The sequence below is a fragment of the Actinoplanes sp. GCM10030250 genome, from assembly GCF_042666575.1.
Taxonomy (GTDB): Bacteria; Actinomycetota; Actinomycetes; order Mycobacteriales; family Micromonosporaceae; genus Actinoplanes.
Genome location: NZ_JBHTDO010000003.1, coordinates 328,078 through 385,242 on the forward strand (window position 1 = coordinate 328,078; position 57,165 = coordinate 385,242).

Here is a 57,165-nt window from a genome sequence, read left to right on the forward strand (position 1 = left end):
TCAGGATGGCGGTCGGATCGCTCGGCTCCCCGGGCATCGTCGACGCCATCAGGAAGCGGCTCTCCGACTGCCCGGCGATCACCGACAAGTCCGGCGTGCGGCGCACGGCCGCCGAACAGCAGGTTCCCGCCACCGACATCTCCGTGGTCGGCATCCGCTATCCGGGCACACCCGCGGTGGCGAGGGCGGTCATCCTCTACCGCGACTGGTACACCGACATCCGAGTGACGGTCACCCCCGGCACCAGCGCGGAGAAGATCGACGAGATCATGTCGGCCGCGATGACGAGGATCTTCGACGTCAACTCGTGAACAGTCGCCCGTTGGCCGGAAATGCGCGGATTGTCTACTTACCGTGAACGGATGAAACGGATTCTTGCCGCAGCGGCCGTGGTTGCCGCGATTCTCGGCCAGGGCAGTCCGGCCCTGGCCGACGTACCCACCGCCGGCCAGCTGGAGAAGGGCCTGCTCACCCAATCCGACCTGCCGAAACCCTACGAGATCGCCTTCCCCGCGGTCCCCGTCGAGACGTCGCTCGGCGAGAGCACGCCCCGATGCCCCGAACCGGCGGTACCGGACGGCCCCACGGTCAACACGACGAACGAGTTCTTCCTGGACACCGACGGCTCCATGATCACCATGACGATCATCGCGACCGGTGCGGGCGCTGCCCGGGACGCCGTCAAGGACGCGGCGGCGATCCCCGGACGGTGCCCGGTCTTCGAGAAGGGCAACACCTCATTCACGACGAAGGCGTTCCCGCTCGCCGAGTTCGGTGACGCGTCGACCGCTTTTGACATGTCGGTCAAGGAGGGCAAGGACAGCCCGGTACGGGTGGTCGTCGCCGTGGTGGCCGCCGGCGACGTGTGCGCGCTGTTCGCGCTGACCCCGAACGAGGAGAACGACGAGGCCGAGTTCCGCACGATCGTCACCGCCGGCGTGAAGAAACTGGCGTTGATCAAGCACTGAGAAGAACCTGGCAGCGCCCTGACAGCAGCGCCCCGGTCCGCGCCCGGCCGTGACAGCGGCGTGTGCGGGCCGTGCCAGCGTCCACCGGCAACCTCGACGTCGAGGCCGCGCGCCACCGCGCCCGGCCGCACACGGAGGGGAATGCGACATCGTGGAAGATCTGGTGGTGCGCGCCGAAGGGCTGCGCAAACGCTTCGGTACGACGCAGGCGCTCGACGGCGTGGACCTGGCCATGCGCCGGGGAACCGTGCTCGGCATGCTCGGGCCGAACGGCGCGGGGAAGACCACCGCCGTGCGCGTGCTGGCGACCCTGCTCAAACCCGACGAGGGCCGGGCCGTCGTCGCCGGCATCGACGTGCTCGAGCACCCGCAGCAGGTGCGCCGCAAGATCGGGCTGACCGGGCAGTACGCGTCCGTCGACGAGGATCTGACCGGCGTACAAAATCTGGTGTTGATCGGAAAATTGCTGGACCTGAGCACCAAGGACGCGCGGCGGCGGGCCGGTGAGCTGCTCGATTGGTTCGATCTGAGCGAAGCCGCCCAGCGGCCGGCCAAGACGTATTCCGGTGGCATGCGCCGCCGCCTCGACCTGGCCGCGAGCCTCGTCGGCCGTCCCGAGGTGATCTTCCTGGACGAGCCGACGACCGGGCTCGACCCGGCCAAGCGCGAGGACATGTGGGGTGTGGTCCGCACGCAGGTGGCGCGGGGTGCCAGCGTGCTGCTGACCACGCAGTACCTGGAGGAGGCGGACGCCCTCGCCGACGAGATCGTGGTCGTCGATCACGGTCGGGTGATCGCGCACGACACGCCGGACGGCTTGAAGCGCCGGGTGGGTGGCCAGACGCTGCGGGTGCGCCCGGCCGATCCGGAGCGCCTGCCGGACGTGCTGCGGGTGCTCGACGCGGTGGCCGCCCCGGGGACGACGGCCGCGAAGGACGAGGCGGCGGGCAGCCGGCCGGGCACCGCGTCGGTGCCGGTGACAGGCGACGCGGCACTCGCCGACGTGGTCCTGGAGCTCCGGCGCGACGGCGTCGAGGTCACCGAGATGGCACTGCACCTGCCCAGCCTCGACGAGGTTTTCCACACGCTGACCGGCAAGAAGAAGGCCGAGGAACTGGTATGACCGCGATCGCACGACACAGCGCGGCGCTGGCTCACCGCAGCCTGATCAAGACCATCCGTACGCCTGAGGCGCTCATCGACGTGACCATCCAGCCGGTGATCTTCCTGCTGCTCTTCACCTACCTCTTCGGCGGAGCCATCGGTGACGGCGACCGGCACGCCTACCTGCAGTTCCTCCTGCCCGGCATGCTGGCGCAGTCGCTCGCGATGGGCGGCGTCGCACTCGGCCAGAACCTCAACGCCGACATCGAGAAGGGCGTCTTCGACCGCTTCCGATCACTGCCGATCTCCCGGTCGGCGCCGCTCGTCGGTGCCGTCCTGGCCGACGTGGTCCGCTATCTGACGGTCTGCGTGGTGATGCTGGCGTTCGGCAGCGTGATGGGTTTCCGGGTCGAGACCGGAGCGGTCCCGGCAGTGGCGGCGGTCGCGCTGTCGATCGGGTTCGGGCTCTGCTTCTGCTGGATCTCGGTGTGGGTCGGCATGCTGGCCCGCACCTCGGGCGCCGTGCAGGGAATCATGTTCCTGCTGGTCCTGCCGCTGACCTTCGGCAGCAACGTGTTCGTGGAGACCGACACGCTGCCCGGCTGGCTGCAGGCGTTCGTGCAGGTCAACCCGATGACACCGCTGGTCGGCACAATCCGCGGCCTGCTCGTCGGCGGCCCGGTCGCCGAGCACCTGATCGTCACCCTGCTCTGGATGGCCGGCCTGCTCGTGGTGTTCGTCCCCCTGGCCCTGCGCGCTTACGCAAGGCGCGCCTAGGAACCGCTGGGAAGGGACGGCTGGATGAGCCGCGCGGGGTCGACGCGACTCTGCGCGGCTTGCGCGTCCATGGTCCAGCCCGCCGAGTAGGCCTCACCGAACGCCTCGTCGTCCAGCTCCCCGCGGGTCATCCTCGTCACCTCGAGCACGTTGAGGTCGGTGTGATCGTGCGAGCCCCGCAGCCGGGCGGCCGCACCGAGCAGCACGGCGGCGTCGCGGTGTCGTCCCCGCAGTGCGGCCAGCCCGGCGCCGGCCACCGCGACCATCGCCAGGATCGGCATGTCGTGGGTGTCCACGGCCGCCGGATAGGCCATCGCCAGCGCCTTCTCCGCCGTCTCCCCGTCTCCCCTGCGCAACGCGAGCGCGGCACGCATCACGCCGACGATGGCGGTGCCGTGGTCGCCGCCCATCAGCACCATCCCGTCGCTGCCCAGCTCGGCGCCCGCGCGGGTCAGCAGCTCCTCGGCCCGGTCGAGTTCGCCGAGGTAGATCATCATCCCGGCTTCGAGGGCGTCCACCAGCAGGACCAGCTCGCGGGTCGCGGACCGGTCGGCGCGTTCCCGGGCCCGGGCGACCGACCGGGACGCCTCGGCCGGCTCGCCGCGCCGCAGGTGCAGGTCGGCCCAGCGCAGGTCGATGAAGATCTCGTCGGCCAGGTCCAGTGAGCCGAACTCGCCGGCCAGCGCCCGGGCGGCGGCCAGGTCGGCGAGCGCACCGTCGAGGTCGCCGTCGTACTGGCGGACCAGGGCGCGCAGCGGCAGCACTGTCGCCTGGCCCCAGCGGTCGCCGATCGCCCGGAACCCGTCGAGGGCGTCGGTCGCGTCCTGGCTGAGCTGGGGCAGGTCGCCGGCGTTCTCGGCGAGCTGCGCCCGGAACATGTGCGCGAGGGAGGCCAGCCAGAGGTCCGGGCCGCTGATCAGCTGGGCGATGCGCTCGTGCGCGGCCTCGGTCTCCTCGGCGATGAACAGCACGACCGCGGCGATGGCCCCCGCCGGGCCGGGCAGCGCCGGGTGGGCGGCGAGGCGCGCGGCGAGGGCACGGAGCCGGTCACGGCGCTGGTTCGCGGTCTCGGTCATCAGCGCCGGTTCGGTGCCGGTGCGGTTGAGGACGAGGACCGCCTCCGCGCAGTCGGCCAGGACGGCGTCGGTCTCACCGGGGACGGCGAGCGCGGCGCCCAGCCAGTAGGCGGCGTCGGCGTGCCGGCCGAACATCTGCCAGTACCAGGCGAGATCCAGCGCGAGGCCGAGGGCGGCCGGTGCGTCGCCGCGGTCGCAGAGGTGGCGCAGCGCGGCGAGGGCGTTGTCGTACTCGGCGCGCAGCATCCGCAGGGCGGCGAGCTGGCGGGGAGTGCGCAGCTGGGCGTCATAACCGGTGACGAGGTCGGCGAGGTGGCGGGCGGCCAGATCGCGGACCTCGGCCAGGATGCCCTGCTCGGCGAGACGCTCGATGCCGTACTCGCGGAGGGACTCGAGCATCCGGTAGCGGCCGCCGTCCGGGGCGAGCTGGAGCAGGGAGCGGTCGACCAGGGCGGCGAGCAGGTCCGGGATCCGGCCGGCCGGGACCGCTCCGGCGCTGAGCGCGGCGGCCGAGCCGGTGGTCACGCCGCCGGGCAGCACGGCGATGCGCTCGGCGAGGGTCCGCTCGTCGTCGGCAAGCAGGTTCCAGCTCCAGGCGATCACCGCGCCCAGCGTGCGGTGCCGGGGCTGCGCGGTGCGGCTGCCGGTGGTGAGCAGCCGGAACCGGTCGGACAGCCCGTCGGCCAGCTCGGGCAGGGTGAGCGTGCGCAGCCGGGCCGCGGCGAGTTCGAGGGCCAGCGGCAGGCCGTCGAGACCGCGGACGATCCGCACGATGTCGGGCGCGGTGCCGGCGTCGACGGTGAAGCCGGGCCGGACGGCAGCGGCGCGCGCCGCGAAGAGCCGGACCGCGGGTGCCCGGGCCGCCGTCGCCGGTTCGGCGTCCGCGTCGGGGAGACCGAGCGGACCGAGGGGTACGAGGGACTCGCCGTCGACCGCGAGCGGCTCCCGGCTGGTGGCCAGCACCCACAGGCGTGGACAGCGCATCAGCAGCGCGCTCGTGAGATGGGCGACCGCGTCGATCAGGTGCTCACAGTTGTCGACGACGAGCAGCGTCTCCCGGCCGGTGAGATGGTCGGTGAGGATCTCCAGTTCGTCGCGGCCGTCCATGCGCACCTGCCGTGAGGGTTCGAACATCGCCGAACCGCGCAGCCCGGCAGCCGTCACCACCGCCGCGGCCACCTTCGCCGGTTCGGTCACCGACGCCAGATCAACGAGCCAGGTGCCGTCGCGGTAGGCGCCGCCGCGCCGCCGGGCCGCCTCCAGCGCGAGCCGGGTCTTGCCGGCGCCGCCCGGTCCCAGCACGGTCACCAGCCGGCCGTCGCCGAGCAGCGCGTTCACCCGGGCGAGGTCGTCGTCGCGACCGACGAAGCTGGTCAGTGGTGCGGGCAGGTTCGTCGGCGGCGGGCCGTCGCTTTTCTCCGGTACGACCGGAGCACTTCTCAACAGCCGGAGATGTCGTTCCCGCAGTGCCGCGCCCGGATCAGCACCCAGCTCGTCGGCGAGTTTCTCGCGGATCCGCTCGTAGACGGCGAGGGCCTCGGCCTGCCGCCCCTGCGCGGCGAGACAGTCGATCAGCAGGGCCGCCAGCCGCTCGTTCAGCGGATGCTCGGCGACCGGCCCGGCCAGCCGCGCGGTGGCCTGCTCGGCGTGCCCGAGGGCCAGCTCCGCCTCGGCCAGGTCGGCGGTGGCCTCGACGACAGCCTGCGCCAGCCGGGTGGCGTGCGCCGGGGCGACCTGGGCCAGCTCCGGTGCGACCGGGCCGGGTTTCAGCGCGGCCGCCTCGGCCAGCAGGCTGACGGCACCGGCCGGATCACCGGCGCGGAGACGATCCCGGCCGGCGGCGGCGAGCCGCTCGAACCGGCCGGTGTCCACGCTGTCGGGGCCGGTGGCCAGCCGGTAGCCACCCTCCACCTGGAGCAGGCAGCCGGTGCCGAGCAGCCGCCGCAGGCGCGACACCAGCGACTGCAGCGCGTTCACCGGGTCGGCGGGGCGGCCGTCCGGCCAGAGCGCGTCGATCAGGGCGCCGGCGCTGACCGGGTGCCCACCGGCGACGGCGAGCCGGGCGAGCAGGCCGCGCAGCCGGGCACCGGGGATCGGCACCACCGCACCGCGGTGAGCCCGGACAGCACCGAACAGCGTGACCTCCAGATCGCTGTCCCCATGCTCGCTCACCCGACGATCCTCCCGCGCCCTGTCCACCCGCTCCAAACCGGTATTCAGTTACGCGGTGGCTCAGTGCTGCACGGCTCGGCTTCGCGGCTGTTCAGGGCGGGGCGGCTCAATTTCGTGCGGCGTACTCCTCGACCTTGGCGGTGTCCCCGGCCACGATCAGCACGGCGCCTTCCGGTACGGAGGTCTCAGGTCTCGCGTACACGAAATCCTCGCCGGGCCGTTTGGTGCCGACCACCGTGACGCCCCACTTGCTTCGCAGCCCGAGCTCGGCGAGGGTGCGCCCGCCCGCGCCCTCCGGCGCCCGCACCTTGGCGATCGCGAAGCCGTCGTCGAACTCGATGTAGTCGAGCATCCGCCCGCTGATCAGGTGGGCGACCCGCTCGCCCATCTCGACCTCGGGATAGATCACGTGATCGGCGCCGACCGAGGACAGGATCTTGCCGTGCTTGACGCTGGTGGCCTTCGCCCAGATCTCCGGCACGCCCAGCTCGGTCAGCGTGAGCACGGTCAGCACGCTGGTCTCCAGGTTCGTGCCGATGCCGACCACGGCACGCGGGAACTCGTTGACACCGAGCTGGCGCAGCGCGTCCTCGTCGGTGGAGTCGGCCTCCACCACCTGGGTCAGGCGGTCCGACCAGTCCTGCACGATGCGGGGGTCGCTGTCGATGCCGAGCACCTCGTAACCGAGGTCCAGCAGCGAGGCGGCGACAGCGCTGCCGAACCGGCCCAGGCCGATCACGACCACGTTCCCGCCCTGCGGCGCTTTCTTCTCAGCCAATGAGAGGCCTTCCTTCCGGGTGACGGTACCGGCGGCGACGGGTGTTCAGCGCGATCGCGGTACCCACCGCGATGGTGCCGACCCGGCCCACGTACATCAGGACGACGAGGACGATCTGGGCGGACTCGGGCAGGTGTGGCGTGATGCCGGTGCTGAGGCCGACGGTGGCGAAGGCCGAGGTCACCTCGAACAGCGCCCGGTCGAACGGGATGTCGACGGTCAGCGCGTCCAGGGTGACGGTACCGGCCGCGACCAGGGCGACACCCAGCAGCGCCACGGTGATCGCCTGCCGCTGGCTCTCCTCGGCGATCCGGCGGTTGCGGATCACCACGTCCGGCTCACCGCGGATCTCCGCCCAGATCACGTACGCCAGCAGCAGGAACGTCGTCAACTTGATGCCGCCGGCGGTGCTGGCGCTGCCACCGCCGATGAACATCAGCCCGTTCGTGACGGCGATCGTCTCGCTGTTCATCCGGCCCAGGTCGACGCTGTTGAACCCGCCCGACCGGGTCATCACGTCCTGCGTGAACGCGGCGAGCAGCTTGCCCGACGTGCCGAGCGGTCCGAGCGTGCCCGGGTTGCGCCATTCGAAGACCAGGAAGACCAGGAAACCGAAAACCGAGAGGCCAAGGCCTCCGCAGACCGTCAGCCAGGTGTGGGTGGACCAGCATTTGGGGGTACGCCACTCGCGTACCAACTCGAACAGGACCGGGAAGCCGATCGAGCCGAGGATCACGCCCATGGCCAGCGGAAGGCAGATCCACGGGTCGGTGACGAACCCGATGATGCTGTCCGAGTAGAGCGCGAAGCCGGCGTTGTTGAACGCCTGGACGGCGTGGAAGACGGCTTCCCATGTCGCTCGGCCGAACGAGTAGTCGTACGTCAGCCAGAAACGCAGCGTGAGCACGACGGCGATGGCGCTCTCCACAGTGAGCATGACCACCGCTACCCGCAGCAGCACCCCGCCGATGCTGCCGCTGATGTTCCCGCCGGCCAGGCCGGCGCTCTCGGCCTGCGCGAGAAGGCGGCCGCGCAGCCCGAGCCGGCGCGAGACCAGCAGGCTGAGCAGGGTGGCCATGGTCATGATGCCGAAGCCGCCGATCTGCGACAGCACGGTGATCAGGACGTGGCCGAAGGTGGACCAGTACGTGGGTGTGTCGACAACGGCGAGGCCGGTGACGCAGACGGCGGACGCGGCGGTGAAGAGCGCGGTGACGAAGGGGGCGTGACCGGGCTCGGCGCGTGCCGCGGGCAGCATCATCAGCAGGGTGCCGACCGCTATCGCGCCGAGGAACGCGAGGGGGACGATCCGCGCCGGATGCTGCCAAGGTGATCGCACCGATGAGTAATACCACCGGGCCCGGTTCCGTACGCGCTCAGTACTCCAACAGGGCCCAGCAGCCCGCCACGAAGGCGCCGGCGCTGGTGAGGGTGCGCAGCGTGTTCCACCTGACCCAGCGGGGGAAGAACGCGGCGCGCACGGCGGCGACGTCCTCGATCTCGGCGGGGTCACCGGCGGCGTCCAGCCGGTTGTTCAGCGGGACGTTGACCACGCCGGTGATCGCCAGGGTGGCCACGTAGAGCCCCAGCGCGACCAGCAGCGGAACGAACACCTCGGACCGGTCCGCGTTCTGGAACGCGGCGACCCCGGTGGCGATCAGTGAGCCGACGAGGAGCACGAAGAACAGCGGGTTCTGGATGGCCACGTTGATCCGTTGCATGACCTCCACCGCGGCCCGGTCACCGGCGCGGCGGATGCCCGGCATCACCGATCCGGCGTACGCGTAGAACAGGCCCGCCATCAGCCCGAGCATCACGACGGCGATCAACAGCAAGGTGCTTCTCCCCCCGGTCCGGGTCACACTACCGCAGTGTTTGCAGAAAACCTGCAAACGGATATCTCTTCACATCCATGGGCGCCTATGTTCTTCTGGGGATTGGGAGCGCTCCCTAATCCCCCATAGATCCGTAGTCCGGGCGCCGGTTTCCTCGACGTTCGTTCCGGCGAGCGCACCCCGGAATGCGGATCGCACTCCCGAAAGAGAGCTCAGCAAATGTCTGGCCGAATTCCTCGGTTCCTCAAGGGTGCCGCCGTGGGCGCACTTCCCCTCGTCCTCGCGGGCACCGTCCTCACGGTCACCCACAACGCGTCCGCCGCACCGGTGCAGACCCTCGGGATCACCGACCTGGTCGGCTGGGGCACCCAGAACGGTGGCACCAGTGGCGGCGGCAGCGCCGCGACCACGACGGTGACCAGCGCCTCCGCCCTGACGTCAGCGCTCGGCTCCACCGCCGCTGCCAACATCCGGGTGTCCGGGACCATCAGCTGCAGCGGCATGCTGCGCGTCCGCTCCAACAAGACCATCATCGGAAACTCGGGCGCCGCGATCGTCGGCTGCGGATTCAACGTCAACGGTGACCGCAACGTCATCATCCGTAACCTGTCGTTCCGGAATTGGAACGACGACGCGATCAACGTGCAGGAGTCGGCGACCAACATCTGGATCGACCACAACAGTTTCAGCAACGGCTACGACGGAGCCGTCGACATCAAGCGCGGATCCGATTTCATCACGGTCTCGTGGAACCGCGTATTCAACCACGACAAGTCGATGCTCCTGGGTCACAGCGACAGCAACGCGAGCCAGGACACCGGCCACCTGCGCGTGACCTACCACCACAACTGGTTCGACGCGTCGACGCAGCGTCACCCGCGCGTCCGGTTCGGCAACCCGGTGCACGTCTACAACAACTACTACAACAGCAACAGCGGGTACGGCGTCGCCTCCACCGAGGGCGCCGGCGTACTCGTCGAGGCCAACTCCTTCGAGAACGTGGACGACCCGTTCCACCTCGGCGAGGCCTCCTCCGGGCCGGGCACCCTGGTCGCCCGCAACAACCTGCTGGTCAACTCCGGCAGCGGCCAGACCGGCGGCAGCGTACGAGCCATCCCCTACTCCTACACCGCCGACCCGGCCGCCAACGTCAAGTCCATCGTGACGGCCAACGCGGGCGCCGGCCGTATCAGCGTCTGACCCACCGACTTCCTTCCGCGGCGCCCTCCCCCTGTTCGGGGTGAGGGCGCCGCCCTCTCTTCCCCGCCACTCCCCCCATCTGCGCGGTTTGGTCACCCACGCGAGCGGGGACGGTTTGGGGGCAGGGATGGCCATGCAGGGCGGTCAGGCTTGATCCCTGCATGGACCATCCCTGCCCCCAAACCTTGCCCGGTTCCGGTGAGCGGGGCGGCTCCAGCAATCGCAGCGCATGCGGGCCTTGTGCCACCGCAGCCTGGGTAGGCCTCCCGCCGTCGCAGTGTGGGCCAGCACCCCGCCATCGCAGCGCGGGCCAGCACCCGCCATCGCAGCGTTGTAGGCGCACACGCAAGTCGTCCGTGAGCGCCTACCAACGCCATGGGCACGCCATGGGCTCACCCAGATCGCACGCAACCCAACGTGTGCGCCCACCAAGCCAACTTCGCCCGCCCGTCTCCAAGCTGGACGCCCCAGCTGGCTCCCAGGGGTGTCTCGCGGCCGCCGCAACAGCGCTCACGCCCAGCCGAGCGGACCAGCTGGCTCCCAGGGGTGCCTCGCGGCCGCCGCAACAGCGCTCACGCCCAGCCGAGTGAGCCGGCCGAGTGAGCCGGTGGGTGGTGGGGGTAGGAGTGGGGGTGGCCCTACGATCGGGGGATGCGTGAGGTGCTGGGGGCCGTTTGGGGGGAGCCGCGGCCGTTTCCTCGGCCGCCGGGACGGGTTTGGCGGGACTGGGTGCTGGTCGCGGTGCTGATTCCGGTGGCGGTGGCCGAGGGGCTGACCACCGGTGAGGTCGCGGGGGCGGTTGTGGCGGTCGCGCTGGTTCCTGCGCTGTTGTGGCGGCGTACCCGGCCGTTGCTGATGGTGGCGATCGCGTTCGGGGCTTGTGCCGTGTTCCACCCCGAGATGAACGTGTTCGTTTTTCTGTCGCTGCTGACCTATGCGCTGTTCCGCTGGGGTTCGGGGCCGGAGATGGTGGCGGGCGCGGCGATCTTCGTCGGGAAGTTGGTGCTGTCGCTGACGCTCGATCAGATCTCCGCGGGTGAGTTGATCGCCGGGCTGGTCTTCCTGTTCGGGACCGGGGCTCTCGGCATCGCGATGCGCTACCGGGCTCGGTTGCGGCTGCGGGAGCTGGAGAAGGTGCAGTTGCTGGAGCGGGAGCGCATCGCCCGGGATCTGCACGACACCGTGGCGCATCACGTGTCGGCGATGGCGATCCGCGCGCAGGCAGGACTGGCGACGGCGCCGGCGGATCCGGAGTCGGCGGTGGCGGCGCTGCGGGTGATCGAGTCGGAGGCGTCGCAGGCGCTCACGGAGATGCGGGCGATGGTGCGGATGCTGCGTGACGGCCCGCGCGACGTGGCGGCTCTCGCCGGAAGCTCGCCGGCTGGGCCGCCGGTGGATGTGCAGGTCACCGGGGACCTCGACGATCTGCCGCCGGACGTGGCGGACGCGCTCTACCGGCTCACCCAGGAGTCGGTGACGAACGCCCGGCGGCACGCCCGGCACGCCACCCGGATCACCGTGCGGGTGTCGGCGGACGAGACCGCCGTGCGGCTTCAGGTGAGCGACGACGGCGAGCCGGCCACACAGGGATACGGATTGACCGGCATGAGCGAACGCGCCGGTCTGGTCGGCGGCACCTGTTCGGCCGGGCCCGACCCGGACCGCGGCTGGACAGTGGACGCCGTACTGCCCCGGACCGCCGCATGACCACCAACGCCCGAAAACCAGACGCACGGGAATCGGCCGGCGGATGACCATTCGTGTGCTGGTCGCCGACGACCAGGAGATCGTGCGGACCGGTTTGAGCATCATCCTCAACACGCAGCCGGGCATCGAGGTGATCGCCGAGGCCTCCGACGGGCGGCAGGCCGTCGATCTGGCGCGGCGGCTGCGGCCGGACGTCTGCCTGTTCGACATCCGGATGCCCGGCGTCGACGGCATCGAGGCGACCCGTCTGCTGGCCGGTCCGGCGGTCACCGATCCCCTCGCGGTGGTCGTGATCACCACGTTCGACCTGGACGAGTACGTCTACGCGGCGCTGCGTGCCGGCGCCCGCGGCTTCCTCCTCAAGGATGCCGGCACCGCGCTGCTGGCCCAGGCCGTCCGTGCGGCCGCCGACGGTGAGGCGCTGATCGCCCCGAGCATCACGACCAGGCTGCTCAAGGCCTTCGCCGACAACGCACCGGCCACCTCTGCGCCACGCCAGCCGATCGATCCGCTGACCGAGCGCGAGGAGGAGGTTCTCTCGCTGGTGGCGCGCGGGCGCACCAACGCCGAGATCGCCGCCGAGCTCTTCATCACGCTGAGCACGGTCAAGACCCACATCACCAGCCTGATGGGCAAGCTCGGCGCCCGGAACCGGGTCGAGGTCGCGATCTGGGCGTACGAGACAAAGCGCACCGGACTTTAGTAGGGTCCGCCGACCGTACCGGGGACCGATGAAAGTGGACGCCCGCGCCGCGACGATGACAGGCATGAGAGCGTTCGTGCAGGACAGTTACGGCCCGGCGGAGACCCTGCGGTTGCGCGAGGTGGCAGCGCCGGTTCCGGCCGACGATCACCTTCTGGTACGGGTGAACGCCACCTCCCTCAACGCCCGCGACTGGCACGCCTTGCGCGGTGACCCCTACCTGGCGCGGCTGCTGTTCCCGCCGTTCGGATGGCGGGCGCCGAAGCACGCCATCCGCGGCAGCGACTTCGCCGGGCGGGTGGAGGCGGTCGGCCGGTCGGTGACCCGGTTCGCGCCGGGCGACGAGGTCTTCGGTGACCTGCGGGAGGGCGACGGCGCGTTCGCCGAGTTCGCCTGCGTGGCGGAGAGCGCGGTGCAGCGTAAACCGGCGAACCTGACGTTCGAGGAGGCGGCCACGCTGCCGCTGGCGGGAGGCACCGCGCTGCTCGGCGTACGGGACGCGGCCGGAGTGCGGGCCGGGCAGCGCGTGCTGATCAACGGGGCGTCCGGCGGGGTGGGCACGTTCGCGGTGCAGCTCGCCAAGGCCTACGGCGCGGAGGTGACCGCGGTGTGCAGTGGGCGCAACGCCGACCTGGTCCGGTCGCTCGGTGCGGATCACGTCATCGACTACACGACGTCGGACTTCAGCCGCTCCGGCCGTACTTTCGACGTCATCTTCGATCTGGTGGCGAACCGGCCGTTGCGGGCGTACCGGCGGGCGCTGACTCCGGATGGAACGCTGGTGCTCAGCGGGGGCGGTACGGCGCGGGCCGGCCGTCCGTACCTGGTGGGCCCGATGGGGCTGGTCATCGCGGGTCAGACGGTGGGACGGCTGGGCCGGCGACGGGTGATCCGGCTCGACACCGCCCCGGACGCGGCGGTGCTGGCGTCGCTGCGGGAACTGGCCGAGGAGAAGACGATCGTCCCGGTGATCGATCGGACCTATCGATTCGAGCAGATCCCGGAGGCGATGCGCTACCTGATGGTGGAACACGCCCGCGCCAAGGTGGTCGTGACGGTCACCCCCGATCACCAGGCCGGTGACAACAGCGCCAGGTCTCCGTCGTAACGGCGGTAGAGGACGCGGCCGCGGCCGATCGCCGGGTCGGTGAAGAAGACGAAGGACCGGGCCGGGCTGGCGTTGAGCGATTCGACGGCCTGGGCCGGCAGCAGCACCGGGGCGGGCCAGGTGTGCACGGTCAGCGGCACCGCGGTGCCGCTGAGTTCGGGGCCGGCCACGGTGCGCAGGAGGCGGTATCCGGTCGGGCCGCCCCGGTAGAGCACGCTCTCCGCACCGGTGGCGTCGTCGGAGAACAGGTGGAACGGGTAGTCGCGCAGCTCCATGGTGAAGGCGGCGGCGTCCACGTCCTGCACGGCGAGGCGGCACGATTTCGACCGGACCAGCTTGCAGGGCCGGGTCCGGCCGTTCAGGAGCCCGACCGGGGACGGCAGCAGGACCGGCCGCCAGCCGGCGGGGCCCAGCCCGATGTCACCGGAGCGTTCGGCGGCGAGCCGGCGGCCCAGCCGGTGCAGGCGCCAGCGTAGGCCCGCGGCGGCGCCGTCGATGGCCTCGGCGGCGCTCGGTGCGCTCAGCTGGGAGCGCACCATCCGGTCGGCGACCACCACGTTCACCTGCGCGACCACGAACATCGGCAGGTCACGACCCCCGTAACGGGTCAGCCGGACCCGGGCCTGTTCGACCGGGTGACCGACGGCGGAGATCTCGGGACCGACCGCGTCCCGGACGTGTTCCGCCTCGTCACGGGTGACAGCACCACGGACGGCGACAGCAGCACTGCTGCGATTCGACATGCGGTTTCCTTGTCGGGCGGGGTCCACCACCGGCGTGGTGGCGGTCAAGGGAACAGCTACCGGCGACCCGCCGCACCGTTCGACCCCGGCCCCGTATCTGATCTCGTAGGGCGTCGCGACGCGGGCCCAACGACTCTGTCACCAGAACGCTACCGTGCGCAATCCGTACGGCCTGATCGGCATGGGATAAATTCGTGCGGAGCCTGTCGAAGATCAGAGGCTGTCGATCAGGCGACGAAGGCCCGCCACGTCCTTCACACGCTCGGCACGGGTCTCGGCCAGCGGTGACACCAGCACCGTGGTCACGCCGGCAGCCGTCAGGTCACCGAGCTTTCGCCGTACCCCATCTCTGTCTCCCACCAGAGACGTCGCGGCAACCAGGTCGTCCGGCACGCGCGCCGCGGCCTCCGCCTTGCGGCCCGTCAGGTAAAGATCCTGGATCGCCTCGGCCTCGCGCGGATAGCCGTAACGTCGCACCAGGTCGTTGGAGAAATTGCGCCCCCGGGCGCCCATTCCGCCCAGGTAGAGGGCCAGTTGCGCACGGTGCCGCGCCAGCAGCGCGGGCGTCGGTTCAGAAAGGGCGAAGGGTACGGGGACCGAGACGTCGAGTGGACCCAGAGCGGGATCACGGCGGGCCCGGCCGTCGGACAGCGCCTCGCCGAACACCCGTTCCGCGGCTCCCGGGTCGAGGAACAGCGCCTGCCAGCCGTCGGCGATCTCGGCGGCCAGGGCGACGTTGCGCGGGCCCATCGCGGCCAGCAGGATCGGGATGCGCTCCCGCACCGGCCGGTTGATCAGCTTGAGCGGTTTGCCGTAATCGCCGGGCAGCGGAATTCGGTAGTGCTCGCCGGAAAAGATCAGCGCCTCGCGCCGCCAGGCCCGGCGGCAGATCTCCACGATCTCCCTGGTGCGGCCGATCGGAGCGTCGTACCGCACCCCGTGGAAGCCCTCGATCACCTGCGGGCCGGAGGCACCCAGGCCGAGCGAGAACCGCCCGCCGGAGACGTAGTCCAGCCCGGCCGCGGTCATCGCGGTGAGTGTCGGCGTCCGCGTGTAGGTCTGCATCACGCCGGAGGCGAGCCCCATCCGCCGGGTCCGCGCCGCCAGGAAGCCCAGCTGGCTCACCGCGTCGAAGCTGTACGCCTCGGGGACCACGACCAGCTCGGCACCGGCCTCCTCGAACTCGACCACCTCGTCGACAGCGGCGGCGAAGCCCTCACCGCTGTAGCCCAGCTGGATCCCGAGGCGCATCAGCCCTCGCTGACCAGGACCTGGCGGATCACGTCCCCGCTGCCCAGGCTCGCCAGAGCGTCGCCGACCTGGTCCAGGCGCAACCGGCGGCTGATCATGCCCTCGATGTCGAGCCGGCCGGCCCGCCAGAGGGCCAGCAGCCGGCCGAAGTCGCGCGGCGGGTCCGCCGAACCGTACAGCGAGGGGATGATCGTCTTGCCCTCGAAGAGCAGCTCGAACGGGCTGAACTCCACCTTGTGCTCGGAACGCCCGGCGCCGACGACCACCACGGAGCCACCGCGGCGGGTGGCGGTCCAGGCGGTACGCAGGGTCTGCGGGACGGCGACAATGTCGAACGCGTAGTCGAAGCCCTCCGGAACCACCTCGGTCTGGAGGTCGCTGAGGTCGTCGGGGGTCGCCGTGTGGGTGGCGCCGAACCGCCGCGCCGCCTCGTGCCGGGCGGGCACCGTGTCCACGGCGACGATCACGGCCGCACCGGCCAGCCGGGCGCCCTGCACAGCGGCGATGCCCACGCCACCGCAGCCGATCACCACCACGGTGTCGCCCGGCCGCACCCGAGCCGTGTTGATCACGGCGCCGACCCCCGTCGTCACCCCGCAGCCGACCAGGGCCGCCACCTCGTACGGCACGTCGTCGTCGATCTTCACCGCGCCGGCCCGCGGAACGACCATCTCCTCGGCGAACGAACCGCACCCGGCCATCCCGAAGACCGGCAGGTCACCGGCCATGAAGCGGGGCATCACGTAACCGGCCATCACGTGGGTCATGCACAGGTAGGGCTCGTTGCGCAGGCAGTGTGCGCAGGTGCCGCAGGAGGGCAGCCAGTTGACCGCGACCCGGTCGCCGGGCTCCAGGTCGTCGACACCGTCGCCGACGGCGATCACGTCACCGGCGGCCTCGTGGCCGAGCACCGCGGGCACCGGCTGGGGCAGCCCGCCGTTGATCGCGGAGAGGTCGGAGTGGCAGACGCCGGAGGCCCGGACCCGCAGGTGCACCTCGCCCGGCCCGGGGCCGAGGACCGTCAGGTCGTCGCGGATGTCGAGCTTCTCGTCGCCGATCGTGTGCAGAACCGCCGCGCGCATCCCGGCACCCCCTCGCATCGCGTCCACCAAAAGTAGAACGCGTTCTACGCTATCGGCGCGGGGTTGCCCAAGCAAGCGTTTGGCAGGGCAGCATAATGGGCCTGGTGACGACCCCGAAGAAGGCCGCGCCCGCCTCGGAGCGGCGAGCGCATCTGGTCCAGCTCGCCGGCGACCTGTTCGCGGAGAAGGGCTTCCGCGCCACGACCGTACGCGAGATCGCCGACGCGGCGGGCATCCTCTCCGGAAGCCTCTACCACCACTTCGACTCCAAGGAGTCGATCGGCGACGAGCTGCTCAGCGCCTTCCTCGACGACGTCCTCGAGGGATACCGCGCCGCCACCCGGGACACCACCGACCCGCGCGCCGCGATCGAGCAGATCGTCCGCTCCAGCACCGCGACGCTGAGCCGGCACCGGGCGGCGCTGACCATGCTCCAGAACGACTGGAACTACTTCAGCGGCCAGCCACGGTTCGCCTACCTGCGCACGGCGATGAAGGAGATCGAGCAGACCTGGATCGAGCAGCTGGAGCGGGGCAAGGAGTCCGGCCAGTTCCGCGCCGACATGGACGCCCGGCTGATGTACCGCCTCCTGCGCGACATCCTCTGGATCCCCACGTCCTGGCAGAGCCGCGACGGCGGCTGGACCACCGACCAGATCATCGACGGCCTCCTGAGCCTCCTCTTCACCGGCATCACCGCGCCCACCCACTCCTGAACCGTTCACGGCCTCACACCCGCCGGGCCGCTCGTGAAGATGGGCACGGCCGGAGCCGGAACGCTGCGGATCTGAGCGGGGAGCGGGCCGGAGGTGGCGTTCGAACGGTGTCGGCGCTAGCCTCCCAAGCAAGCGCTTGGTGGGCGCAACCCGGCACCGGGAGGACGCGATGGGGCGGCTGGACGGCAAGGTGGCTGTGATCACCGGCGGCGCGCGCGGGATGGGCAAGGCGCACGCCCGGCACTTCGTCGCCGAGGGTGCGCGGGTGATGATCGGTGACGTGCTCGACGACAAGGGCCAGGCCGTCGCGGACGGGCTCGGCGCGGAGCACTGCCGGTTCGTGCACCACGACGTGACCAGCGAGGACGAGTGGGCGGCGGTGGTCGCCGCGGCGCTGTCCGCGTTCGGGCGGGTCGACGTGCTGGTCAACAACGCCGGCATCCTGGCGCACGCCCCGGTCACCGAGATGGAGCCGGCCGACTTCCGGCGGGTGCTCGAGGTCAACCTGGTCGGTTCGTGGCTCGGCATCCGGCAGGTCGTTCCGGCGATGACCACCACCGGTGGCGGCTCGATCGTCAACATCTCGTCGATCGAGGGGATCGCCGGGGCGGCGGGCCTCTCCGCCTACAGCGCCAGCAAGTTCGGTGTCCGCGGACTGACCAGGTCGGCCGCCCAGGAGCTCGGGCCGCTCGGCATCCGGGTCAACTCGGTGCATCCCGGCGGCGTGATGACCTCGATGGCACTGGCCGCCGCGCAGACCATGACCGGTGTGGACGGATCCGGCTTCCTCAAGCAGCTCCCGATCGCCCGCTTCGCCGAGCCGGTCGAGATCTCCCGCCTGGTCGCCTTCCTGGCCTCCGACGACTCCTCCTACACCACCGGCGCCGAGTTCCTCGCCGACGGCGGCCTGCTCAGCGGGCCGGGCTACTGAGCGGGCCGGAGGGCAGGGGTGATGGACGGGGAACGGACGCTGGACGGCCGGGTCGCGGTGGTGACCGGTGCGGCGCAAGGGCTGGGTGCGGCCGAGGCGCTCGCGCTGGCCGCCGAGGGTGCGCGGCTGGTGCTCAACGACCTGCCGGGGCCGGCGCTCGACGAGGCCGCTGACCGGATCTTGGCGGCGGGCGGCGAGGCGGTCGTCTGCCCTGGTGACGTCGCCGACTGGTCGACGGGTGAGGCGCTGACGAAGACCGCCGTTGACATGTTCGGCGGGCTGGACATCCTGGTCAACAACGCGGGGGTGCTGCGGGACCGGATGGTGTTCTCGATGTCCGAGCAGGAGTGGGACACCGTGATCCGGGTGCACCTGCGCGGGCACTTCGTGACCACCCGCTTCGCCACCGCCTACTGGCGCGATCGGAGCAAGGCGGAGGGCGCTCCCGCGTACGCGAGGATCGTCAACACCGCCTCGGAGGCCTTCCTTCTGGGTTCGGCCGGCCAGCCCAACTACGCTGCCGCCAAGGGCGGCATCGTCGCACTGACTCTCGCGACCGCGCGGGGTTGCGGCAGATATGGGGTACGGGCGAACGTCATCTGCCCCCGCGCCCGCACCTCGATGACCGGCGACCTGATGGGCCCGCCCCCGGACGGTCCCGACCCGATGGCACCGGAACGGGTCGCCCCGCTCGTCACCTACCTGTCCGGCCCGGCCGCCGCCCGGGTCACCGGCGAGGTGTTCGTGGTGCACGGCGACGTGGTGGCGCTGCTCGGCCCGCCGACCGTCCGGTCCACCTTCCACGCCGCGAGCGGACAGTGGACGGTCACCGAACTCGACGCCGCCCTCGCCACGGTGTTCACCGACGATCCGCCCCGCCCCGGGTTCGTCTGCGAACAGACCCTGCCCCTCGCCGGGTCGACGTTCGGAGAGGAATAGGCAGCATGGCCAGTCAGCGCGACACCGTGACGATGACTGATCCGGAAGTGAGCGCGCTTCTCTCGTACGCGAGAAAGATGCACTTGGCCACGATCAACCCGGACGGAAGCCCGCACCTGGTCACGATGTTCTTCGGCCTGGCCGAAGGCCGGATCGCCTTCTGGACCTACCGCTCCTCGCGCAAGGCGCTCAACCTGGCCCGCGATCCGCGCGTCACCTGCCTGGTCGAGGACGGCGACGACTACTTCGAGCTGCGCGGTGTGCAGGTCGCCGGTACGGTCGAGCGGATCGACGACCTGGCCGGGGTCACCGAGATCGGCGCCCTGATCGCCGGCCGGATGCCGGACGTGCCGCGGGACGCGCTCGCCACCTACGTCGCGCACGCCGCACCGAAGCGCTCCGCCTATCTGGTGGAGCCGGTACGGGTGGCCAGCTGGGATCATCGCAAGCTCCTCACCTGATCGGCTGTCTAGACTGCTCAGTCATGTCCGCCTCCCCCGTCACCCCGCAGGGACGACCGCGCGATCCGGAGGTCGACGCGCGGATCACCCGGGCGGCGGCCGAGGTGTACGGCGCCGAGGGCTGGGCCCGCTTCTCGGTCGACGCGGTGGCTCGCAAGGCGGGTGTCGGCAAGGCGTCCATCTATCTGCGCTGGCCGAACAAGGAGGCGCTGCTCGCCGCGGTCCTGGCCACCCGGCTCTCCGGCGTTCGCGACATCGACACCGGCTCGGTCCGCGACGACCTGGTGATGCTGGCCCGGCAGGTGCTGCACACGTTCCTGGACGAGGCGGGCGGCGCGGTGCTGCGGCTGATGGTGGAGGCGGAGAGCATCCCGTCGGGGCGGGAGCACCTGGACCGGTTCCTGCAGTCGCAGGCCACGGCCGGCCGGGCGATCGTGCGGCGCGGTATCGAGCGGGGTCAGCTGGGCGAGCAGACGCGGGCGACGATGCTGCTCGACTGCATCAGCGGCGGCGCGCTGAGCCATGCGCTGGCCACCCCGGCACGGTTGCGCCCGCAGGTGGCAGCGGGTGCCGACGCGTACGCGGAGGAGCTTGTCGACTTCGTGCTCGCCTGTGTCTCACCGGCCGGCTGAGGCTCGGGGCACAACGGTTCCGGACCGCCGGGCGAGTTCACCGGCGGCGACCAGCAGGTCAACGTGCGCGGCGGTCTCCGCGACGGCGCCGACCTTCATCGGGCCGATCTGGTCCCACGGCCGGGACCAGCTCAAACTCGCGGCGAGCTCCCACATCGTGGGGGTGCCGAGCCGGTCGACCGTCTCGAGGATCTCGGCACAGCGCTGCCGGTGGTGGCCGGTCAGCTCGGCCGCGCGGGCGGCGATGCCCCGGAACCGGTACTCGTGGGCGGGCAGGGCGGCGCACCAGTCGTATTCGGCCAGCTTCGCGAGGGAGTCGAGGTAACGGGAGAGCGCGGTGTCGTCACCGTCGAGCTGCAGGCCGACGTTGGGGCTAATCCGGGGCAGCAGGTGGTCGCCGGTGAGGAGCAGGCGGGCGTCCGGTTCGAGCAGGCACAGGTGCCCGGGGGTGTGGCCGGGCGTCCAGACGGCCCGCAGCCGCCGGCCGGCGAGCGGCACCAGGTCGCCGTCCTCGAGGAGCACGTCGGCGTCGGTGAGCGGGGCCAGATGCCGGTCCGCCTCGGCGCCGAACGTGCTGAGCAGGTGGCTGATCTCCGCCTCGGGCGCGTGGAAGGTCCGGAGCCAGCGGGCGAGGCCCTCGCGTGCCCCGGTGTGCTGGTCGCGCACCAGCGAGGCGCGTTCGGCGGGGTGCATGGCGACCCAGGCCCCGGAGGCGCGGCGGAGCCGGCCGGTGAGCCCGTGGTGGTCGGGGTGCACGTGGGTGAGGACGATGCCGGTGACGTCACCGAGGCGGGCTCCGGCGACGGCGAGGCCGGCGCGCAGGGCGTTCCAGCCCACGTCGCTGTCCCAGCCGGGGTCGACCACGATCAGGCCGTGGTCGCCGGGGACCAGGTAGGTGAGCGTGTAGCGCAGGGGGTTGTCCGGGATCGGCACGGCCACCGAGACGAGGCCGCCGGCCAGGCGCTCCACCGGCGGCAGCGTCCGCGCGCGCCAGGCCGCCTGCTGTGCTTCGCCGAGGACCTCTACGCCTGCCACGGAACTCCCTTCCTAGACGACTGTCGTCTAGGAAGGAACGATAGCCGACCTCACATCATTTCGTCAGTGGTGGGGATCAGGACCGTCTTCACCTCGGTGTACGCCTCGATCGCGGTGCGCCCGCCCTCGCGGCCCAGCCCGGACTGGCCGAACCCGCCGAACTCCACGTGCGGTTCCAGCTGGTAGCCGTTGATGCCGACCGTACCGGCGCGGACTGCCCGGGTCAGCCGCATCGCCCGCCGCACGTCGCTGGTCCAGACCGTGGCGGCCAGCCCGTACGACGTGTCGTTGGCCAGCCGGATCGCCTCGTCCTCGTCGGTGAACGGGACCACCGCCAGGACCGGCCCGAAGATCTCCTCGCGGGCGATGGTGTGGTCGTTGCTCACGTCGGCGAAGACCGTCGGCTGGACGAAGTTGCCGGACGCCAGCTCGCCGTCCGCCCGGCCGCCGCCGGTGACCAGCCGGGCACCCTCGGCCCGGCCGCGCTCGATGTAGCCGAGGACCCGGTTCATCTGCCGCTCGTTGATCAGCGGGGACGCGGTGGTCTCCGGGTGGAACGGGTCGCCGTAGTTGACCAGGGCGGCCATCGCCTCGACGATCGCCAGGAACTCGTCGTAGACCTCGCGGTGCACCAGCGCCCGGGTGTGCGCGACGCAGGCCTGACCGGAGAGGCCGAGGGTGACCGTGCCCATCGTGGTGGTGGCGGCCGCATAGACGTCGGCGTCGGGGAAGACCAGCGACGGGCTCTTGCCGCCGAGTTCCAGGCTGGTACGCCGGATCCCGTTCGCCGCGGCCTCGAGGACCTTGCGGCCGACCGCACGGCTGCCGGTGAACGTGATCTTGTCGACCAGCGGGTGGTTGATCAGCGCGTCGCCGGTGGGCTCGCCGGGGCCGGTGACCACGTTCAGCACGCCCGGCGGCAGGCCGGCCTCCTCGACGATGCGGGCCAGCCGCAGCGCGGAGAAGGTGGCGAACTCGGACGGCTTGAGGACCACGGTGCACCCGGTGGCGAGGGCGGGTGCGAGTTTCTGGGCGGCGAGCAGCAGCGGACCGTTCCACGGGATGATCGCGGCGACCACGCCGATCGGCTCGCGCAGGGTGAGGACCAGATGCTCACCACCCTGGTAACCGGGTAGCGTCTCGCCGCCGATCTTGTCGACCCAGCCGGCGTGGTGGTCGAAGACGTCCGCGACGCATTCGACAGACATCGCGTACGTCTCCCCGAAGCTCACCGGGACCCCGTTGTCGAGGGCCACCAGCGCCTGGAGCTCGGTCGCGTGCGCCCGGATCTCGTCGGCGATCCGCCGCAGGATCCGGATCCGCTCCTTGGCCCGCATCCGTGGCCACGGCCCCTCGTCGAACGCGCGGCGAGCAGCGCCGACTGCCGCGTCCACGTCCACAGCGGTCGCGACGGCGAACGCACCGACGTCCTCGCCGGTGGCCGGGTGCGGATGCGTCCACGTGCGACCGTCGGCCGACGCCTGCCATGTCCCGCCGACCAGCAACTCCCCGGTGGACAGACCCATCTCGTCACGCTTCGTCTTGATCGAGAGAACCACGCGGCACCTCCGCCGACAGAAACTGGAACTCGTTCTATTTCTGCGGAGGGTACGCCGCGCCCCGGAACTCCGCCAGGTACGCCGGCCACTCTCCGCCGCCGTGCACGGCGAGGGCGGCGCCGCTCACGTACCCGGCCAGCGGCGAGCAGAGCAGCAGGCACGCACCGGCCACGTCACCGGGGACCGCGGGCCGGCCCAGCGGCACGACCCCGGCCGCGAGCCGGGGATCGAGCGGGCCGACGATCAGGCTGTTGACCCGGACCAGGGGCGCCCACTCCACCGCCAGGGTGGTCGCCAGGTGGTGCAGGCCGGCCTTGGCGGCGCCGTAGGCCGCGGTACCGGGTGAGGGCCGGGTGCCGCTGACGCTCCCGACCATCAGGATCGACCCGCCCTCGGGCTGATCGCGCATCACCGGGTAGGCCGCCTGCGACACGTGCAGCGGCGCGATCAGGTTCAGCTCGATCACCTTGGCGTGCAGCCGCGGCGAGGCCTCCCCGGCCGGCACCTGCGGGCTGCCGCCGGCATTGTTGACCAGCACGTCGAGGCGCCCGAACCGGTCCACCGCGGCACCGATCAGCGCGGCGGCCTGCTCCGGGTCGCGCACGTCGGCCCGCATGAAACCCGGCACGTCCGACGGCGAGCGCCCGCAGACCAGCACGTCGGCCCCGGCGGCCCGGAAGGCGTGCGCGATGGCCGCGCCGATGCCGCGGGTGCCGCCGGTGACGACCACGGCCCGGCCGGTGAAGTCGAGAGGGTCCATCGGCTGAGCCTAGCTACCCAAGCAAGCGCTAGGTTAGGCTTCGCGGCATGGGCGTGCACCTGCAACGCGGCGCCGTCGCCGAGGTGGTGATCGACTTCCCGCCGGTCAACGCGGTCCCGGCGGCGGGCTGGCACGCGCTGGCCGAGGCGCTGACCGCCGCCGGCGCCGACCCGCGCACCCGCGCCGTCGTCCTCGCCGCCGACGGCCGCGGCTTCTGCGCCGGCGTCGACATCAAGGAGATGCAGCGGACCGAGGGGCACGGCGCGCTGCTCGCCGCCAACCGGGGGTGTGCCGCGGCGTTCGCGGCGGTCTACGACTGCCCGGTGCCGGTGATCGCCGCGGTGCACGGTTTCTGCCTGGGCGGCGGTGTCGGCCTGGTCGGCAACGCCGACCTGGTGGTGGCCTCCGACGACGCCACGTTCGGGCTGCCCGAGGTGGACCGCGGCGCACTCGGTGCGGCGACGCACCTGGCCCGCCTCGTTCCGCACCAGCTGATGCGCACCATGGTCTACACCTGCCGGCCGGTCACCGCGCGGGAGCTGCACCGCTTCGGGACGGTCCTGGAGGTGGTGCCCGCAGCCGGTCTCCGCCGCGCCGCGACCCGTGTCGCCGAGGAGATCGCGAGCAAGGATCCGCTGGTCATCAGGCGGGCGAAGGAGTCGCTCAACGGGATCGACCCGATCGACGTGAAGCGCTCCTACCGGTTCGAGCAGGGCTTCACCTTCGAGCTCAACCTCAACGGCGCGGGAGACCGGGCCCGGCAGCGATTCGTCGACGGCGGACAGGGGGCGGGCGAATGAGGGTCAGCATCAACGACGTCGTGGGCGAGCTGCGTGACGGCATGACCGTCGGCGTCGGCGGCTGGGGATCACGCCGCAAACCCATGGCGCTGGTCCGGGCCATCGCCCGGTCCGGCCTCAAAGATCTGACCCTGGTGACGTACGGAGGACCCGACGCCGGAATCCTGCTCGCTGCCGGGTGCGTGAGCCGCGTGGTCACGGGCTTCGTGTCGCTGGACAGCATCCCCCTGGAACCGCACTTCCGGCGGGCCCGCAGCGCCGGCACCGTCGAGCTGACCGAATACGACGAGGGGATGCTCTACTGGGGACTGCTCGCGGCGGCGAACCGGCTGCCGTTCCTGCCGATCCGGGCCGGCCTCGGCTCCGACGTTCTGCGGATCAACCCGACGCTGCGGACGATCCGCTCCCCCTATCCGGACGACACCGAGCTGGTCGCCATGCCCGCGGTCCACCTCGACGTCGCGCTGATCCATCTGAACCGGGCGGACGCCGCCGGCAACGGCCGCTACCTCGGCCCGGACCCGTACTTCGACGACCTGTTCTGCCTGGCCGCGAAACGCCGTTTCCTCTCCTGCGAGCGGATCGTGAGCACCGCGGAGCTGGTGGGGAGCGGTCCGCCGCAGACGTTGCTGGTCAACCGGTCGATGGTCGACGCGGTGGTCGAGACACCGCACGGGGCGCACTTCACCAGCTGCGAACCCGATTACGGGCGGGACGAGGCGTTCCAGCGGGAGTATGCGACAGCGGATTGGGAGACGTTCCGGGCCCGCTACCTCGACTCGGACGAGGCCGGCTATCAGCGGGCGATCAGGCACGTTCCGGCGGCTTCTGGACAGCCGGCGGTTCCGCGATGACCAGGGCGGACGTGTGCGTGGTGGCGTGTGCCGAGGCGTGGCGTGGTGACGGGGCGGTGCTGGCGAGCTACGCCGGGCTGATTCCGAAGCTCGGCGCCCGGCTGGCCCAGCTCACCTTCTCCCCCGACCTGCTGGTCACCGACGGTGAGGCCACCCTGCTGCGGGACGAGCAGGTGGAGGGCTGGTTGCCATATCGGGCGGTCTTCACGATGGTCGCGGCCGGCCGGCGGCACGTGATGATGGGTGCGAGCCAGCTCGACCGGTGGGGCAACCAGAACATCTCCTGCATCGGCGACTGGCACCGGCCCACATCGCAGCTGCTCGGTGTGCGCGGTGCACCCGGGAACACGGTCAACCATCCGACCAGCTACTGGGTTCCACGGCACTCGCCCCGCGTGTTCGTCGAGCAGGTTGACATGGTGTCCGGGATTGGTCACGACAGGGGCGCGTACGAGATCCGCCTGATCGTCACCGACCTCGCCGTGCTCGACTTCGCCACCCCCGACCGGTCGATGCGGCTGCGCTCGGTCCACCCCGGCGTCACCGTGGACGACGTCGTCACCGCCACGGGATTCCCGCTGACGATCCCGGACGAGGTTCCGCGGACCCGCGAGCCGACGGCCGAGGAGCTGTCGCTGCTGCGCGAGCACCTGGACCCGGACGGCCTGCGGGAGGGAGAGGTCCGGTGAGGACGGCGCTCACCGATCTGCTCGGCTGCCGGCATCCGATCGTGCAGACCGGTATGGGGTACGTGGCGGGAGCCGGCCTGGTCTCGGCGGTCTCCGGTGCCGGCGGATTCGGCATCGTCGCCTCCGCCACGATGAGCCTCGGCGAGCTGCGGGACACCATCCACCGGATCAGGGAACGGACCGGGGCACCGTTCGGCGTCAACCTGCGCGCCGACGCGCCCGACGCCCGCGAGCGCGTCGACCTGCTGATCCGGGAGAAGGTCAGGCTCGCCTCGTTCGCCCTGGCACCGGACCGCGACCTGATCCGCCGGTGCGCCGGCAACGGGGTGCTCACGATGCCGTCGGTCGGTGCGCGCCGGCACGCCGAGAAGGTGGCCGGGTGGGGCGCCGACGCGGTCCTCGTGCAGGGCGGCGAGGGCGGCGGGCACACCGGTGCGGTGCCGACGACCCTGCTGTTGCCGCAGGTGGTGGACGCGGTGGGCATCCCGGTGGTGGCGGCGGGTGGCTTCTTCGACGGGCGGGGGCTGGTGGCGGCGCTCGCGTACGGGGCGGGTGGCATCGCGATGGGTACCCGGTTCCTGCTCACCGCGGAGAGTCCGGTGGGGATGCGGGTCAAGCAGCTCTATCTGGACGCGCCGGTGACGGGGACGGTGGTCACGACAAAGGTGGACGGTGTGCCGCATCGGGTGCTGCTCACGCCGTACATCAAGAATTTGGAACGATCGGGGAGGGTGACCGCGCTGCTGAGGTCGGCCCGGCACGCGGTCGCGTTTCGCCGGCTCGCCGGGCTCTCGTGGCGGCAGGTCGTGCGTGCCGGGCGCGCGGCACGGCACGGACGCGAGCTGAGCTGGGCGCAGACCATGATGGCGGCGAGCACGCCGGTCCTGTTGCGCACGGCGATGGTGGAAGGGCGTCCGGAGTACGGCGTGATGTCCGCGGGTCAGGTCGCCGGAGTGATCGATGATCTCCCGTCGTGCGCCGAGCTGATCGACCGGATCATGAAGGAGGCCGCCGCGGTGCTGGAGAGGGTCAACAGCGTTCGATGATCGCTTTTGCGGCCGGCTTCAGACTCGCTCGATGATCGTCACGTTTGCCTGGCCGCCGCCCTCGCACATGGTGAGCAGGCCGTAGCGTCCGCCGCCGCGCTCGAGTTCGTGCAGCAGGCCGGTGAGCAGGCGTGCCCCGGTTGCGCCGAGCGGGTGTCCGAGAGCGATCGCTCCGCCGTTGACGTTCACCTTCGCCGGGTCGGCGCCGGTCTCGCGCAGCCAGGCCAGCACGACACTGGCGAAGGCCTCGTTGACCTCGAAGCGGTCGATGTCGGCGATCGTGAGGCCGGTGCGGCGCAGGGCGTGCGCGGTGGCGGCGATCGGTGCGGTCAGCATCAGGATCGGGTCGTCGCCGCGGGCGGAGATGTGGTGGATGCGAGCCCTCGGCGCCAGGTTGTGGCGGCGCACGGCCCGGCGGGAGGCGACCAGCAGCGCGGCGGCCCCGTCGGCGATCTGGCTGGAGGTGGCGGCTGTGGTCAGCCCGCCCTCGCGGAGGGGCTTCAGCGCGGCCATCTTCTCGGCCGAGGTGCCACGGCGTGGGCATTCATCCGTTTCGTCGCCGACGATCTCGTCCTGGACGTGGGCTTTCAACGCCTTCTCGTGGGATTCGAGCGCGAACTGCTCCATCTCGGTGCGGCTGATCGCCCACTTCATCGCGATGTCGTCAGCGCTCTTGAACTGGCTGATCTCTTGATCGCCGTAACGGGCGGACCAGCCGGTGGAGCCCCGGTAGGGCCCGTCGGGAGTCATCGCGCTGCCGATCGGCACCTGGCTCATGCTCTGCACCCCGCCGGCCACCACCAGATCCGCGGTGCCGCTCGCGACGGCCTGAGCGGCGAAGTGGACCGCCTGCTGACCGGAACCGCACTGCCGGTCGACTGTCACGCCGGGAACATGTTCCGGAAGCCCGGCAGCAAGCCAAGCTGTCCGGGCGATGTCGCCGGACTGCGGGCCGAGCGTGTCGACACAGCCGAGCACCACATCGTCGATCGCGGCCGGATCGGCGCCCGTCCTCGCCAGCACCGCGCTGATGACACCACCGGCCAGATCAGCGGGATGCACGCCGGAGAGGATGCCGCCGCGACGGCCGACCGGGGTGCGCGCCGCACCAACCAGAAACGCGTCCACTGTTGACGACCTCCCGCAGGCTCGGTCTACTAGTAGAACGTGTTCTAACTTACTCCCTACTCGTACCCCTTACTTTTTACTCTCCTCTCGCGGAGCGGGGCGACTCATGCAGGTGGGCTACACGCCGGAACAGGATCAGCTGCGCGCACGACTGCGGGACTACTTCTCGGAGTTTCCCGACTTCTCCCTGGACGACAGCTCGAGCTACCGCGAGGCGATCCGGCGGCTGGGCCGCGACGGCTGGCTGACCACCGACGGCCGTTCCCTCATGGACCAGCTCATCTTCGCCGAGGAGGCGGCCCTGGCCGACGTCCCGGTGCCCTTCCTGACCCTTTACACCGTGGCGCCGACCATCGCCCGGCACGGCACCCCCGAGCAGAAGGCCGGCCTGCTCCCCCGGATCGCCGCCGGCGAGGTGCACTTCTCCATCGGCTACTCCGAACCGGAAGCCGGCACCGACCTGGCCGCCCTGCGCACCCGCGCCGTCCGCGACGGCGACCACTACGTGATCAACGGCCAGAAGATGTGGACCAGCCTCATCCAGTACGCCGACTACATCTGGCTGGCCTGCCGCACCGACCCGTCCGCCGAACGCCACCGCGGCCTGTCGATCCTGATCGTCCCGACCGACTCCCCCGGCTTCTCCTGGACCCCGGTCCACACCGTCGCCGGCCACTCCACCAGCGCCACCTACTACGAGGACGTCCGCGTACCGGTCTCCGCCCTGGTGGGTGAGGAGAACCAGGGCTGGCGCCTGATCACCAACCAGCTCAACCACGAACGGGTGGCCCTGACCCCGGCCGCCCCGCTACAGCGCGCCCTCCGCGAAGTGACCGCGTGGGCCAGGTCCACCGGAACGATCCGCCACGAGTGGGTCCGCCTGCACCTGGCCCGCGTACACGCCCGAACCGAGGCCCTGAAGCTCTTCAACTGGCGCGTGGCGGCCTCCTCGGCGGCCCTGTCCCCCTACCAGGCCAGCGCCGGCAAGGTCTACGGCACCGAACTCGCGATCGAGGCCTACCGCCTCCTGATGGAAGTCCTCGGCCCAGCCGCCCTGATCCGCGACGACTCCCCCGGCTCCCTCCTGTCCGGCCGCATCGAGCGCATGCACCGAGCCGCCCTGATCCTCACCTTCGGCGGCGGCACCAACGAGGTCCAGCGCGACATCATCGCCGCCGGCGCCCTCAACCTCCCGGTCCGGCGATAGGAGCCCCATGGATTTCGAGCTCAGCGGCGAGGCCCACGAACTGGCCACCCTCACCCGAGACCTGGCCGGCTCGGGCCGCCCACTCTGGCCCGCGCTGGCCGACGCAGGCGTCCTGACCGCTGCCCTGCCCAAACAATCCGGCGGTGAGGGCTTCGGCCTCCTCGAACAGTCAGCCATCCTCACCGAACTCGGCCGCCACGCCTCCCCGGTCCCCTACCTGACCTCGATCACCACCGCGGCCTCGACCCTGGCCCACTTCGACCCGTCGTTCACCTACCAGAACGCCACAGTCCTGGCCCTGGCCCTTGCTGATGCCGCTCCCTCGCAAGCCCCGCTGGTCCACGGCATCGTCCCGTCACCCACCGCCGTCCTCGTCCCTTCCTCATCCGGGCTCTTCCTCCTGGGTCCCGGCCTCTCGATAGAACCCGAGCACGTCGAGGGCGGCACCGGCACCGGCATCCTGCGCTCCCCACTGCCCACGGCTCCCCACATCGCCGGCCCCACCGCCGCCGGCTGGATGCGAGCCCGCCTGACCGTCGGCGCCGCCGCCTACCAACTGGGCGTGGTCGAACGTGCCCTGGAGATGACCGCCGACTACGCCCGAACCAGGGTCCAGTTCGGCAAACCGATCGGCTCCTTCCAGGCCGTCTCCCAGCGCCTGGCCGACGCCTACATCGACGTCGAGGCCCTACGCGTCGCCCTCCGGCAGGCCGTCTCCCACCTCGAAGCCGGCCAATCCGCCACCGCCGAGGTGGCCACGGCCGGCTTCTGGGCGGCCGAGGCCGGGCACCGGGTCCTGCACACCGCGGTCCACGTGCACGGCGGCGTCGGCATCGACCTGGACTACCCGCTGCACCGGTACTTCCTGGCCGCCAAGTACCACGAGTTCCTCCTCGGCGGCGCGACCGCCCAACTGCTAGCCCTTTCCGAGGTGCTGACGTGAAATTCTCCCTGGGTATCGCCCTGAGCCCCCTCGACCAGCTCACCGAACTCGCCCGCATCGCCGAGGAGGCCGGGTTCACCTCGATCGCCCTGCCCGACTCGCTCTTCTACTCGGAACACGTGTCCGCCTCCTACCCCTACACACCCGACGGCCGCCGTTTCTGGGACGCCGACACCCCCTGGGTCGACCCGATGGTGGCCGCCGCCGCGATGGGCGCCGTCACCACCCGGATCCGCTTCTACACCCAGGTCCTCAAACTCGACCCGCGCAATCCGGTACTACTGGCCAGGCAGGTCGGCTCGGTGGCCAACCTGACCGGCAACCGCTTCGGCCTCGGCGTCGGCCTGGGCTGGTCACCGGAGGAATCCCACTGGTGCGGCACCCCGTTCCGGGACCGCGGCCGCCGCGCCGACGAGGCCATCGAAGTGCTGCGCCAGATCCTCGCCGGCGGCATGACCGAGTTTCACGGCAAGCACTTCGACTTCGAGAAACTCCAGATGAGCCCCGCACCCACCGAACCCGTCCCCTTCTACATCGGCGGCCACACCGACCCCGCCCTCCGCCGAGCCGCCCGCATCGGCGACGGCTGGTCCTCGGCCATGATGAAGTTCGACGACCTGCGCACGACCATCGACCAGCTCACCGAACTCCGAACCTCCTACGGCCGCGCCGACCGCCCCTTCGAGATCCAGGCAGTGTGCATCGACCGCTTCGGCCTCGACGGTTACCGCGCCCAGGAATCCATCGGCGTAACCGACGCCATCGTGGTCCCGTGGCGCCGCTTCGACGCCCCGCTGGAGGAGAAGCGCAAAGCCCTCCACCGCTTCGCCGAGGAGATAATCAGCCCGATGGCCGCGTGACAAACTTTCAGCGAGGGCAGAGACACTTGCCGGCAAGGTTCATTGCCAAAGCTCACTGTCGACGCTCTCACCGTGCATCTTTGCGCTGGCGATGCACAAATCCTCGCCGAAGAGCTGATTCCCGCCGGTAGCACTGCCCCAGGCCTCATCAGCGAGCCCCGCGAGCACCCGGTGGGAACACTCCTCCTCGACCCGCCACACCCGAATCTGCCGAGCCATCTCCATGGTCACCCGCAGATCCCACACCTGCACCGGCTCAGGGTTCATGGCGAGAGCGTATCGGCCGCAACCGTCCTCCGAGCTCCACCAGCAAGCGGCAAGCTGACCGAAGCCGAGCTCAAGAAACACCGTCGAACGCCTCGTCCACGTCCGCCGCCGTCAGCCCGAAATCGGCCAGGTCGTAGCGGTGCGCTTCCCGCGTACCCCCAAGATTTTCCTGCATTGCAGCCCGCGCCGCCGCACTGAGCCCGACCCCCAGACGATCGTAGATCGTGGCAATTGTCCCCATCGGATCCGCGACAAAGTCCGCATAGCGCACGTCGATGAATTGCGCCGGGTCATACCCGGCCCGATCCGCACGAAAGCGGCGCAGCCCACGCGCCCAAAGCTCCAACTGCGCCCGCCCCACCACCTCCCCTTGAAACACGCTCGACCACCCCCGCGCCGCATGCGCGTTGAGGCTGCACACCGACGCGATGGCCGTGCGCGGATCCCGGTGCGTCTGGATGATCACCGCGTCCGGATAGACCGTGAGCAGGGCATTCAGGGCGAACAGATGGCTCGGGTTCTTCAGCACCCAGCGCCGCCCCTGATCCGGCAGGCCGATCAGCTGGAGGTTGCGGCGATGCCTGCGGTAGGCCGCCGTCCAGTCGTGGCCGGCCAGCCACGCCGAGTAGGACGGGATGTGCGCGGTGCACTCGAACGACACCGAGGTCATCGACTGGCAGAAGATCCGCCAGCACTCTTCGACCTGCTCAGGGCCCATGTAGTGGATGCCCGTGAGCTCCGGATGGTCGGCATAGGCCGCTCTCATCAGCGCGAAGACCGGATGGTCGTCCCAGGTGGCGCGCGGCGGGCGTGGTTGCGGAACTTCGGTGAGCCAGTGTTCGGGGCCCTGGTGGGCGGGGTCGGCGGTCAGGAGCCGGTGCAGGGCCGTGGTCCCGGTGCGCGGCAGGCCGGTGACAAAAATCGGTCGCGGCAGCGCGACGTCGGCATGCTCCGGGTGCTGCCGCCAGGCGGCCTCCGCCAGCAGGCGGGAGACCAGGGCGGAGCGCAGCAGGCCGCGGGTCTGCTTGCTGCCGGCGGGGGTCAGGCTCGCCTGATTCGCGTACGCGGAAAGCAGCACCCGCAGCCCGGACAGATAGTCGTCCCCGCCCCCGAAGTCGTCCAGGCCGGTCATCCGCGTCGCCGAGGCGTGCAGGTCCTCGACCGTGCCGACGTCGGTCCGCTCACTGGCTGTCAATGAGCCTTTTTCAACGTGGCGAGGGCCTCGGCCGCCGGCGCCGGACAACGGCCCGGCGGCTTCAGGCCCGATGCCGGGTTGAAAATTGCTCAATGGTGGAACTCCCCGCAGTTGACGTCGAGGCACGCCCCGGTCACCGCGCGCGCCATGTCGGAGGCGAGGAACAGCACCGCGTCGGCGACCTCGTCCGGTTCCGGGAGCCGCCGCAGGTCGGTGGTGGCCGCCACCTCGTCGTAGATCTGCCGAGCGGGCACCCCCCGCTCCGCCGCCTGATACTCGAACCAGGCCCGCAGCACGTCCGACCAGATCCAGCCGGGCAGCACCGAGTTGACCCGTACGCCCTTCGGCCCGAGCTCACTCGCCAAGTTCTGCGCGACCGCCAGCAACCCCGCCTTCACCACCTTGTACGGCCCGAACGGCTTACGGGAGTGCCGCAGCACCGCCGAGTTGACCACCACGACCGCGCCGCCGGCCTCGATCAGGGCCGGGGCGCACAGCCGGATCGTGTTCAGTGCGGCGAGCACGTTGACGTCGAAGCCGGACCGCAGGTCGTCGAGGTCCACCCTGGTCAGGCTGCGCATCGGCGGCATCGCGAAGGCGTTCTGCACCAGCGCGTCGATCCGCCCGAACTCGGTCACGGCGGCCTCCACCAGCCGCGCCACGGCGGTCTCGTCAGCCAGATCGGCCGGCACCGGCAGCGCACGGTGGCCGGTCGCGGCGATCTTGCCGGCGACCTCGGTGAGCAGCGATTCCGTACGGGCGGCGAGCACCACGTCGGCACCGTTCTGCGCGGCGCGGATCGCGATCGCCTGGCCCAGGCCGGGACCGACCCCGGCGACGAGTACCACCTTTCCGGCGAGTAGCACGACTACCCCAGCATCCGGTTCGCGGTGGCGGCCTGGCGCGCGGCGATCCGCTCCCGGTACTCCTGTTCGCTGATCGCCTCGTAGAACGGCAACCGCTTCGGCAGGTCGTCCACGGCGACGATCTCGACCTTCGGGCCGTCGGTGTCGAGGAGCGGGCGGGACAGCCGCTGCCAGCGCAACTGCACGTAACCGCGGCGGTGCCCGGTGCGCTCCAGCCAGTTGGTGACGCCGGGGTTCCGCTCGCTGATCACATACCGGATCAGCCCGTCCGGGTCGATGCGCGCCTGCGCCGCGGTGAGGCTGGTCTGGTGGTTGATGTAGTCCAGCGAGACGTACCACATGCTGCCGAGCTGAATGCCCTGGTAGGGGGCGTCGGACGCGGGCACCGTGACGATCATGGCCTGGTCGTCGTCCAGGTCGTAGTGCCCGACTGACGAGTACTGGGTGGACAGTCCGCCGGGGGTCGGCCGCGGCGGCGTGAGCGTGTTGACCGGCAGGCCGAGGTAGAACCGTTCGGCGAAGGCGAGGAACGTCCGCAGCCTCGAGATCAGGATTTTGCCCGCTACGCCGTACCGCTGGGTGGTCTTCTCGAGGGTGAGTGGCCGCGGCGCCGAGCCGATCGTGTCGGGCCGGTGGATGCGCAGCGTGCCGGGCCGTTCCACGGCCCAGTCGTTGAAGACCTCGCGGACCACGAGCATTGCCGCCTTCGGCGCCGGACCGATTTTGATCGTGTACGAGCCATCCGGCGCGATGTCGATCTCGCGGTCGTCGAAGGCGGCGAGGCTGCCCGGCACCTCGACCGGCGAGTAGTCACCGTCCAGGGTCTGGAAGCTCAGGTCGACGGTGCTGCCGCGGACGCCGGTGACGACGTACTCGGCGTCGTCACGTAACCAGGCGTGAAAGTAGAGGGTGTCCGGGTTGTCCAGGCCCATCTTCGTGTAGGGCCCGGTGGATCGGACGAAGTAGGGGAAATCCCGCTCGAACGCCCAGGCCATCTGGATCGAGGCCCGGATGCTGCCGGCCAGGTATTCGTAGCCCTCGACGAGGTCGGTGTCGCCGAGCACGTGCGGCGCGCCGGTGATGATCTTCTCGGCGGCCGTGATGGCTTCCGCAAGCGGCTGCGTGAGCATGTCCGGAGCCTAGAACGAGTTCTAATATTAGGTCAACGTCGCTGCTGATTCTTGCGATAACGTGTTCCAGTGGAATCGATGCGTGCGTACCGGATGACCGGTTGGGGCGAGCCGCCGCGAGCGACCACCGTGCCGGTGCCGGCACCCGGGCCCGGCGAGGTCCTGGTGCGGGTGGCGGGCTGCGGCCTGTGCCGCTCCGACCTGACGATGCGGCAGATGCCGCAGATCGTCGGCGAGAAGCTCGGCTGGCGGATGCCGTTCACGCTCGGTCACGAGACGGCCGGCCGGGTGGCCGCGCTGGGCGCGGGCGTCGAGGGGCTCACCCCGGGCGAGGCGGTCGCGCTGATCTCACCCGCCAGCTGCGGCAGCTGCCACTCCTGCGTGCGGGGCCACGACAGCATGTGTCCGCACAGTCTCACCGGCCGGGGGTACGGGCGAGACGGCGGCCTGGCCGATTTTGTGCTCGCCGACGCACGGCGCGGTGTGGTGCCGCTCGGTGATCTCGATCCGTCGCACGCTGGTCCCCTGATGGACGCCGGCGCGACGGCGTATCACGCTGTGCGACGGGTCCTACCCCTCCTCGGTGCGGGCGGGCGCGTCGCGGTCGTGGGTGCCGGCGGGCTGGGCGCCTTCGCGGTGCAGTTCCTGCGGGTGCTCAGTGGAGCCTCGGTCGTCGCCGTGGATCCGTCCGCCGACCGCCGGGACCACGCGGTCGCGGTCGGAGCCACCTCCGCGCTCGCGTCCCTCGACCGCACCCGTTTCGAAGCGGTCCTCGATTTCGTGGGCACCGACGACACGATCGCGGCGGGCATCAGGGCGGTGCGGCCCGGCGGGGCGTTCGGGCTGATCGGGTCGGCGGGCGGGCGGCTGACCGCGCCGTGGTTCGGGACGCTGCCCCGCGACGGTGCGGTGTTCACCTTCCAGGGGTCGTCGATCGCCGACGCGCAGGAGGTGGTCGCCCTGGCCCGGGCCGGCGCCATCCGCAACCAGGTCGTCCCGTTCCCCTTCGCGGAGATCGATCAGGCCTATGCGCAGCTCGCCGCCGGGACACTGGCCGGCCGCGCCGTGATCATGGTCGACGACAACTCGCGCGACGGCTGATTCCCTTGCCGGAGTCGGGAACTGACGGGAATCGGCCAGGGAAACTGGCTTGACCTGAACCTCGGGTGAGGTGGCACCTTGCCGGTATGAGCATGGAGATGGCGGCGTGGAACTCGATGTATCACGCCATGAACCAGCAGGACGACAAACGACCGTTCAAGCTCGCGACGCTGCGCCGGATCGCGCGGTTCGCCCGGCCGCATCGGCGCGCGCTGACCGGGTTCCTGATAGTGAGCGTGGTCGCGGCGTTCCTGGCCGTGGCCATACCGGTACTGGCCGGCCGGGCGGTGGACGCGATCGTCGACGGCAAGGACACCGATCTGGTGATCGGGCTGGCCGTGGCGATCGGGGTGTTCGCGTTGCTCGAGTCCGGTCTCGGGCTGGTGCAGCGGTGGTTCTCCTCGAACATCGGTGAGGGGCTGATCCTCCACCTGCGTACCGCGGTGTTCGATCATGTGCAGAAGATGCCTGTCGCGTTCTTCACGCGTACCCGGACGGGCGCCCTGGTCAGCCGCCTCAACAACGACGTCATCGGCGCGCAGCGGGCGTTCAGCGACACCCTCTCCGGCGTGGTCGGCAACATCGTCGGCCTGGTCCTCACGCTGATCGTGATGATCGGCATCTCGTGGCAGATCACGCTGCTGTCGCTGCTCCTGCTGCCGGTCTTCGTGCTGCCCGCCCGCCGGACCGGTGGCCGCCTGGCCAAGCTGGAGCGGGAGGCGGCTGAGCACAACGCCGCGATGAACACGCAGATGACCGAGCGGTTCTCGGCGCCGGGCGCGACGCTCGTCAAGCTCTACGGCCGGCCCGGTGCCGAGTCGGCCGAGTTCGCCGCGCGCGCGAGCCGGGTGCGGGACATCGGGGTACGCACCGCGATGGCCCAATGGGTGTTCCTGACCGCGCTGGTGTCGGTCTCCGGTGTCGCCACCGCCCTGGTCTACGGCCTCGGCGGTTACTACGCGCTGCGCGGGCAGCTGGAGCCGGGCGCCGTCGTGGCCCTCGCCATCCTGCTCACCCGCCTCTACGCACCGCTGACCTCGCTGGCCAGCGCCCGCGTGGAGGTGATGAGCGCCCTCGTCAGCTTCGAGCGGGTCTTCGAGGTGCTCGACCTCAAACCGCTGATCGAGGAGAAGCCGGACGCCCGCCCGGTCCCCGACGGTCCGGTGTCGGTGGAGTTCGACGCGGTGCGGTTCGCGTACCCGTCGGCCGACAAGGTCTCGCTCGCCTCGCTGGAGGAGGTCGCGACGCTGGACACCCGCGGTGGTGTCGAGGTCCTGCACGACGTGTCGTTCCGCGCCGAACCGGGCCAGATGATCGCGCTGGTCGGCTCCTCCGGCGCCGGCAAGTCCACGATGGCCTCCCTGCTCCCCCGCCTCTACGACACCGGCGAGGGCGCCGTGCGCCTGGCCGGCGTCGACGTCCGCGACGTGACCGCCGCCTCCCTGCGCCAGACCCTCGGCATGGTCACCCAGGACGGTCACCTCTTCCACGACTCGGTCCGCGCCAACCTCCTGCTCGCCAACCCCACAGCGACCGAAGAGGAGATCTGGGAGGTGCTGCGCCGGGCCCGCATCGCCGACCTGGTCGAGTCCCTGCCCGACGGCCTCGACACCGTCATCGGCGAACGCGGCTACCGCCTCTCCGGCGGGGAACGGCAGCGCCTCACCATCGCCCGCCTGCTCCTCGCCCGCCCCCGGGTGGTGGTCCTCGACGAGGCGACCGCCCACCTGGACTCCACCTCCGAACAGGCGGTGCAGGCCGCCCTCGGCGAAGCCCTCACCGGCCGGACAGCAGTGGTCATCGCCCATCGCCTTTCCACAGTTCGCGCCGCCGACCAGATCCTTGTCATCGAAGAGGGCCGCGTGGTCGAAAGAGGCACTCACGCCGAATTGCTCGCCGCTGACGGGCGCTACACCGAGCTCTACCGCACCCAGTTCGACCAGGGAAAAGTCGCCGATCACCTGGCCGCATCGAACTGATCATCCGGCCGGGAATTGCATTCTCAGAGATCCATATCACGTCTATGAAATCGAATCCGTGTTACGGTTGGCGACCCACCTGATCTGCAAATCTCTCGATTTCCCGGATTTTCCGTCTGCGGCGGCTCGACTGGTTCAGCGGGCCGTCGCAGGCGGGAGCACGCTGGTCGTGGTTCTGTGCTAGGTTGACTGTGTTGCAGTTTTGATTTCCGAAGACGTTTTGACGCCTGACTGGTGATCTGTTTCCCGTCGGGCTTTTTTCGTCGGTACCCGGGTTCGCCCGGTGGTGGTCATCAAATGCGGCGACGCGAGGTTCCGCACGGTGCGGGGCCTCAGTAGCTTGCGAGGAGAAACATCATGGCCACCGGTACCGTGAAGTGGTTCAACGGCGACAAGGGCTTCGGCTTCATCACCCAGGACAGCGGCGAGGGTGACGTCTTCGCCCACTTCTCCGCGATCGCCACGAGCGGCTTCCGCACCCTCGAGGAGAACCAGCGCGTCGAGTTCGACGTGACGCAGGGCGCCAAGGGCCTGCAGGCGGAGAACATCCGCCCCCTCTGATCCAACTTTGACGGCGGCCTCCCCTGCGGGAGGCCGCCGTTTTTTGCACCCCGGGCCGGGCGGGGACGCCGGCCGGGGCAAGCAGGCGCACACGGTGCTGCGGCGCAGGGCAGCAGCCGCACACGGTGCGACCGGGCGGGGCGAGTGGGCGCACACGGTGCGACCCGGTGGGCAGCACGTCTGACCAGCTGGGGTAGCCGCACACATTGGGGTTCCGTGCGCTCTGACAAGGCCCCTGACATGGGTAAACGCACACACAACCCCAACGCGCGCGCCCGTTTCCCCCCAGCCGGTCGCACCGTGTGCGTCTGCTCGCCGCGAGGTCACACCGTGTGCGTCGGCTCGCGCCGCCGGGTCGCACCGTGTGCGCCTGCTCGCCGCGAGGTCGCACCGTGTGCGTCTGCTCGCCGCGAGGTCACACCGTGTGCGCCTGCTCGCCGCAAGGTCACACCGCGTGCGCCGGTCGGATCGGGTGGGGCTGGTGGTCAGGTGAGTTTGGCGAGGCGGGCGAGGGTTTCGTCGGCTTCGGTGATGAGGTCGGTGAGGACTGCGGCGACGGGGCGGACCTCGTTCATGCGGCCGACGATCTGGCCCACGGGCATCGGGACCACCGTTGGATCGCCGGATTCCATCAGGCGGTCGTGGGCCTGCGAGACCAGGAGGTTCTGGAGCGGCATCGGCAGGGGCTGGGGAGCCGACGGGTCGTTCCAGGCCTCGGTCCAGCGGTTGCGCAGGAGGCGGGCGGGCTTCCCGGTGTAGATGCGGCTGCGCACGGTGTCGCTGGAACCCGCGGCCAGGAGGGCCTCGCGCAGGGCCTGGCTGGTCTGATATTCGGCCGTGCCCAGCCACACCGAGCCCATCCAGACGCCGCGGGCGCCCAGTGCCAGAGCCGCGGCGATCTGGCGGCCGCTGCCTATGCCGCCGGCGGCCAGGACCGGGATCTCGGCTCCGACGGCGTCGACGATCTCGGGGATCAGAACCATGCTGCCGATCTCGCCGGTGTGACCACCGGCCTCGTAGCCCTGTGCCACCACCAGATCGACGCCTCCGGCCAGGTGGCTGCGGGCGTGATCGGCGCGGCCGGCCAGGGCGGCGACCAGCAGGCCGTTGCGGTGGGCGTGGTCGATCACGTCGGCGGGCGGCGGGCCGAGGGCGTTGGCGATCAGTCGCGGCGGGTGGGTGAGTGCGACCTCCACATGGGTACGGGCGACCGAATGCAACCACCCCAGCACCCCGGCACGGCGGGACTCGTCCACACCCAGTGGGGGTACGCCCAGCCGCATCAGGGTCCGCTCGACGAAGTCGCGATGTCCGGGTGGGATCAGCTCGTTGAGGTCCGCGGGGGTGCCCTCGGTCGGGATCTTGCCGGGCATGACGATGTCCACCCCGTACGGGCGGCCGTCGAGCTCACGGTCGAGCCAGGTGAGGACCTGGTCGAGTTCGTCGGCGTCGTTGAAGCGTACGCAGCCGAGGACGCCGAGCCCGCCCGCCTTGCTGATCGCGGCGACCACGTGCTCGGACGGGCTGAACCCGACGATCGGGACGTCGATGCCGAGCAGGTCGCAGAGGTCAGTTCGCACGGCCGGCGCCTCCGTCAGCAGGGAAAGCAGCGGGAGAAACAGCGGGAGAAGCGCCCGGCGAAACGGTGGGCGACGTGGGAGGAGAAGCGGGAGGAGAAGTGCCGGGAGAACTGGTGTGGGAGGCGGTGTGGGAAGTGGCGTGGGAGCGGGCGTATTCGTGAGCCCACCGGTAATCGGCTTTGCCGCTGATGGTGCGGGAGATCTGGTCGACGAGCCAGACGTGGCGGGGGACCTTGTATCCGGCGATCCGTTTGCGGACGTGGAGTTCGAGATTGTCGAGCTCTAGGCGTACCCCTGATCGGGGTTGGACAAGAGCGACCACCCGCTGGCCCAGCAGATCGTCCGGAGCGCCTATCACCAGGGCGTCGAAGACGTCCGGATGCGCCTTCAGCGCACCCTCCACCTCCTCGGGGAAAACCTTCTCCCCGCCCGTGTTGATGCAGGTGTTGCCTCGGCCCAGCAGCGTTATGGTGCCGTCTTCCTCGAGCCGCGCCAGATCGCCGGGAATCGCGTAGCGGGCGCCGTCCACCTCGGTGAGCAGGGCGGCGGTCTTGACCGGATCCTTGTAGTAGCCGAGCGGGACATGACCGCCGCGGGCGAGCCTGCCGATCACGCCCGATGGCGCCTTCCTGCCGTATTCATCGATGACGATGGTGTTCGGGCCGGGCATCACGCGGGGGCCGTCGACCGCGCCGCCCTCGACGTCGGCGACGATACCGAGACCGGCGAAACCGGTCTCCGAGGAGCCGATCGCGTCGGTGATCATGACGCCGGGCAGCGCCTCCAAATACTGGCGTTTCACCGACGGGGAGAACAGGGCCGCGCTGGAGGAGACGGAGACCAGCGACGAGCCGTCGTGCTTGTTCGCCAGGAACTCCTCGATGATCGGGCGGGCCATCGCGTCGCCGATCAGCACCACCACGTTGACCTGGCGTTCCTCGATGGTCCGCCAGACCTCGGCGGGGTCGAAGTGCGCCAGTACGACGACGGTGTCGCCGCCGAAGAGCGCGGCGAGGGCGGCCCACTGTGCGTTGCCGTGGATCAGCGGGGCCAGGCAGAAGCGGGTCATCGGTGGCATCTCGGTGCCGCGTTTCGTCTGCGCCCACTCGTCCTCGAGCGGTACGCCGGAGAGGAAGTCGATGCCGCCGCCGAGCACCCGCCACACGTCCTCGTGCCGCCAGATGACGCCCTTCGGATAGCCCGTGGTGCCGCCGGTGTAGAGCAGGTAGATGTCGTCGCCGGAGCGTTCGCCGAAGTCACGGCCGGGTTGGCCGGCGGCGAGGGCCTCCTCGTACGGCGTTCCAGCGGCGTCATCGGTGGTGCCGTCCGGCAGGGTGACGACGGTGTGCAGGCCTGGCGCGGAGGGCAGCACCGCGGCGACCCGGGCGGCGAACCCGCGGTCGTGGATCAGGGCCTTGAGCTCGGCGTCGGCGAAGAGATATTGCAACTCGTTCTCGACGTACCGGTAGTTGACGTTGACCACCACGGCGCGCAGCTTGTACACCGCGATCATGGACACCACGGCCTCGATCGAGTTGCCCGCGTACAGTCCGATGTGGTCGCCCTCGGCCACTCCATGATCTTGCAGGAAGTGGGCGAGGCGGTTGGCTGCGTCCTCCAGCTCCGCGTATGTCAGTTCACGCGCGCCGCAGGCCACCGCGACACGGTCGGGAAAGGCGTCGACCGCGTGCTCGAACAGGTCCGCAATATTGGCCGCCATCCCCAGAAAGTAGAACCTGTTATCGTTCCGGGCAAGCCCCGTAGGCGATCTGAGGAGAACCCGGTGGATGCCCTCGTCGAACAGCGCGGACCGATCCTGATCGTCACGATGAACCGGCCGCACGTCCGCAACGCCCTCTCCCCCGAGATGATGGCCGTGATGCGCGAGGCCTGGGACCGGGTCGACGCCGACCCGGCGATCCGCGTCGCGATCCTCACCGGTGCGGGCGGCTCGTTCTGCGCCGGCGCCGACCTGCGGGCGATGACCGAGTCCCATCCCGGCGACGACTTCGGCAACGGAGCCGTCGACCTGTCCCGGATCGACGCGCTGCTCAAGGGCCGCCGGCTGAGCAAGCCGCTGATCGCCGCCGTGGAGGGACCGGCCGTCGCCGGCGGTACCGAGATCCTGCAGGCCACCGACGTGCGGGTGGCCGGTGAGAGCGCCCGGTTCGGCGTCTCGGAGGCGCGCTGGGGACTGTTCCCGCTGGGTGGTTCCGCGGTGCGGCTGCCTCGCCAGTTGCCGTACACGGTGGCGGCCGACCTGCTCCTCACCGGACGGCACCTGACCGCTGCCGAGGCTTTCACGGCGGGCCTGATCGGGCACGTCGTACCGGACGGCCAGGCGCTGGCCAAGGCGCTCGAACTGGCGTCGCAGATCGCCGCCAACGGTCCCCTTGCCGTGCAGGCGATCCTGCGCACCATCCGGGAGACCGAGGGGATGCCCGAGAACGAGGCGTTCGCCGTCGAGTCGAAGATCGGGATGCAGGTGTTCACCAGCGAAGACGCCAAGGAGGGGCCGCGCGCCTTTCTCGAAAAGCGACGTCCCGACTTCCACGGGCGCTGATAAATCGGTTGCCGATCTCCCGCCGGGTCGCTTGGCTCGCCGTCGTGGACAGCCTCGTACGCCCGGACCGTTACCCCCGCTCGTCCCGATACGACCAGTCCTGGGTGCTGAGCCTGGACATGGGCCCGCACCCGCTGTGGCTCCTCGAGGACCTGATGCGAGACCTCGACCTGCGCCCCGGCATGCGGGTCCTCGACCTCGGCTCCGGCCGGGGCGCGACATCGGTGTTCCTGGCCCGGGAGTACGGCGTGAACGTCGTCGCCTCGGACTGGTGGGTTCCCGCCGAACAGGCCGCCGAGGTGTTCTCCGCGGCCGGCGTCGGTGACCGGGTGGAGGCGGTGCACGCGGAGGCGCACCAGCTGCCGTTCGAGGAGGAGTCGTTCGACGCGATCCTCAGCATCGACGCGTTCGAGTACTTCGGTACGGCGGACAGCTATCTGCCGTACCTCATGCGATTTCTCCGTCCGGGTGGGCAGCTCGGCATGGCGACCCCCGGCATGACCAGGGAGGTCCGTGAGCTCGGGTTCATCCCGCAGCACATCAGGGACGTCGTCGGCTGGGAGGCGCTCGCCTGGCACACGCCGCAGTGGTGGCGGTTCCAGTGGGAGATCACCGAGCTGGTGACGGTGACGTCGGCGCGGTTGCAGGAGGACGGCTGGCGGGACTGGCTGCTCTGGACCCGCGCCTGTCCCGAACCGTCCCAGTCGGTCATCGACATGTTGGAGAAGGACGCGGGTGAGCTGCTCGGCTTCACCCTGATCACCGCACGGAAGAACCGGTCGCCGGGCTAGTCGGACAGTGCCCACCGGCGGACGGTGTGGTCGGTGCTGCCGGTTAGCAGCGTCCGGCCGTCCGGCGTGAAGATCCCGGCCGTCACGTTGCCGGTGTGGCCGCTCAGCCGGCGGACGACCTGGCCGGTGGTGGTCTCGCGCAGCACGGCGACGTCGTCGCCGTTCTCCGGCATCGCGATGAGGCCACCGTCCGGGCTGAACGCCCACCACCACTCGCGGACGTCCTCCGGATCGGCGCCGCTGTCGAACCGATTGCCGGAGAGCATGTCGGCCACCACACGGCCGGTCCGCAGGTCCCACAACCGGACACCGGTCTCGATGGAGCCCTCCTCGGCGAAGCTGACCGCCGCCGCGGCGAGCCGTCCGTCGGCGCTGAACCTGACGATGCCCAGCTGATCCTGTGTGCCGGGGACGGTGAGACGCTGCTGGACCTTGCCCGTCAGCACGTCCCACAGGATTGCGCCTCCGCTCGTCCGCGCGGCCACGGTGCCGCCGCCGGGCGCGAAGACGAGGTCCCGGACCTCGGATTCGCCGGTGAGATCGCGCACCGGTTTCCCGGTTCGCGAGTTCCACAGGCGCACGGTCCGGCCGTCCGTGGCCGCCAACAGGTCACCCTTCGGGGCGAAGGCGACATCACCCACGTCGTCCGCCGAGACCGACAGCAGCCGATCCGCGGCGTGATTCCCCGGGTGGCGGAGCAGAAGCCGTTCGTCCTCGGCGCTGAATGCAGCGAACGATTTCCCGTCCGGCGCGAACACGAGGCCGGTGGTGGCACCCCGCAGAACGTCGACCTCGTCCACCCGCGCACCGGAGTCGGCGTCCCAGACCCTGGCGACTCCGCCGCCCGTCACCGTGGCGAGGAACCGCCCGTCGGACCCGTAGGAGATGGCTGTCGTCGCACCACCCGGATCCAGCGGCGCCACCCGCTCACCGGTGCCGGTCTGCCACAGTCCGGCATTGTTCCGGTCTTCACCGGCGAAGGCGACTGTCCGGCCGTCCGGCGCCACCGCCATGACGCCGATCCCGCCCCTGTCGGTGATCCGCATGAGTGGTTCGTGCCGGTCGGCATGCCAGGCCCCGACATGCCCGTTACCGGCGGCCACCACCGTATGCCCGTCCGCCGTCGTGACGATCTCGGCCACGTCTTCGTCGAGCCCGGTCAGCACGCCGGAGGAGTTCACTCGCGGCGTCTCGACAGCTACCGACCAGACCGCGAGGACAGCCGCACCGATCAGCGTGACGATGAGCGCCGGCTCGGTAGCCAGGCGCCACAGCTTCTGAACGACGGAACCACGATGCTCCGGATCGCCGAGGCCAGTCGGCGGTTCCTGGGTCGCCAGCCTCTCCTGCAGACGGACGTGCCGGAACTGGTAGACGCCGCCCGACCGGCGCAACAGATGCCGAGCACGCGCGTCCTCCAGGAAGGTCAGCAACCGGAAAGGCAGGCGTTGCTGGAGGGCAAGCGCGGATCGCAGAATCAGGAAGCGGGTCCAGGTCCGGGTCATCAGCAGGGTCACGCCGAAGCACAGCCCGGCCAGCAGGCTGAACAGAGCGAGCAGTTCCGGGTGGTTCTGATACCGATCCGGCGTTACGTCGTTCCACAGGTCGGCGGCGAGGAGGGTGAGGTCCGGCCGGCCCGGCTCACCGGGCCAGCCGGTCAGCGTCTGTGCGAGGAAACCGCACAGGACGACGAACAGGCCGGCCAGGGGAACACCGGCCGCAACCACGACAGCGGACAGAGCGGCACCTGCCAGCGCCGATGCACGGTCGTCGCGGAGCAGAACGAGCGGTTCGGCGTTCCGGGCCTGCTTCGGCGGATGGCTGACGCTGTCATGCGCCGCGACACCGATCCGCGCGACTGCCCAGGCGGCAAGCGCTGCGGCGACGGTGGCCGTGTAGGCGCTCACCCGGAAGTACGACCACCCCTGACCCGGAACGAGGAACAACAGGGGAACAGCGACTGCCATGGCGAACGCGAACGAGCCGGCCATCTCGGCGGCCCTGCTCCGTCCCGAGCCGAATCGGGGCATCGAGAACGCGAGCCGGCCGGGCGGATATGTCGTGCGCCCGAGCGCCATTCCCCCCAGGACGAGACACGCGAAGATCGCCGCCGACCAGGCGGGGGCGACATCCTGGAGGGGGACCGAGAAGAGCCGGATCAGCCAGTAGGAGGGCAGCGCGAAAGCGAGGCCGGCGGCAGCGATGCCGATCCATAAACTGGAACTCTCCTTCACCTGGTCGGACAGCTGCCACCAGATGAGATCGCGCGCCCTGGAGCCGTGCAGGTGGCGCGCCAGGTAGGTGAGGTAGCGGCGCTGCCGGTGCTCCGGGCACGCGGTCTCCACCAGCTTGTCAAGCAGGTGGTTCTCCAGGTCGTAGCGGCCATCGAAACCGAGCAGCTCGGCCGGATCAGTGCCTTCGTGGGCGTAGGTGGTGCGGGCGACGGCGACCATCAGCGGGCTGCGGAACGTCCCGGCGAGCGGGCCGTGCGGATCACGGCGCAGCTCGGCGAAGACCCGCTTCCAGCCGGGGTTGTCGCCGGCCGCGATGTAGTTCACCACGTCGTCGGCGTCGACCGGGCAGACCCGGACCGGGGCCGCCCGGCGCAGGACGGGTCCGCCACCGTCGACCACGTCGACGAACTCGGCGAGCCGGCAGGTGAGGACGACCGGGCGCTTGCCGCCGTTCGCTTTGTTGATGCCGCTGACCGCGATCGCCCGGGCCGCCTCCGGTATCTCGTCGAGACCGTCCAGGACGGGCAGCAGCAGCCCCTGGATCAGCAGGTCACGGGGAACCGTGGAGGTGCCGTCGTAGTAGGTGGCCGCGAGTGTCTTCGTGATCCAGGTTTCCAGCGAGACGCTCGTGGGGTCCCAGGACGAGAGCGACAGCAGCACCGGCACCGGCTCGCCGGAACCGCGGCGCTCGAGGAGCCCGAGGGTCAGCAGAAGCGCGATGACGGTCTTGCCGGCCCCCGGCTCGCCGAGCACGACGAGGCGCCCGTCCGGGATCGCCCGGTAGGCGGTGGCCAGGCTCCTCATCGCGGTGTCGAAGTCGCCGTCGAGCCGTCCGGGGCTGACCTTCACACCCGATCCGCCCACCAGATCGTCCGCGCCGTCCCAGGAGAGCGGCAGCACGCCGGAGCCGTGCAGATCGCGGGCGGCGGCCTCGGCGAGCCAGGTGGACCGCACCCGGCCGGCCAGGTCGTCCGCGACCGCTCCGATCGGTCCCGGTGGGCCCGGAGCCGACAGCTGGAGGACGGTCAGCAGGATGCTGACGGCGCCGAAGACCGCGCCGAGGGCACCCACCATCGAGTCCAGCTCGATGCCAGTGAGACCGGCGAGCAGGAAGCAGAGGACGAAGCCCGCCGCGGACAACAGGGCGATCCACCGGAGAAGGCGCTGTCGCGGCCAGCCTGAAAGCACCAGACCCACAGTAGAGACCCGCGCTCACGGTGCCATACAACGAACGGGTGATGAGAATGGACTCCTCAGATGGCGCGGTCGCGGCCGGACCAGTACGGGTCGCGCAGGAGGCGCTTGTAGAGCTTGCCGTTCGGGTCGCGCGGAAGCTCGGTGACGTAGTCGATGGTGCGGGGAAGCTTGAACTTCGCCAGGCGGGCGGCGAGGAACATGAGCAGGTCCTCGGTGAGCGGGGGGCCCGGGGTGGCGTGCGGGCCGGGCTGGACGACGGCTTTGATCTCCTCGCCCCACTCGTCGTGGGGGATGCCGAAGACGGCGGCGTCGGCGACGGCGGGGTGGACGGTGAGCTCGGCCTCGATCTCGGCGGGGTAGACGTTGACGCCGCCGGTGATGATGACGTCGCTCGCGCGGTCGCAGAGGTAGAGGTAGCCCTCGTCGTCGAGGTAGCCGATGTCGCCGACGGTGAACATGCGGTCCCGCCAGGAGGCCCGGGTCTTCTCGGCGTCGCCGTGATATTCGAAGGTGGCGTCGCCCATCTGGAGGTAGACCTGGCCGGGCTCGCCGGGCGGGGTGTCCTTGCCGTCGTCGTCGAGGACGCGGACGCGGGAGCCGGGCCAGGCGCGGCCGACCGAGCCGGGGCGCTGGAGCCACTCGGGGGCGGTGATCAGGGTGCCGCCGCCCTCGGAGGCGGCGTAGTACTCGATCACCACGGGGCCCCACCAGTCGAGCATGTCGCGTTTGACCGGCTGGGGGCACGGCGCGGCGCCGTGGATCATCGCGCGCATCGAGGTGACGTCGGAGGCGGCGCGGACGTCGGCGGGCAGTGCCAGCAGGCGGCGGAACTGGGTGGGGACCATGTGGCTGTGGGTGACGCGATGCCGGTCGACGAGGCGGAGGAACTGGGCGGCGTCCCAGTGGTCCATCACGACGACGGTGTGGCCGAACTGGATCGAGATGACGGCGAAGTTCATCACCGCCGTGTGGTAGAGCGGTGAGCAGCACAGATGCACGTGATCGTCGAAGGGGCGGAGGCCGAACAGCCCGAAGAACCAGAGCGAGACGGGTGGCACGTCGTCCGGGTCGAGGCCGAGCAGCGGGCGGCGCACCCCTTTGGGCCGGCCGGAGGTGCCGGAGGTGTAAACCATGAGCGCGCCGAGCGTACGGGAATCGGGTCTTCCTGATCCGCCCGCGCCGAGCGTGCTCAAAGGGGCGAAGCCCGGGATGTGGCCGACCGCGAAGCGGGAGGCGGCTGAGGAGCCGGCGGCCGGTGCGGCGCCGGCGAACCGCTCGTGGGCGATGAAGGCCCGCGCGCCGCTGTCGCTGACGATGTAGCCGAGCTCGGCGGCGGTCAAATGCCAGTTCAGGGGTACGACGTGCAGTCCGATCTGCGCGGCGGCGAAGTAGGCGGTGAGCATGTCCGCGCCGTTGGGCAGCAGCAGCGCCACCGTGTCGCCGGCACCGAGCCCGGCCTCGCGCAGGCCACGCGCGATGCGGTCGGCCTCGGAGGCCAGCTCGCCGTAGGTGATCGTCCGGCCGTCCGGATCGACGATGGCCGCGAGCTGGGGCGAATCCCGTGCGATGGTCCACATCCCGATGCCGGTCATGCCGAGACTCTATAACTCGTTCCATCTATCGAAAAGGCTCCGCAGTACGTGCTTGCCGTTCAATATTGGAACGTGTTTCACTCAACGGCGTGGAAGCTCCGATGACCATCGCCTTCGACTACACGCGCTCGCTCGGGCCCGTGCTGGGCCGGTTCATGGCGGGCCTGCGCGACCGCCGGGTGCTCGGCACGCCGACAGCGGATGGGCGCGTGCACGTGCCGCCGCTGGAGTACGACCCGGTCACCCACGCGCCGCTCACCGAGCTGGTCGAGGTCGGCAGCGGCGGCACGGTGGTCAGCTGGACGTGGACCGAAGAGCCGCGGGAGGGCCAGCCGCTGGACCGGCCGTTCGGGTGGGCACTGGTGCTGCTCGACGGGGCCGACACCCCCCTGCTGCACGCGGTCGACGCGGGCGCGAAGGCGAACCTGCGCACCGGCCTGCGGGTGCGGATCCGCTGGGCCGCGGAGCGCACGGGACACATCCGCGACATCGAGTGCTTCGAGCCGGGTTCGCCGGAACCCCATTCCGAGCGGGCCGGTGAGCCCGTGACGATCATGACGACGCCGATCCGGCTGCACTACCGGCACACCACCTCGGAGGAGGAGGACCGCTACCTGCGGGCCCTGGCCGAGGGGCGGCTGATCGGCCAGCGCTGCCCGGCCTGCCGGAAGGTGTACGTCCCCCCGCGCGTCTGCCCCGCCGACGGTGTGCCGACCGGCGAGGTGGTGGACCTGCCCGACCGCGGCACAGTGACGACGTTCTGCGTGGTGAACGTCCCGTTCGCGGGGCAGCGGCTGAACCCGCCCTATGCCGTCGCGCAAATCTTGCTGGACGGCGCGGACATCCCGATCTCGCACCTGGTCCTCGGCGTGGCAGCCGATCAGGTGCGGATGGGCCTGCGGGTGGCGGCGGTCTGGCGCGACCGGGAGCAGTGGTCCACGACACCGGAGAACATCGCGCACTTCGAGCCGGCCGGTGAGCCGGACGCACCCTACGAGTCGTACGCGGAGCACCTGTGAACGCCGTCGCCGTCATCGGCTTCGCCCAGTCCGATCAGTCGCTCACCACGAGCGGCGTGGAGACCCTGGTCCCGGTCTTCGAGCAGGCGCTGCGGCAGGCCGGGCTCGAGCGGCGCGACGTCGACTTCTGGTGCTCCGGTTCGTCGGACTACCTGGCCGGGCGGGCGTTCTCGTTCGTCAACGCGGTGGACGCGATAGGTGCCGTCCCGCCGATCAGCGAGTCGCACGTGGAGATGGACGCGGCGTGGGCGCTGTACGAGGCGTACCTCAAGATCCTCGCCGGAGAGGCGGAGACCGCCCTGGTGTACGGCTTCGGCAAGTCCACCGCCGGCGACCTGCACCGGATTCTCGCGCTCCAGCTCGACCCCTACACGGCAGCGCCGCTCTGGCCGGATTCGATCAGTGTGGCGGCGCTACAGGCCCGGTTGGCCCTGGACGCCGGAATGTTCACCGAGCGGGACATGGCGTCGGTGGCGGCCACGTCACACGGCGCCGAGGTCGACGACCTGCTTGCCCAGCCGTACCTCTCGGACCCGCTGCGTGAGCACGACGTCGCGCCGGTCAGCGACGGCGCGGCGGCGATCGTGCTGGCCGCCGGTGACCGCGCCCGGCGGCACCGCGACCGGCCCGCCTGGATCTCCGGGATCGCGCACCGCATCGATCCGCCGGGTCTCGGCGAGCGCGACCTGACCACGGTCCCGTCGGCGACCGCCGCCGCCCGCGACGCCGGCCTGGACGGCGACGTGCAGTCGGTCGTCCTGCACGCTCCCTTCACGCACCAGGAGTTGCTGCTGCGGGCCGCGCTGGACATTCCGGACAGCCGCGGCTTCGGCCCGGAGGCGATGTTCTCCGCGGGTCTGTCCAGGATCGGCGCTGCCGCCTCCTCCGTGATGTCCGGGAAATTCAGCAGGGTGGCCGGGCACGCCACCAGCGGACCCGCTTTGCAGCAGAACCTGATCTGTGTCCTGGAGGGCCGATGAGACGCGCCGCCGTTCTCGGAACCGGGCAGACCGAACACCGCACCCGGCGCACCGACGTCTCGATGGCCGGCCTGTGCCGGGAGGCGATCGACCGCGCGCTGGCCGACTCCGGAACCGACTGGGCGCAGATCGACGCGGTGGTCCTCGGCAAGGCGCCGGACCTGTTCGAGGGCGTGATGATGCCCGAACTGTTCCTGGCCGGCGCGATCGGCGCGGCCGGGAAGCCGCTGCTGCGGGTGCACACGGCCGGGTCGGTGGGCGGGGCGACGGCGCTGGTGGCCACCAGCCTGATCCGGGCCGGGGTGCACCGGCGGGTGCTGGCGGTGGCGTTCGAGAAGCAGTCCGAGTCGAACGCGATGTGGGCGCTGTCGATCCAGCCGCCGTTCACCGCGCCGATCGGTGCCGGTGCGGGCGGCTACTTCGCACCGCACATCCGCTCCTACATCAGGCGGTTCGGCGCGCCTGCGCACATCGGGGCGCTGGTGGCCGTGAAGGATCGGCGCAACGGTGCGCTCAACCCGTACGCCCACCTGCGCCAGCCGGAGATCTCCCTGGAGTCGGTGCAGGCGTCGCCGATGCTGTGGGACCCGGTTCGCTACGACGAGACCTGCCCGTCGTCCGACGGCGCCTGCGCTGTCGTGATCGGCGATCAGCAGGCCGCCGAGGGCAGCGACCGGCAGGTGGCGTGGATCCGGGCGACGGCCATGCGAACCGAGCCGACGTTCTTCGCCGGTAAGGACCACGTCAACCCCCGCGCCGGTGCCGAGGCCGCGCAGGCGCTCTGGTCGCTGGCCGGCGTCACCGACCCGCTGACCGAGATCGACGCGGCCGAGATCTACGTGCCCTTCTCCTGGTTCGAGCCGATGTGGCTGGAGAACCTCGGCTTCGTCGGGCCGGGACAGGGCTGGAAGCTCGTCGAGGCCGGCGAGACCCGGATCGGCGGTGCGCTGCCGGTGAACCCGTCCGGCGGGGTGCTCTGCTCCAACCCGATCGGCGCGTCCGGGCTGCTGCGGTTCGCCGAGGCGGCCATGCAGGTGATGGGACGGGCCGGCGAACACCAGGTGACCGGGGCCGGGACGGCGCTGGGGCACGCGTACGGCGGGGGATCTCAGTTCTTCTCCATGTGGGTGGTCGGGAGGCAGCCGTGAACATCAGTCGTCGCACCGTTCTGCGCCTAGGTTCGCTGGGAGCCGTGGCTCAGCTTCCGGCCCTGGCGGCTCCGTCGCTGCGGGGCCGCACGGCGGTGATCATCGGGAGCGGGTTCGGCGGTGCGGTCACGGCGTACCGGCTGGCGCAGGCCGGGATGGTGGTGACCGTTCTGGAACGCGGACGCCGCTGGACCGTCGACGGATCCGGGACGACGTTCTGCACGATCAGCAACCCCGACTGGCGGTGCGCCTGGTTCGGCGACAAGCCCCCGCTCGGCCTGGACACCAGCAAGACCATCGAGCGCCGTGCCGGGCTGATCCAGAAACACGTCGGCGACGGCATCCAGGTCATGTGCGGTGCCGGGGTGGGCGGCGGGTCGCTGGTGATCGGGTTGTTCATGCCCCAGCCGCGCCGGGCGGACTGGGAGAAGGTCTATCCGGCTGAACTGTCCTACACCGACTTCGAGAACACCTATTGGCCGCGCGCGCGGCAGAACCTGGGCACCGCGACCATTCCGGCCGACGTTCAAAACCATTCCCGGTACGCCGGAGCACGCGCCTGGCTCGAATATGTCGCGGAGTTCGGGCGGACTGCCGTACCGGTGCCGTTCGGGGTGAACTGGGACGTCATCCGCGCCGAACTCGAGGGCCGTGCGCCGGCCTGCCACACCATCGGCGAGGGACCGTTCGGCAGCAACTCCGGCGCGAAGAACAGCGTCGACCGCAACTATCTCGCCTGGGCGGAGGCGACCGGCAACGTCACCGTGATGCCGTTGCACGAGGTCACCGAGATCCGTGAGGTCTCCGGCCAGGAACGGTTCGAGGTGGCCTGCCGGCAGATCGACGAGCGGGGAACGGTCCTGGGGACAAAGACGCTGCCGTGCGAGTTCCTGTTCCTCGCCGCCGGGTCGCTGGGCAGCACGTCACTGCTGCTCACCTCGCGCGCCAAGGGCCGGCTGCCGCGGCTGACGAGCACCGAGGTGGGCAAGGGATGGGGCAACAACGGTGACTTCCTGGTGGCGCGACTCGCGCTGCGCAAGAACGTGGGGAGCGCGCAGGGCGGGCCGGGCAATGTCCGTTTCTACGATGACAGCAATCCGTACGCCCAAGCGTCCATGGCGTGGGAAGCCGCGCCCATCCCGTCCTGGCTGCCGTCGACCACCGCACACCTGATCACGAGCCTGGCCTCGGAGCGCGGCGAGATCCGGTACGACGCGGCCACCGGTGCCGGCAAGGTGTACTGGCCTTACGGGGAGATGGAGACGTCCTCGGACAAGGCGGGGCGGGACCTGGCCACCCGGCTGTGGTGGCAGACCGAGGGCAGCAAGGGGCACCTGCTCAGCGGGCTGCCGAGCTACGACCGGAACACCGGGATGGGTCTGGGGTCACGCAACACCTATCACCCGCTCGGCGGGCTCGTGATGGGCCGGGCCACCGACTTCGAGGGCCGGGTCGCCGGCTATCAGAACCTGTACTGCGTGGACGGTGCCCTGCTGCCCGGATCAGCCGCCCTGGCCAATCCGTCACTGACCATCACCGCCAACGCGGAACGGTGCATGGACCGTTTTCTCGCATCGCACACGACGTGATCCGGGCCGGTTGGCTCACCCGTACCGAAGAAGGCTTGTCAATGGTTTGAATGGTCACCCGGAATGCTGCACGACGGGGATCCGCACGCCGCCAGTTCTACATAGGATCGGCTCTCATCGAAGATTGACACGGGGAGATCGATCTTGCGCAGAATCAACTATGCCGCCGGGGTGCTCAGTTCGGCCCTGGTGGTGTCACTCGCCGCTGTTCCGGGGCCGGCGCAGGCCCGCGACGGTAACGACATCGACGCCCGCAAGCGCCAGGTGGCTGCCGCCGGCGGGACGAAAGCCGCACCCGGCAGCCGGGAAGCCGCGGCCGGAGAGGCCACCCGCGGCACGCAGGCGCTCGCGGGCGACACGGTTCGCCTGGTGGTGGGCTTCAAGGACGGCGTGACCACGAGCGCGGCGGCGAACAGCCTGCGCGGCGCGGGGGTGAACAGCCTGCGCGGCGCGGGGGTTAACGGCACCGCGAGCGCGCAGCTGGCGAAACTCGGCGCCCGGACGGTGACGGTGCCCCGCGCGAACAGCACGGCCGTCGCGGCCGAGCTGCGGTCCGACACCGCGGTCGCCTACGTCGAGGAGGACGCGGTCATGCGGGCCGCCGTCGACCCGAACGACCCGTTCTACCCGGACCAGACCGAGCTTCCGCAGATCACCGTGCCGCAGGCGTGGGACACCACCACCGGCTCGGAGATCACCGTCGCCGTCGTCGACACCGGGGTCAGCGAGATCGGCGACCTGGCCGGGGCGGTCCTGGACGGCCGGGACCTGGTCAACGACGACTACGACGCCTCCGACGACCATGGCCACGGCACCGCGGTCTCCTCGCTGATCGCGGCGCGGGGCAACAACGGCGCGGGCATTGCGGGCGTCTGCTGGTCCTGCAAGATCCTGCCGGTGAAGGTGCTGAACTCGGAAGGCAGTGGCCACTCCACCACTACGGCGGCGGGCATCGTCTGGGCCGCCGACCAGGGTGCGAAAATCATCAACGCGTCACTCGGCGGGTATGGCAGCAACACCGTCCAGGCCGACGCTGTGGCGTACGCGCAGTCCCGGGGCGCCATCGTCGTCGCGGCCGCGGGCAACGAGGCGGTCGGCAGCAAGCACTATCCGGCGGCGTACAACGGGGTCGTGGCGGTCGGCGGCACCGACACCAGCAGCGACTGGTTCGTCGGCTACGACCCGGGGAGCGGCACCTTCTACGGCTCCAACTACGGGCCGGACTGGGTGGACGTGGCGGCGCCCTGGTGCACGTACGCGCTCGACCTCGCCACCGCCGGCTACGACTATTTCTGTGGCACCTCGGCCGCGACACCGCTGGTGTCGGGGACCCTGGCCCTGATGAAGTCGAGGCAGCCGGGAGCTCGCAACGCGGCACTGCTCTACAGCCTCACCCGCACGGCGAAAGCGACACCGACCGGGGACTTCACCCAGTGGGGCGAGATCCGGGCGGCGCAGGCGGTCAACTCGACGGACGCGAGCAACCCGCGCGTGACCGGGGCGAGTCCGGGGCACGGTGCCCGGTTCCGCGGAGCGGTCACGGTGACCGCTACCGGGGTGTCGGACGCGGGCTCGGGAGTCAGCCACGTGGAGCTCTGGGCCAACGGGCGGTACGTGGGGCGGGACTACTCGGCGCCGTACGCGGTGCGTTACAACAGCGGCAAGTCCAACGGGTCGGTCCGGTTCGTGGTGCGGGCCGTGGATCGGGCGGGGAACTGGGCTGACTACACCCGATACATGATCGCTGACAACAAGGCGCCTGGGGTTTCGTTCAGCAAGGCGCCGAAGAACAAGGCGAAAGTTAAGGGTACGGTCACGATCAAGGCGGGTGCCGGTGATGCCAGCGGGATCGCGCGGGTGGAGTTGCTGGTCAACGGCAAGGTGGTGGCTCGGGATTACAAGGCGGGCTACGCGTTCAAGCTGAAGGTCAGCAAGTACGCGAAGAAGCTCAAGGTCCAACTGCGAGCGGTCGACAAGGTGGGTAACACCAAGACCGTCACCCGTAACTGGAAGCGCTGAGTTCTCCCGGAGCGGCCCGGTTTCGCCGGGCCGCTCCTCCGCGCCCGCTCCCTTCCCCGGCGCCGCCGCCGTGCCGCCCTCCACTGCGTGCCGCCCTCCACCGCGGCGCCGCGTCCTTCCTCCGCGGCGCGCCGCGCCCCTCCGCCGCCGCGCACTCCGCCGTTGGCCTTCCGAGGCGGCGCGCTTTCCGCGAGCTGGGACGGTTTTGGGGCAGGGATGGCCATGCAGGGCGGTCAGGCTTGATCCCTGCATGGACCATCCCTGCCCCAAAACCTTGCCTGGTCGCTGTGGATGCCGCGACTAGCGGGACAGCGGACTCGACAGGGTGGGTGAGCGCGCGTTCAACTCCAGCGTGCGCGGCTTTGTACGCCGGACTCGGTGCTCGCTTGACAGTCGAGCCCAGTCAGCCGGCAGATGCAGATCTTGAGGACTTACGGCGCACCGTTTCGCGCAGCTCCACAACATCACGGGGCGCCCCACAGCCCACCGCTCGCTTGCCGCCAGTCGCCCCGTCGCCCCGTCGCCTGCGGCCCGCCGCCCGTCGGCCGTCGGCCCGCCGCCCGTCGGCCCGCCGCCCGTCGGCCCGTCGGCCCGTCGGCCCGTCGGCAGATCTTGAGGACTTACGGCGCACCGTTTCGCGCAGCTCCACAACATCACGGGGCGCCCCACAGCCCACCGCTCGCTTGCCGCCCGTCGGCCAGTCGCCCCGTCGCCCCGTCGCCTGCGGCCCGCCGGCCCGTCGGCCCGTCGGCCCGTCGGCCCGTCGGCCCGTCGGCAGATCTTGAGGACTTACGGCGCACCGTTTCGCGCAGCTCCACAACATCGCGGAGCGCTCCACAGCCCCACCGCTCGCCTGCCGCCCGGCCGCCGGCCGCCCGCCGCCCGCCGCCCCGTCGGCAGATCTTGAGGACCAGCGGTGGACCGTTTCGTGCAGGTGCACAAGATCGCGGAGGGGGCGCGGAGGGGGTGGGGTTGTTAGTTGTAGTGGACGGGGAGGTGTTTTATGCCGTTCAGCCAGCCGGAGCGTAGGCGTTGGGGGGCGCCGGCGAGGGAGATGGCGGGGGCGAGGTCGGCTATGGCGTTGAAGATGAGGTCGATTTCGAGGCGGGCGAGGTTGGCGCCGAGGCAGAAGTGGGCGCCGCTGCCGCCGAAGCCGAGGTGGGGGTTGGGGCTTCGCAGGATGTTGAAGGACTGCGGGTCGGTGAAGACGTCCTCGTCGTAGTTGGCGGAGCCGTAGAACATGGCGACCCGCTGGCCGGCCTTGATCGCCTGGCCGCCGAGTTCGGTGTCGCGGGTGGCGGTGCGCTGGAAGGCGTTCACCGGTGTGCCCCAGCGGACCATCTCGTCGACGGCCGTGCGCGGGCGTGAGGACTTGAACAGCTCCCACTGGTCGGGGTGTTCGAGCAGGGCCAGCATGCCGTGCGAGATGGCGTTGCGGGTGGTTTCGTTACCGGCGACGGCGAGCATCAGTACGAAGAAGCCGAACTCGTCGGTGGACAGGTGCTCCCCGTCGATCTCCGCTTTGACCAGTGTGGACACGATGTCGTCGCGGGGGCAGGTCTGCCTGTCGTCGGCCATCTGCATCGCGTAGCCGAGCAGCTCCATCGCCGATTCCATCGGGTCTTGAACGCCGGCGTACTCCGGGTCGTCGTAACCGATCATGGAGTTGGACCAGTCGAAGACGTTGCGGCGGTCGTCCTGCGGTACGCCGATCAGCTCGGCGATGGCCTGCAGCGGCAACTCGCAGGCGATCTCCGTGACGAAGTCGCCGGCGTCGCCGCGTTCCCGGGCCGACTCGACGATGCGGGCGGCGCGGGCGGTCAGCGTGGCCCGCAGGTTGTTGATGGCGCGCGGGGTGAAGCCGCGGGACACGATGGCGCGCTGCTTGGTGTGCTGCGGCGGGTCCATGTTGAGCAGGACCAGCTGCTGCATCTCGATGCGCTCGCGGGGCATGCCGGCCTGGAACCGTACGATCGCGGTGTTCTCCCGGCTGGAGAACGTCTCGCTGTCGCGGGACACCGCCATCACGTCGGCGTGTTTGGTCACCGCCCAGTAGCCCTCGTCGTCGAAGCCGGCGCTCCCCCGCTCCTGTGGGATCCAGCAGACCGGTGAGCTCCGGCGCAGCTCGGCGAAGTCGGCGTGCGGAATGCCGTGGACGTAGATCTCCGGATCGGTGAAGTCGACACGGGTGCGGGGCTCGGCCACGGCTCCTCCTACGGCAACAGGTTCTACCGCGTTCATACACGATGCCCGTTGCCGATGGTAGGTTCGATACGAGAACACGTTCTAT

49 protein-coding genes and 1 pseudogene (1 of these 50 only partly in view) are annotated in these 57,165 nt (G+C 70.6%); 30 read left to right on the top strand and 20 right to left on the bottom strand.

Annotation, left to right across the window (positions count from 1 at the left end; genetic code table 11):
* From ACFQV6_RS07170 to ACFQV6_RS07185, 4 genes are all read left to right on the top strand, one after another.
* Positions 1 to 311: the 3' end of a hypothetical protein gene (locus ACFQV6_RS07170; protein WP_378026541.1), read on the top strand. It extends 1,063 nt beyond the left edge of the window; 311 of the gene's 1,374 nt are visible here — the last part of the coding sequence; its start codon lies beyond the left edge, outside the window; the stop codon is at positions 309 to 311.
* A 51-nt stretch (positions 312 to 362) separates the two neighbouring features.
* A complete protein-coding gene (locus tag ACFQV6_RS07175; RefSeq protein WP_378026542.1) occupies positions 363 to 968 on the top strand; it encodes a hypothetical protein in 606 nt (201 codons plus the stop codon).
* Between the two features lie 151 nt (positions 969 to 1,119).
* Positions 1,120 to 2,091: an ATP-binding cassette domain-containing protein gene (locus tag ACFQV6_RS07180; RefSeq protein WP_378026543.1), complete on the top strand. Its 972-nt coding sequence runs from the start codon at positions 1,120 to 1,122 to the stop codon at positions 2,089 to 2,091.
* Positions 2,088 to 2,849 (top strand): ABC transporter permease, encoded by a 762-nt coding sequence (locus ACFQV6_RS07185; protein WP_378026544.1) that lies wholly within the window; start codon positions 2,088 to 2,090, stop codon positions 2,847 to 2,849. The genes ACFQV6_RS07180 and ACFQV6_RS07185 overlap by 4 nt, the downstream gene beginning before the upstream one ends.
* Here ACFQV6_RS07185 and ACFQV6_RS07190 read toward each other — a convergent pair.
* The 4 genes from ACFQV6_RS07190 to ACFQV6_RS07205 form a co-directional block, all read right to left on the bottom strand.
* Entirely contained in the window at positions 2,846 to 6,097 is a 3,252-nt protein-coding gene (locus tag ACFQV6_RS07190) for a BTAD domain-containing putative transcriptional regulator (protein WP_378026545.1), read from the bottom strand. The genes ACFQV6_RS07185 and ACFQV6_RS07190 overlap by 4 nt on opposite strands.
* Before the next feature lie 106 nt (positions 6,098 to 6,203).
* Entirely contained in the window at positions 6,204 to 6,875 is a 672-nt protein-coding gene (locus ACFQV6_RS07195; RefSeq protein ID WP_378026546.1) for a potassium channel family protein, read from the bottom strand.
* Positions 6,868 to 8,214, bottom strand: a complete 1,347-nt coding sequence (locus ACFQV6_RS07200; protein WP_378026547.1) for a TrkH family potassium uptake protein — start codon at positions 8,212 to 8,214, stop codon at positions 6,868 to 6,870. Before ACFQV6_RS07200 ends, ACFQV6_RS07195 begins: the two co-directional genes overlap by 8 nt.
* A 37-nt stretch (positions 8,215 to 8,251) precedes the next feature.
* On the bottom strand, positions 8,252 to 8,710 hold the full coding sequence (locus tag ACFQV6_RS07205; protein ID WP_378026548.1) for a DUF1772 domain-containing protein: 459 nt from the start codon (positions 8,708 to 8,710) through the stop codon (positions 8,252 to 8,254).
* Positions 8,711 to 8,968: 258 nt separating this feature from the next.
* Between ACFQV6_RS07205 and ACFQV6_RS07210 the strand changes: the two genes are divergently transcribed.
* The 4 genes from ACFQV6_RS07210 (at position 8,969) to ACFQV6_RS07225 (ending at position 13,428) form a co-directional block, all read left to right on the top strand.
* Positions 8,969 to 9,910 carry a polysaccharide lyase family 1 protein gene (locus ACFQV6_RS07210; RefSeq protein ID WP_378026549.1) on the top strand — a complete coding sequence of 314 codons (942 nt, stop codon included), beginning with the start codon at positions 8,969 to 8,971 and terminating at the stop codon, positions 9,908 to 9,910.
* 651 nt (positions 9,911 to 10,561) lie between these two features.
* Positions 10,562 to 11,617: a sensor histidine kinase gene (locus tag ACFQV6_RS07215; RefSeq protein ID WP_378026550.1), complete on the top strand. Its 1,056-nt coding sequence runs from the start codon at positions 10,562 to 10,564 to the stop codon at positions 11,615 to 11,617.
* Between the two features lie 43 nt (positions 11,618 to 11,660).
* Complete coding sequence (locus ACFQV6_RS07220; RefSeq protein ID WP_378026551.1) at positions 11,661 to 12,320, top strand: response regulator; 660 nt, start codon at positions 11,661 to 11,663, stop codon at positions 12,318 to 12,320.
* 64 nt (positions 12,321 to 12,384) lie between these two features.
* Positions 12,385 to 13,428 carry an NAD(P)-dependent alcohol dehydrogenase gene (locus ACFQV6_RS07225; RefSeq protein ID WP_378026552.1) on the top strand — a complete coding sequence of 348 codons (1,044 nt, stop codon included), beginning with the start codon at positions 12,385 to 12,387 and terminating at the stop codon, positions 13,426 to 13,428.
* Here the strand turns inward: ACFQV6_RS07225 and ACFQV6_RS07230 are convergent.
* From ACFQV6_RS07230 to ACFQV6_RS07240, 3 genes are all read right to left on the bottom strand, one after another.
* Positions 13,389 to 14,171, bottom strand: coding sequence for a sigma 54 modulation/S30EA ribosomal C-terminal domain-containing protein (locus ACFQV6_RS07230; RefSeq protein ID WP_378026553.1), 783 nt, complete (start codon positions 14,169 to 14,171; stop codon positions 13,389 to 13,391). The two genes, ACFQV6_RS07225 and ACFQV6_RS07230, sit on opposite strands and share 40 nt — an antisense overlap.
* A 213-nt stretch (positions 14,172 to 14,384) precedes the next feature.
* Complete coding sequence (locus ACFQV6_RS07235) at positions 14,385 to 15,422, bottom strand: LLM class F420-dependent oxidoreductase (RefSeq protein WP_378026554.1); 1,038 nt, start codon at positions 15,420 to 15,422, stop codon at positions 14,385 to 14,387.
* Entirely contained in the window at positions 15,422 to 16,504 is a 1,083-nt protein-coding gene (locus tag ACFQV6_RS07240; RefSeq protein WP_378026555.1) for an alcohol dehydrogenase catalytic domain-containing protein, read from the bottom strand. The genes ACFQV6_RS07235 and ACFQV6_RS07240 overlap by 1 nt, the downstream gene beginning before the upstream one ends.
* A gap of 104 nt (positions 16,505 to 16,608) precedes the next feature.
* Here ACFQV6_RS07240 and ACFQV6_RS07245 point away from each other — a divergent pair, with 104 nt between their 5' ends.
* The 5 genes from ACFQV6_RS07245 to ACFQV6_RS07265 all read left to right on the top strand — a co-directional run bounded on the left by ACFQV6_RS07245 (position 16,609) and on the right by ACFQV6_RS07265 (position 20,183).
* Entirely contained in the window at positions 16,609 to 17,220 is a 612-nt protein-coding gene (locus tag ACFQV6_RS07245) for a TetR/AcrR family transcriptional regulator (protein WP_378026556.1), read from the top strand.
* 169 nt (positions 17,221 to 17,389) lie between these two features.
* Positions 17,390 to 18,151 (top strand): glucose 1-dehydrogenase, encoded by a 762-nt coding sequence (locus tag ACFQV6_RS07250; protein ID WP_378026689.1) that lies wholly within the window; start codon positions 17,390 to 17,392, stop codon positions 18,149 to 18,151.
* Between the two features lie 21 nt (positions 18,152 to 18,172).
* Complete coding sequence (locus ACFQV6_RS07255; RefSeq protein ID WP_378026557.1) at positions 18,173 to 19,090, top strand: SDR family NAD(P)-dependent oxidoreductase; 918 nt, start codon at positions 18,173 to 18,175, stop codon at positions 19,088 to 19,090.
* A gap of 5 nt (positions 19,091 to 19,095) precedes the next feature.
* A complete protein-coding gene (locus ACFQV6_RS07260) occupies positions 19,096 to 19,551 on the top strand; it encodes a pyridoxamine 5'-phosphate oxidase family protein (protein WP_378026558.1) in 456 nt (151 codons plus the stop codon).
* A 23-nt stretch (positions 19,552 to 19,574) separates the two neighbouring features.
* Entirely contained in the window at positions 19,575 to 20,183 is a 609-nt protein-coding gene (locus ACFQV6_RS07265; protein ID WP_378026559.1) for a TetR/AcrR family transcriptional regulator, read from the top strand.
* Here the strand turns inward: ACFQV6_RS07265 and ACFQV6_RS07270 are convergent.
* Genes ACFQV6_RS07270 through ACFQV6_RS07280 form a run of 3 tightly spaced genes read right to left on the bottom strand, consistent with a single transcriptional unit; the run spans position 20,169 to position 23,537 of the window.
* Positions 20,169 to 21,218, bottom strand: a complete 1,050-nt coding sequence (locus ACFQV6_RS07270) for an MBL fold metallo-hydrolase (RefSeq protein ID WP_378026560.1) — start codon at positions 21,216 to 21,218, stop codon at positions 20,169 to 20,171. The genes ACFQV6_RS07265 and ACFQV6_RS07270 overlap by 15 nt on opposite strands.
* Before the next feature lie 50 nt (positions 21,219 to 21,268).
* Positions 21,269 to 22,777: an aldehyde dehydrogenase family protein gene (locus ACFQV6_RS07275; RefSeq protein ID WP_378026561.1), complete on the bottom strand. Its 1,509-nt coding sequence runs from the start codon at positions 22,775 to 22,777 to the stop codon at positions 21,269 to 21,271.
* A 34-nt stretch (positions 22,778 to 22,811) separates the two neighbouring features.
* Positions 22,812 to 23,537: an SDR family oxidoreductase gene (locus tag ACFQV6_RS07280; RefSeq protein ID WP_378026562.1), complete on the bottom strand. Its 726-nt coding sequence runs from the start codon at positions 23,535 to 23,537 to the stop codon at positions 22,812 to 22,814.
* A gap of 47 nt (positions 23,538 to 23,584) precedes the next feature.
* Here ACFQV6_RS07280 and ACFQV6_RS07285 point away from each other — a divergent pair, with 47 nt between their 5' ends.
* Genes ACFQV6_RS07285 through ACFQV6_RS07300 form a run of 4 tightly spaced genes read left to right on the top strand, consistent with a single transcriptional unit; the run spans position 23,585 to position 26,926 of the window.
* On the top strand, positions 23,585 to 24,337 hold the full coding sequence (locus ACFQV6_RS07285) for an enoyl-CoA hydratase family protein (protein WP_378026563.1): 753 nt from the start codon (positions 23,585 to 23,587) through the stop codon (positions 24,335 to 24,337).
* A complete protein-coding gene (locus ACFQV6_RS07290; RefSeq protein ID WP_378026564.1) occupies positions 24,334 to 25,191 on the top strand; it encodes a CoA transferase subunit A in 858 nt (285 codons plus the stop codon). Before ACFQV6_RS07285 ends, ACFQV6_RS07290 begins: the two co-directional genes overlap by 4 nt.
* On the top strand, positions 25,188 to 25,880 hold the full coding sequence (locus ACFQV6_RS07295) for a CoA-transferase subunit beta (protein WP_378026565.1): 693 nt from the start codon (positions 25,188 to 25,190) through the stop codon (positions 25,878 to 25,880). The genes ACFQV6_RS07290 and ACFQV6_RS07295 overlap by 4 nt, the downstream gene beginning before the upstream one ends.
* Entirely contained in the window at positions 25,877 to 26,926 is a 1,050-nt protein-coding gene (locus tag ACFQV6_RS07300) for an NAD(P)H-dependent flavin oxidoreductase (RefSeq protein WP_378026566.1), read from the top strand. Before ACFQV6_RS07295 ends, ACFQV6_RS07300 begins: the two co-directional genes overlap by 4 nt.
* Before the next feature lie 18 nt (positions 26,927 to 26,944).
* Here the strand turns inward: ACFQV6_RS07300 and ACFQV6_RS07305 are convergent, their stop codons facing one another.
* Complete coding sequence (locus ACFQV6_RS07305; protein ID WP_378026567.1) at positions 26,945 to 28,054, bottom strand: acetyl-CoA C-acetyltransferase; 1,110 nt, start codon at positions 28,052 to 28,054, stop codon at positions 26,945 to 26,947.
* 106 nt (positions 28,055 to 28,160) lie between these two features.
* Between ACFQV6_RS07305 and ACFQV6_RS07310 the strand changes: the two genes are divergently transcribed.
* Genes ACFQV6_RS07310 through ACFQV6_RS07320 form a run of 3 tightly spaced genes read left to right on the top strand, consistent with a single transcriptional unit; the run spans position 28,161 to position 31,064 of the window.
* The gene (locus ACFQV6_RS07310) at positions 28,161 to 29,261 is read left to right on the top strand and encodes an acyl-CoA dehydrogenase family protein (protein WP_378026568.1); all 1,101 of its coding nucleotides are present in this window, start codon (positions 28,161 to 28,163) and stop codon (positions 29,259 to 29,261) included.
* A gap of 7 nt (positions 29,262 to 29,268) precedes the next feature.
* Positions 29,269 to 30,204 (top strand): acyl-CoA dehydrogenase family protein, encoded by a 936-nt coding sequence (locus tag ACFQV6_RS07315; protein WP_378026569.1) that lies wholly within the window; start codon positions 29,269 to 29,271, stop codon positions 30,202 to 30,204.
* On the top strand, positions 30,201 to 31,064 hold the full coding sequence (locus ACFQV6_RS07320; protein ID WP_378026570.1) for a TIGR03619 family F420-dependent LLM class oxidoreductase: 864 nt from the start codon (positions 30,201 to 30,203) through the stop codon (positions 31,062 to 31,064). Before ACFQV6_RS07315 ends, ACFQV6_RS07320 begins: the two co-directional genes overlap by 4 nt.
* Before the next feature lie 39 nt (positions 31,065 to 31,103).
* Here ACFQV6_RS07320 and ACFQV6_RS07325 read toward each other — a convergent pair whose 3' ends face one another.
* The 4 genes from ACFQV6_RS07325 to ACFQV6_RS07340 all read right to left on the bottom strand — a co-directional run bounded on the left by ACFQV6_RS07325 (position 31,104) and on the right by ACFQV6_RS07340 (position 34,522).
* Complete coding sequence (locus ACFQV6_RS07325) at positions 31,104 to 31,331, bottom strand: hypothetical protein (RefSeq protein WP_378026571.1); 228 nt, start codon at positions 31,329 to 31,331, stop codon at positions 31,104 to 31,106.
* 70 nt (positions 31,332 to 31,401) lie between these two features.
* Positions 31,402 to 32,463, bottom strand: coding sequence for a sulfotransferase family protein (locus ACFQV6_RS07330; RefSeq protein WP_378026572.1), 1,062 nt, complete (start codon positions 32,461 to 32,463; stop codon positions 31,402 to 31,404).
* A gap of 152 nt (positions 32,464 to 32,615) precedes the next feature.
* Positions 32,616 to 33,392 carry an SDR family oxidoreductase gene (locus ACFQV6_RS07335; protein ID WP_378026573.1) on the bottom strand — a complete coding sequence of 259 codons (777 nt, stop codon included), beginning with the start codon at positions 33,390 to 33,392 and terminating at the stop codon, positions 32,616 to 32,618.
* 2 nt (positions 33,393 to 33,394) lie between these two features.
* Entirely contained in the window at positions 33,395 to 34,522 is a 1,128-nt protein-coding gene (locus tag ACFQV6_RS07340; RefSeq protein WP_378026574.1) for a hypothetical protein, read from the bottom strand.
* A 78-nt stretch (positions 34,523 to 34,600) separates the two neighbouring features.
* Between ACFQV6_RS07340 and ACFQV6_RS07345 the strand changes: the two genes are divergently transcribed.
* The 3 genes from ACFQV6_RS07345 (at position 34,601) to ACFQV6_RS07355 (ending at position 38,163) form a co-directional block, all read left to right on the top strand.
* Positions 34,601 to 35,623, top strand: a complete 1,023-nt coding sequence (locus tag ACFQV6_RS07345) for an alcohol dehydrogenase catalytic domain-containing protein (RefSeq protein WP_378026690.1) — start codon at positions 34,601 to 34,603, stop codon at positions 35,621 to 35,623.
* Positions 35,624 to 35,709: 86 nt separating this feature from the next.
* Entirely contained in the window at positions 35,710 to 37,602 is a 1,893-nt protein-coding gene (locus ACFQV6_RS07350) for an ABC transporter ATP-binding protein (protein WP_378026575.1), read from the top strand.
* 357 nt (positions 37,603 to 37,959) lie between these two features.
* Positions 37,960 to 38,163 (top strand): cold-shock protein, encoded by a 204-nt coding sequence (locus ACFQV6_RS07355; protein ID WP_378026576.1) that lies wholly within the window; start codon positions 37,960 to 37,962, stop codon positions 38,161 to 38,163.
* Positions 38,164 to 38,648: 485 nt separating this feature from the next.
* Here the strand turns inward: ACFQV6_RS07355 and ACFQV6_RS07360 are convergent, their stop codons facing one another.
* On the bottom strand, positions 38,649 to 39,743 hold the full coding sequence (locus ACFQV6_RS07360; RefSeq protein WP_378026577.1) for an NAD(P)H-dependent flavin oxidoreductase: 1,095 nt from the start codon (positions 39,741 to 39,743) through the stop codon (positions 38,649 to 38,651).
* Positions 39,744 to 39,873: 130 nt separating this feature from the next.
* Positions 39,874 to 41,463 (bottom strand): annotated as a pseudogene (locus tag ACFQV6_RS07365) (acyl-CoA synthetase); the annotation flags it as partial.
* Positions 41,464 to 41,526: 63 nt separating this feature from the next.
* On the opposite strand from ACFQV6_RS07365, the gene ACFQV6_RS07370 reads away from it, so the two are divergent.
* Positions 41,527 to 42,306 (top strand): crotonase/enoyl-CoA hydratase family protein, encoded by a 780-nt coding sequence (locus ACFQV6_RS07370; RefSeq protein WP_378026578.1) that lies wholly within the window; start codon positions 41,527 to 41,529, stop codon positions 42,304 to 42,306.
* 44 nt (positions 42,307 to 42,350) lie between these two features.
* Positions 42,351 to 43,097 carry an SAM-dependent methyltransferase gene (locus ACFQV6_RS07375; RefSeq protein ID WP_378026579.1) on the top strand — a complete coding sequence of 249 codons (747 nt, stop codon included), beginning with the start codon at positions 42,351 to 42,353 and terminating at the stop codon, positions 43,095 to 43,097.
* On the opposite strand, the gene ACFQV6_RS07380 is transcribed toward ACFQV6_RS07375, so the two are convergent.
* Positions 43,094 to 46,519, bottom strand: a complete 3,426-nt coding sequence (locus ACFQV6_RS07380; protein ID WP_378026580.1) for a hypothetical protein — start codon at positions 46,517 to 46,519, stop codon at positions 43,094 to 43,096. The two genes, ACFQV6_RS07375 and ACFQV6_RS07380, sit on opposite strands and share 4 nt — an antisense overlap.
* Before the next feature lie 65 nt (positions 46,520 to 46,584).
* Positions 46,585 to 48,120, bottom strand: a complete 1,536-nt coding sequence (locus ACFQV6_RS07385) for an acyl-CoA synthetase (protein WP_378026581.1) — start codon at positions 48,118 to 48,120, stop codon at positions 46,585 to 46,587.
* A gap of 101 nt (positions 48,121 to 48,221) precedes the next feature.
* Between ACFQV6_RS07385 and ACFQV6_RS07390 the strand changes: the two genes are divergently transcribed.
* From ACFQV6_RS07390 to ACFQV6_RS07410, 5 genes are all read left to right on the top strand, one after another.
* On the top strand, positions 48,222 to 49,139 hold the full coding sequence (locus ACFQV6_RS07390) for a Zn-ribbon domain-containing OB-fold protein (protein ID WP_378026691.1): 918 nt from the start codon (positions 48,222 to 48,224) through the stop codon (positions 49,137 to 49,139).
* A complete protein-coding gene (locus ACFQV6_RS07395) occupies positions 49,136 to 50,119 on the top strand; it encodes a thiolase domain-containing protein (protein ID WP_378026582.1) in 984 nt (327 codons plus the stop codon). The genes ACFQV6_RS07390 and ACFQV6_RS07395 overlap by 4 nt, the downstream gene beginning before the upstream one ends.
* On the top strand, positions 50,116 to 51,267 hold the full coding sequence (locus ACFQV6_RS07400; RefSeq protein ID WP_378026583.1) for a thiolase domain-containing protein: 1,152 nt from the start codon (positions 50,116 to 50,118) through the stop codon (positions 51,265 to 51,267). The genes ACFQV6_RS07395 and ACFQV6_RS07400 overlap by 4 nt, the downstream gene beginning before the upstream one ends.
* Positions 51,264 to 52,856: a GMC oxidoreductase gene (locus tag ACFQV6_RS07405; RefSeq protein ID WP_378026584.1), complete on the top strand. Its 1,593-nt coding sequence runs from the start codon at positions 51,264 to 51,266 to the stop codon at positions 52,854 to 52,856. The genes ACFQV6_RS07400 and ACFQV6_RS07405 overlap by 4 nt, the downstream gene beginning before the upstream one ends.
* 144 nt (positions 52,857 to 53,000) lie before the next feature.
* The gene (locus ACFQV6_RS07410; protein ID WP_378026585.1) at positions 53,001 to 54,875 is read left to right on the top strand and encodes a S8 family serine peptidase; all 1,875 of its coding nucleotides are present in this window, start codon (positions 53,001 to 53,003) and stop codon (positions 54,873 to 54,875) included.
* A gap of 975 nt (positions 54,876 to 55,850) precedes the next feature.
* Here the strand turns inward: ACFQV6_RS07410 and ACFQV6_RS07415 are convergent.
* On the bottom strand, positions 55,851 to 57,080 hold the full coding sequence (locus ACFQV6_RS07415) for a cytochrome P450 (protein ID WP_378026586.1): 1,230 nt from the start codon (positions 57,078 to 57,080) through the stop codon (positions 55,851 to 55,853).
* Positions 57,081 to 57,165 lie beyond the last annotated feature (85 nt).

Excerpts from the sequence above, each read along its gene's own strand:
- ACFQV6_RS07290 (WP_378026564.1), top strand. The coding sequence starts at position 24,334 with ATGAGGGTCAGCATCAACGACGTCGTGGGCGAGCTGCGTGACGGCATG.
- ACFQV6_RS07355 (WP_378026576.1), top strand. The coding sequence starts at position 37,960 with ATGGCCACCGGTACCGTGAAGTGGTTCAACGGCGACAAGGGCTTCGGC.
- ACFQV6_RS07400 (WP_378026583.1), top strand. The coding sequence starts at position 50,116 with ATGAGACGCGCCGCCGTTCTCGGAACCGGGCAGACCGAACACCGCACC.
- ACFQV6_RS07345 (WP_378026690.1), top strand. The coding sequence starts at position 34,601 with ATGCGTGCGTACCGGATGACCGGTTGGGGCGAGCCGCCGCGAGCGACC.
- ACFQV6_RS07225 (WP_378026552.1), top strand. The coding sequence starts at position 12,385 with ATGAGAGCGTTCGTGCAGGACAGTTACGGCCCGGCGGAGACCCTGCGG.
- ACFQV6_RS07255 (WP_378026557.1), top strand. The coding sequence starts at position 18,173 with ATGGACGGGGAACGGACGCTGGACGGCCGGGTCGCGGTGGTGACCGGT.
- ACFQV6_RS07220 (WP_378026551.1), top strand. The coding sequence starts at position 11,661 with ATGACCATTCGTGTGCTGGTCGCCGACGACCAGGAGATCGTGCGGACC.
- ACFQV6_RS07315 (WP_378026569.1), top strand. The coding sequence starts at position 29,269 with ATGGATTTCGAGCTCAGCGGCGAGGCCCACGAACTGGCCACCCTCACC.
- ACFQV6_RS07325 (WP_378026571.1), bottom strand. The coding sequence starts at position 31,331 with ATGAACCCTGAGCCGGTGCAGGTGTGGGATCTGCGGGTGACCATGGAG.
- ACFQV6_RS07240 (WP_378026555.1), bottom strand. The coding sequence starts at position 16,504 with ATGCGCGCGGCGGTTCTGCACACGATCGGCGACGAGAAGCTCGACATC.
- ACFQV6_RS07280 (WP_378026562.1), bottom strand. The coding sequence starts at position 23,537 with ATGGACCCTCTCGACTTCACCGGCCGGGCCGTGGTCGTCACCGGCGGC.
- ACFQV6_RS07285 (WP_378026563.1), top strand. The coding sequence starts at position 23,585 with ATGGGCGTGCACCTGCAACGCGGCGCCGTCGCCGAGGTGGTGATCGAC.
- ACFQV6_RS07295 (WP_378026565.1), top strand. The coding sequence starts at position 25,188 with ATGACCAGGGCGGACGTGTGCGTGGTGGCGTGTGCCGAGGCGTGGCGT.
- ACFQV6_RS07265 (WP_378026559.1), top strand. The coding sequence starts at position 19,575 with ATGTCCGCCTCCCCCGTCACCCCGCAGGGACGACCGCGCGATCCGGAG.
- ACFQV6_RS07330 (WP_378026572.1), bottom strand. The coding sequence starts at position 32,463 with ATGACCGGCCTGGACGACTTCGGGGGCGGGGACGACTATCTGTCCGGG.
- ACFQV6_RS07235 (WP_378026554.1), bottom strand. The coding sequence starts at position 15,422 with ATGCGCCTCGGGATCCAGCTGGGCTACAGCGGTGAGGGCTTCGCCGCC.
- ACFQV6_RS07215 (WP_378026550.1), top strand. The coding sequence starts at position 10,562 with ATGCGTGAGGTGCTGGGGGCCGTTTGGGGGGAGCCGCGGCCGTTTCCT.
- ACFQV6_RS07260 (WP_378026558.1), top strand. The coding sequence starts at position 19,096 with ATGGCCAGTCAGCGCGACACCGTGACGATGACTGATCCGGAAGTGAGC.
- ACFQV6_RS07340 (WP_378026574.1), bottom strand. The coding sequence starts at position 34,522 with ATGCTCACGCAGCCGCTTGCGGAAGCCATCACGGCCGCCGAGAAGATC.
- ACFQV6_RS07350 (WP_378026575.1), top strand. The coding sequence starts at position 35,710 with ATGAGCATGGAGATGGCGGCGTGGAACTCGATGTATCACGCCATGAAC.
- ACFQV6_RS07385 (WP_378026581.1), bottom strand. The coding sequence starts at position 48,120 with ATGACCGGCATCGGGATGTGGACCATCGCACGGGATTCGCCCCAGCTC.
- ACFQV6_RS07390 (WP_378026691.1), top strand. The coding sequence starts at position 48,222 with ATGACCATCGCCTTCGACTACACGCGCTCGCTCGGGCCCGTGCTGGGC.
- ACFQV6_RS07250 (WP_378026689.1), top strand. The coding sequence starts at position 17,390 with ATGGGGCGGCTGGACGGCAAGGTGGCTGTGATCACCGGCGGCGCGCGC.
- ACFQV6_RS07310 (WP_378026568.1), top strand. The coding sequence starts at position 28,161 with ATGCAGGTGGGCTACACGCCGGAACAGGATCAGCTGCGCGCACGACTG.
- ACFQV6_RS07185 (WP_378026544.1), top strand. The coding sequence starts at position 2,088 with ATGACCGCGATCGCACGACACAGCGCGGCGCTGGCTCACCGCAGCCTG.
- ACFQV6_RS07175 (WP_378026542.1), top strand. The coding sequence starts at position 363 with ATGAAACGGATTCTTGCCGCAGCGGCCGTGGTTGCCGCGATTCTCGGC.
- ACFQV6_RS07230 (WP_378026553.1), bottom strand. The coding sequence starts at position 14,171 with ATGTCGAATCGCAGCAGTGCTGCTGTCGCCGTCCGTGGTGCTGTCACC.